Raw genomic sequence first — 57671 nt, forward strand, 5'->3', positions numbered from 1 at the left:
CTGAACAAACTTAACCGCTAGGTGAAATCATTATTTAAATAATTAAGCCCATTTAATGCAATAGGCTTTTAATTTTATGGTTTGAATTGGTGCTTTTTTTAAATAATAAAAGCAGGCATGGTTATCCTGCTTTTATTTGGCGCATGACGGGTTTAGCTTGCTGCGAGGGTGCCCGCGCGATAATCTTGAATTGCCTGTTCAATTTCATCGGTAGTATTCATTACAAACGGACCGTATTGAACTATAGGCTCTTTGAGCGGCTTGCCTGAAATCACCAAAAAGCGTGTGTCGGCACTCAGGGCTTGTACGCTCAGTTGATCACCTTTGCTCAATAGGCCGGCATTGCCTTGGGTGAGTTTGCGTTTGTCTTCTCCAATTGCAATATCGCCCTCATACACATACAGGAACGTATTGTGATCTTCTGGCAGTGCATGATGAAATTCAACCTGCTCTGGCAAATGTACATCCCAGTAAATCGCTTCCGTGGTTAAACCCTGGATTGGTCCGCTGACAATTTTCCCATTCACAAATGCACTGTTTGCAATGACTTTAATGCGCCCCCCCTGCGGTAAATCAGCAACAGGAATATTGGCTGCCGCAATATCGCGATAACTTGCAGGCTTCATCTTCTCGGCAGCCGGCAAGTTTAACCACAATTGAAAACCGCGCATGGTGCCATGTTCCTGCTGGGGCATTTCGGAGTGGATGATGCCGCGGCCGGCAGTCATCCATTGCACATCACCGTTGCGTAGATGGCCTTTGTTGCCCATATGGTCTTCGTGCAACATATGGCCTTCGAGCATATAGGTCACTGTTTCAAAACCGCGATGGGGATGCGCAGGAAATCCTGCGATGTAATCATCGGCACTATTGCTGCCAAATTCATCGAGCATTAAAAAAGGGTCAAAGCGCGCATTTGGATGTTGGCCGAGGCTGCGTTTTATGCGTACACCAGCACCGTCGCTGGTCTCGCGGCCTTGCAGTATTTGCTGTAACTGGCGTTGCATAAAATGTACTCCTGTAGTGAAATTTATTGCCGGTAAATACGTGCTGTTAACAATGCGGCCGATTAAGCCGCAACACCTTGTTCAATCTCAGTCTTGGCGGCGGCAAACGCTTGGTCTTTTTGGCCCATGTTGAGGCCTTCCGCATAAATAAAGTGCACATCTTTCAAACCGACAAAGCTTAAAAAATTGGTGAGAAACTGGCTTTGCGTATCGCTCGGTTGGCCTTTGTGAACACCACCACGGGTGGCGATGATATACACGGGCTTGTTGTTGAGTAAGCCAACGGGGCCGGTCTCTGTGTATTTAAAGGTTACACCGGCGCGGGCGATATGATCGAAGTAAGCCTTGAGCGTAGAAGGTACGCCAAAGTTATACAGGGGCACACCAATGACGATCACATCCGCAGCTTCTATTTCTGCAATGATTTTATCCGAGTAGTCCAACACCGCCTGTTGTGCTTCAGTGCGGCCTTCTACGGGGCTAAACAATGCTTGCACACGCTCTGCATCCAAATGGGGTACATCTTCTTTGGCGAAATCGCGCACTACTACATCGCCGGTTGGGTTTTGCGCTTTCCAGCGCTGTACAAACTCCTGAGTCAGCACGCTGGAGTTACCGTTGTCGCCAAACAAACTGCTATTGATTTGCAAGAGAGTCGCCATGTTTAAATCCTCATCTTTTTGGTGGCTTGATTGCCATGTGTCCATTAAATGATTTGACGAGCGAATGATAAATAGCGATATTTGGTGGTATATGATCGAATAATTGGATCAGTTAGTTGTTCTTCTCGCAGGATCAAATTGCTATGAGTCAGGAAATCGTTCCACCCACTGCTGTGGGTACTACTGAAAATAAAGTGACATTAGAGCAGTGGCGAGCGCTGCTTGCCGTAATTGACGCAGGTGGTTATGCGAAGGCAGCAGAGATGCTTAATAAAAGCCAATCTGCAGTGTCCTATGCCATCTCCCAGTTGGAGACTGCATTGGGTGTGAAAGTGTTTCAGCTGCAGGGGCGTAAAGCAGTCGCATCGCCAGCAGGGGAATTGCTTTATCGCCGCGCCAAGCAATTGTTGGAGCAAGCGGAGCGTTTGGAGAAATCAGCGGGATGCCTCTCGATACACGTAGAGCCTTTGGTGAAGATTGCCGCCGATATTATTATCCCGCCAGCGCGGGTGTTGCAGTGTTTGGCGATTTTTGCAAAAGACTTTCCCGATACCCGCGTAGAGGTTTTTGAGTCGGTGTTGAGCGGTACTGAGGATGCACTCCTGCAGCGTCAGGTTGATCTGGCAATTGGCGGGCGCGTGCCTATGGGCTTTATGGGCGAAAAGTTGGTGACTGTGGTGATGCGCGGCGTCTCCAGTGCCGATCATCCGCTCCAGTTATTGGGGCGCTCTATTAACGATGAGGATATGCGCCAGCACCGGCAAATTATTGTGCGCGACTCTGGCCAATATCGCCGCCGCACCGAGGGGTGGCAAGAGGCGGATCAGCGTTGGACGGTGAGCCACATCAAAACATCACTGGATGCGATCCGTTTGGGGTTGGGGTATGCCTGGTTGCCTGATGCTTACACCCATGAGGATATTGAGGCGGGGCGCTTGAAGTACTTGCCGGTTGAAGTGGGTTCGGTGCGTGAGGTGACGACTTACCTCACCTTTGCCGATCGCGATTTCGCAGGACCAGCAACGCGACGACTTGCGGAGATTTTAAAAGAGCATTTACCTAAGATGTGCGGATACAGCAGTTAAATGCACCCGCCGGTTTGGTTGCCCGCGAACTAGTTGCTATCGCGGGCAACAACCTGGGTACTTAAACCTTGAACTCGACCCAAATGGGGCAGTGATCCGAAGGTTTTTCCATACCGCGAATATCATAATCAATTCCAGAAGCCGCGCACTTGTCTAGCAAGTTTTGTGTCATCAGAATCAAATCGATACGCAGGCCGCGTTTAGGATTATCTTCAAAGCCGCCGCTGCGGTAATCAAACCAGCTAAACAATTCATTGCTCTCAGGATTGTGTTCGCGGTAGCTGTCTTTCAACCCCAGTGCTAATAATTCATTAAGCCATTCGCGTTCTTCCGGTAGGAAGCTGCATTTGCCAGTACGCAACCAGCGCTTGCGGTTTTCCTCGCCAATACCAATATCAATATCCTGATGTGAAATATTCATATCTCCCATCAGAATAATTTGCTTGCCCTCATGTTCGGCATTTTTTAGGAAGTTGATTAAATCGGCATAAAACTTTCGCTTCGCAGGAAATTTTATCGCGTGGTCACGGCTCTCACCTTGGGGGAAATAACCGTTTAGCAGTGTCACTTCTCCGATAGGTGTATCAAACACGCCACCGATAAAACGGCGCTGGGCAAGTTCCTCGTCACCAGGGAATCCTTTGATGACCTTTTTGAAAGGATACTTGGAAAGTATTGCCACACCGTAGTGAGTTTTTTGGCCAAAATATTCGACGTGATAACCCATGGCTTGAATAGTGTCGAGCGGGAAATCAGGGTCATTTACTTTGGTTTCCTGAAGTCCAATAAAATCCGGATTGTGTTTTTCAATCACGGCTTCCAGTTGATGCAAACGTGTTCTGATGCTGTTGACGTTGAATGAGATAGCTTTCATAAATGGCTCTGTGAAGAAAAAACACCTGAGCATTACTGTTCAGGTGTTTGGTGTGTCAATACGAGTGTGAAGTTGCAGAACAGTTATTGTCTGGCGACTTTTTTCTCGGGTGTTAGTTGATTGATAAAGTCTGCCAACACATGCCCAGCTTCCATCAGGTAGGGGTCGTCTTTTGGTATGATTTCTTTGTCTGCCTCTTTTGGTGGTGCATCTTCGTCTTCATCGCCACCGTTTGCTTTCTTTAGAGCCGCGTAATCTGCATAAGGTTTTTCACTTTTGGCAATGCGCTTTTGGTTTTCCATGTCCAGCGCACGCTTTTCCATTTGTTGCTGCTCTGCCTGACGAGTGGCCAAACGCAGCGATACTTCTTTTTTTTCTGCAGCTTCTTTGAACATCGCACTTTGTTTGTTCAGAAAAATGAAATCAGGGTCTTGCGCCATACGTTCTTGATGGCTGGTTTCAATCTTTGGTAAAAATTTGCTAATGGTGTAATAGTTTTGATGTGGTGCCGGGTGGATGCGATCCCAAGGCAGCGCGTTATCATAACTACTTTCACCAATGTCATCCGGATCTAACAAGCTCGGCAATTGCACATCGGGAATAACCCCGCGATGTTGAGTGCTGTCGCCGGAGATGCGATAAAATTTTGCTTCGGTAATTTTTAGCCGGCCGTGTTTTAGCTCGACGAGATTCTGCACAGAGCCCTTACCAAAGGTGGTAGAGCCAATAATAATACCGCGACCGTAATCCTGAATGGCGCCAGCAAAAATTTCTGATGCCGAAGCGCTCAAACGATTAATTAATACCGCGATAGGCGCGCGATAAACTGCAGGTTGATAGGCGCGATAGTTGCGCGAAATGGTATCGTCACTTTGGCGAATTTGTACAACAGGACCTGGATCAACAAACAGATCGGTCAGCATAGCGGCTTCTGGTAATGAGCCACCGCCGTTATCGCGCAGATCGATAATAATGCCGTCTACTTTTTCTTTATTTAATTCATTAAGTAGGTTGAACACGTCGCGTGTTGTACTTTTATAGTTGGGATCACCCTTTTGATAGGCTTCAAAGTTCATGTAAAAAGTAGGAATGTCAATCACGCCCAGCTTGAAGGTTTTGTTGCCATTCTTCACTTCAAATACCGCTTTTTTCGCGGCTTGGTCTTCGAGTTTTACCGTTTCACGTTTAATAGTGATGTTTTTGTTGATAGTTGCAGTCGGATCCGATGGTATGACTTCCAGGCGCACGATTGTACCTTTTGGCCCGCGGATCAACTTGACGACTTCATCCAACCGCCAGCCAACTACATCGACAAATTCACCATCGACACCTTGTGCAATGGAGACAATTTTATCATTGGGTTTTAACTGGCCTTGTTTCTGTGCAGGGCCACCGACAACCAAGCTGCTGACCTTTGTGTAGTCTTCATCGCTTTGTAAAACAGCACCTATACCTTGCAGCTCAAGCGACATACTAATGTCAAAATTTTCGGCATTTTCAGGAGATAAATAATTGGTATGTGGATCGTAAAGCATGGTGAGTGAGTTCATCATCACGCTGAATGCTTCTTCATTGGTTTGCTGCTTCAATCTGCGCAGTTGGTTGGCGTAACGCTTACGCAACGTAGTTTTGCTTTCCTCCAGTTTTTTGCCTGAAAGCATAGAGTTGAGCAGGTTGGATTTAAGGTATTGCTGCCAGAGCTTATCCGCTTCTGCTTCATTGGCTGGCCAGGGAGCTTTTTCGCGGTCAAGCACGATGGACTCTTCGACATCAAAATCGAATTTTGTTTTTGGATCATCCAGCGTTTTTACCACTTTCTCGAGACGGGCAATCATGCGCTCATTGAAGCGATTGAAAATCGCAAAGCTGTTGTCGAGTTTGCCCTTTTTATAGTCGTCGTCAAAAGTTTTGCGATACTTTTCGAATTCTGCAATATCGGATTGGATAAAGAAGTTTTTTGCGCTGTCGAGTGATTTTAAGTATTCATCGAAGTAGCGCGAAGACAAGGCGTCGTTAAACTCCTGATCGCGGTAATGTTCGCTGTCCAGCTTTTGCACAAGATCAATCGCTGCCTTGCTTTGTTCGGGGGTGGGCTTGAGAACATCAATTTTGTCAGCAAAACTCAGTGAAGACAGGCTGACAATAAGGCTAAATAGGGTAAGTTTTAGCGATCTCACAACAACAATTTGCATAAAGTGTGTCTCAAAAAGTCAAAGCGCGTGTCTGGACGCGCCTGTGCGTAGCAGTGTTAATTAGTCTGATCATAACAACCCGCTACAACCTGGGTCGGGGTTTAACAGGACTCTTACTATAGCGGAATTGCACGGTTAAAGGCAGGTACAAGCCCCAGCGTTAGATAGGCTATTCGTGGTTGGGAGTCTACTTTCTGCAAAAAGTTTCCCCGCCACTACTGGGGGCTCGGTAATGAAGTGTCATCCACCTGATTGCTAGCATTGGCTGAGGTGGTGGTGCTCATCAAATCCAGCCATAACTCTTTGCGGTCCAACGGAGTCGCCTTGGGTAGATAGGGGTTTTTGATCCGGATAGCGCGACGCTTGCCCAAATCCGCTTTTCCCAGCGCCTCCTGGACTTCAGAGCTGCCGTAAAAATATTCGTTGAAGGCTCCATCCTTAATCGCTGACTCAAGTCCAAACTCAATATCTTTGGCCAATACAGGGTCTTTTTGGCTGACAAAAAAATAGGTTGGAAGGGGGTAGATCAACACAAGGTTTTTTTCAACCGTGAGTTTAAGGTCAGGAAATGCGGACAATTCAGTCCAGACTTCGTTGGCACCGCGTGGGAAGGCATCAAATCGTCCGCCATCCAGCATATGGTAGAGGCTGGGTTTTTTGGTGGTTTTGACTACATTGAGCCCCGCGCTTTCCAAAATAGAGGCATCTTGCCAGCTGCGCCCTTGTCCAAGGCGAATCTGCTTGAGGTCTTCCAGTGTTTTAATATTGTCAAAACGCGCCTGATCACCTTGACGAATAAAGAACAAGCGGTGATTCATTAGCCCGCGATAAGCATCAATCCTGATAGGGATAAAAGCGCGCTCCATTTCTTCCGATGTCCCGCCCCACATTACAGAAATTGCACCTGACTTGAGCGATTCCATAACGCGCGGACGGGAATAGACTTCACTGGTTGTGGAGAAAATATAGTTTTTATCCGAGTAGGAGAGTGCCAACTTGAGCAGGCCATTCATGTAATCCGTCTGTACATTCGATTTCATGTTGGTGATGACAGTTTTGGTTTCCGCAGCCAGTAGCGGTACTGTAATAACCGCTACTACCAATATCCCGTACCGCAGGATCTTTGTCAGGGTGATGTACATAAACACTACTCAGTCAGGATTATTTATTGAGGTTATAGACTTAAAAGTAGCACAGCTCTACCAGTTTAGTGTTTGGGACTAAAATCGTTTTTCTAAACGAAAAAGCCACAGCTTAAGTGTGGCTTTCGGGACCTGGTCTAATAAATGGGAACTGGGGTATTAGCAGGTTGTGCTGCAGTCAAACATCATGCGCATGAAGTCCGCCTGATCTGCGTTAGTCACACGAGTAGCAATAACCTGGGAGACTTGGCGGTTCTCCCATTTGAAATCGTAACGTGTAAAAGCAAGTTCACCATTGGGAGTTTCATCGGCACTAACCACCATGCTTTGGTAAGGCGATGTTTCCAGTATGTCTAAAAGCTCACGGATGGTAGTTGCCAAGCGAGCGCTGCCCAACAATTCGTGAGCACCTTTGTGGCTTACAAATATATAGTCGCAGCCCAGCATAGTGCTCAGGCTTAACACTAATTCTCCGTGTTGAACGGCTTTTGCCACATCAAAACTGTGAGAGCTGTGCGGTCGTGAATCATGTTGGTGAAGAGGCTGACTGACTGCCATGCTGTGCTCCGCAGATAAGTAAAAATTATTCTTCTTGCGTCCGGCAACTGGCTTTCCTGTGTTAACAGAATTTAACAGTCAGGATTCTAAAAAACCATAGTGTATCCTTAATAAATGTCGATAAATTTAACAATTTGTGCGTGAGTTGGCTCTCAATTCGGACATTAAAAAAGTGGCCCCAGGCCACTTTTTCAATATTATCAATAGCTTGGCTCTTACATTTAATTTTAAAATCAGGAGCTAGTTCTATTTACGAGTGTTTCTCGAATGGTGTCGCGCATTTTGCGCAGTGTTCTTTCAGTCGTTTCCCAATCGATACAAGCGTCAGTTACCGATACGCCGTATTTTAGGTCACACAGATTGGCTGGAATACTTTGATTGCCGGCGCCAATGTTGCTTTCCACCATCAAGCCAATAATAGATTTGTTGCCTTCCACAATTTGGTTGGCCACATTTTCCATCACCAGCGTTTGCAACTCGTGGTTTTTATTGGAATTGGCATGGCTGCAATCCACCATAATGTTGGGTACCACTTTCGCCTTGGCCAACTCTTGCTCACACAGGGCGACACTAACCGAATCGTAGTTAGGTTTGCCATTGCCACCGCGTAATACAACATGGCCATAACCGTTGCCGCGAGTGTGGATAATCGCTACCTGGCCTTCCGTATTAATACCAAGGAAGCGATGTGGTTTTGATACGGACTGCAGTGCGTTTATCGCGACCGTCAGGCCACCATCGGTTCCATTTTTGAAACCTACGGCCGACGACAATCCGCTCGCCATTTCGCGATGGGTTTGCGATTCGGTGGTGCGCGCCCCAATGGCTGACCAGCTAATCAAATCATGCAGGTATTGGGGCGATATAGGATCGAGCGCTTCAGTGGCAGTAGGCAGGCCCATTTCCGAGATATCCAGCAATAATTGACGGCCGATATGCAGGCCTTCTTCAATTTTGAAGGAATCATCCAGGTATGGGTCGTTAATTAAACCTTTCCAGCCTACGGTGGTGCGCGGTTTTTCAAAATACACGCGCATCACTACATAAATCGTATCGCTGACCTCATCCGCCAGTTTTTTCAGGCGTTGGGCGTAATCTTTGGCGGCCGCTACATCATGGATAGAGCAGGGGCCTATCACCACAAAAATCCGATGATCTTTGCGGTCCAGGATATTACGCACTACTTCGCGGCCTTGGGTTACAACGTCGCGCGCCTTGTCGGTCAGCGGGATTTTTTTCTTGAGTTCTGCGGGGGAAATCAGCAGCTCTTGCGAGACCACATTCAGGTCATCGACTTGGGTACTGGTCATGATGTCATTTCCTAAAAGTATCAATTCGTGGGTCATTCTACCTAATAGAGGTGAAAAAGTGGGATGGTTTTTTAATAGGTGCCATAAATAAAGACAATCTTCCTATTATTAATGGTTTTGTGAGATAAATGGTTTGTTTAGTCTGAAAAACGGGTGATTAGTATTTTATTAATCCTTAAAAGTAGACATTTTTTAGAATATTCATCCTTCAAATATGTCATCTATTGTTCATTGTGTTGAGTATAAGATCTTATTTTAGGTTGAAATGTGATCGCATTTTGATCGGTGCGATATAGGCAATAAGCATAATGGATACTATGGTTCTTCTAATATGTGCGTTTAGAAAGGATGGCATCGGGTAAATGAATAGCGCTCTCATTGTATTGTTACTGACAGTCTTGTTGTCTACGACGGCTTTAGCTGTAGAAACCCAGCGGACTGCTTTGGTTTTGGGGGGCGGTGGCGCGCGTGGTGCTGCTCATATAGGTGTGTTGGAGGTTCTGGAGCGCGAGCGTATTCCGGTCGATTGCGTAGTGGGAACCAGTATGGGTGGTTTGGTTGCTGGTTCTTATGCGGCGGGGCTATCGCCGCAGTCCATGCGTGACAAGCTCGCAACAGCGGATTGGACTGACATGTTCCTGGATGTGGCGGATTATTCCCAGCTGAGTTATCGCAAAAAAAAGTGAGCAGGCGTTATCTTACCGGTACCGAGTTGGGTTTGACCAAGCGCGGGATGCAAATCCAGCCAGGTGTAGTTGCGGGCGAAAAAATAAAATTATTTTTTAATCAGTTAGTGGATGCGGATCTCGGCGAGCGAGAAATTCAGGAGCTGGCCTTGCCCCTGGCGATAGTGGCAACTGATATAGGTACGGGGGAGCGCGTTGTTTTTCGCAGCGGTAGTTTGACCCAGGCGATGCGTGCCAGCATGTCTGTACCCGGTTTAATGGCGCCAGTGGAACATCAAAACCGTAAATTGGTTGACGGTGGATTGGTGGATAACCTGCCTATCGAGGTGGCGCGAGACTTGTGTAAGGCGGATAGGGTTATCGCCGTCAATGTTGGTTCACCCTTAAAGCCTCCCGAGAGTGTCGGTTCGCTCTTAAGTGTCACGGCGCAAATGATTGGTATTTTAACTAAACAAAATGTTGAGCGCTCGCTCGCCAGTTTGACGGGGAGTGATATTTATATCGCTCCTGAGTTAGGTGATATTAAAGCCTCTGATTTTGCTCGCTATGAGAAAGCTGCTGATATAGGCAGAGTTGCTGCGGAGCGGCAATTGTCGGCATTGCGTGTATTGTCTGTCGATGAAAAAACCTATGTTGCATGGAAACATAAAAATACGGATGCGCGTAAAAGGGAGATTCATATTGATCAAATTGTTATTGCGCCACTTCAACGTGTTCATCCTGAATATGTCGCGCGACAAATTCATCAACAAGAAGGGCAGTTGTTTGATCGCTCCCAATTGGAGCAGGATTTGGTGCGCGCTTATGGCGATGGTTTTTACGATGGGGTTGACTATCGTGTTACCAATCAAGCAGGTAGAAATATTCTTGAAATTACAGCAAGAGAAAAAAATTGGAGTTCTGACTACCTGACTTTTGGATTTTCTATCGATAACGAATATCACCAAGGGTCTAACTTTACCTTGCGCAGTGCCTATCGCAATACCTGGATGAATCCTTATGGTGGAGAATTTTTTGCCGCCGTAGATGTGGGCAATGAATCAGCTCTTGAATTGGATTATTACCAGCCGTTGAATTATCGACAAACTTACTTTATTGAGCCTCGCTATTTCAAAGGGCGAGAGGATATTGTGTTGTTCACTGATGGAACCAAACTGGCTGAGTATCAATTAGATACATCGTATTCCGAGTTGGTGCTCGGTACTAATTTGGATGTTTATGGGCAGACAACAATTGGCTGGCGTGAATATCGAATAAAAGGTACAGCGGATGTGAGTGCCATTGCATTGCCTGATGTCGATGAGCATTATGGTGGGATCTTGTTTTCGTTAAACCTTGATCGACGTAATCGCATTTATTTTCCTTCCCATGGTTGGCGCAGCGAGATCACTTTTTTTGACTCTCACAAAGAGGGGTACCAGAAACTTTCTGTTGATTTAGGTGGTGCCTATAAACTGAATGATTTTGTTTTTGCTGCGCGCACATTGTACGTGTCGTCGTTAGTAAATGAATTACCATTTTATGATGCGGTTATGCTGGGCGGGTTCTTAAACTTATCAGGTTATGCCAGTAATCAAATTATTGGTGATGATGCGTTTTATTCCCACCTACGTGCGGAGCGAATTATCGGACGTATGCCGTTAGGATTAAATGGTGATCTGCGTATGGGGTTTGCTGTGGAGGCTGCAAAATTGCAAACTGTTTATACTATGACTGATGAGGGCGATTGGCTTGATTCCGGAGTCATTTATTTGGGGGGTGAAACACCCTTGGGGCCCGTGTATCTAGGTTATGGTTTTTCCTTTAGTGGTGATTATAATTTGTACTTTAAGCTGGGTGCATTTTAATTATAAAGAGCGATCAGTCTCGCTGTGGCGAGGCTGATCGTAATTGATGTCTAAAAATGAAAAAGCGCAGCTGCATAGGGGCCTTTTATATCCACGTTTGTGTGTACATCGTCATCATCAATATTGACGGTCAGCGCGCGATATCCAACTTCAACGCCTAAATCTAATGCCGAGTCAAACGAATAGCCTATTTTTGCACTGTAATCAGCTAAATCATTGCCATCATAGCTGATGTAATTACCTTCAAAGCCCGCAAAGAAACCAGTCAAAGGTAAATCAAATTGCATACGTCCATAAGCGAGTGGTACGGAGATATCAATATCCGTTTTATCGCTGGAGCTTACACTTGTTGCTTCCAGATAGCCTGAATATTTTCTCAGTGTGACACCGAGATCCAGTATCAGCCAATTATCGAGTAGCTCGTAATAAAGTGCGGCGTCGGTGTAACTTAAATCAAAATCAGTTGCAACTGTACTACCGCTCGGATAGCCAATATTCCCAATGCTGAAATTATTTTCAATCACGCTGCTTTGTTCGCTGGTGATGTTATTTTGCTGAACTTTGATATTGGGAAAAAAGGGAATTGGGTGTTCGATAGCGATGTAGTAAAAATTATTATTGTTATCGCTCATGCCCAAATCACTTGCCGAAGTGGCTGGCTTGCCTATTTCGCCGGCGTATTCGCTTTGCCATGTGCCTGCACCTGCATAAATCCCGAATAGCGTATCGGCATTAGCCTGGCATGCAGCGGTCAATGCAAGTGTGCTAAGTGAAAAGTTCACAAGAGGAGAAAATGGTTTCATAAAAAATCCTGAAGCTTAAAGTAAAGTTTTTATCGGTTGGTGTAATTGAGTGTGACGAAAAGTTCGTGGTGCTTGTGAATATTACGCTTGGTAGTTTGAGTAAGGGTTAGGAGTCAATTACTTTATTTTGCAATAAATCTAAAAAGACTCGTGCGGCATTATTCAGGGTGCGTTGGCTGTGATGTATGTAGCCTAGCGGGCGCATAATCGGTGGCTGATCGATACTCAAAATATGTAGTCCATCATCAATAATGCGTCGCGGCAAAACGCCCCAACCAAGTCCAATACTCAGCAGCATTTTTATAGTGTCCAAGTGATTGGATACCATGCCCATATTCAATGCTAGTTGTTGGCGGTCAAACAAGTTTTTAATGAGCTGCGTGGTGTAGGTATTGGTATCCGGCATTATCGCCGGGTGCTGACTTAAATCGGCCAACTGAAGATGCGATTGCGTTGCAAGTGCATGGGTGGGCGCGACGACGAAATGGAGTTGGTCGTGCCAGAGGGTTTCGCTCTGGAGGCGTGCATCTTGTTGAAGCGCGAGCGTAATAGTGGCGATGTCAAATCTGCCTTGGAGTATTTCATGGTAAGCCTGCTCCGAATCGAGAAAGTGTAAATCCAGTTTTACTTGGGGGTAGCGCGTCGAAAAATCCCTCAAATAGGGTGGCAGATAATGCAGCCCTACATGGTGACTGGTGGCGATACTTAGCTTGCCTTGGATGTCGCCCTGTAAATCAGCAATAGCGCGCTGCGTGGCTGCGACCTCGCCCAAGATTAGCTTGGCTTTGCTTAACAACAGCTGACCCGCCTGAGTTAGGGCAACCTGCCGCCCAATACGATCAAATAAAGAAGCTTTGAGTTGCTCCTCCAGCAGGGCGATGCGCTTGCTGATGGCGGGCTGGGTAAGGTGCAAGCGTTCTGCTGCAGCAGAAAATGAACCATGTTCAGCAATTGCCACAAATGCATGTAAATGTTGAGTATCCATCGTTTTATTTTTAGTCCATTCCTTTTGGGAATGCAATATATAAAAAAGATAAATTTGTTTTATGGGTTGTCTGGCCGTACTATCGCCTTTACTAATTGATCTCGAGGCTATCCAGGCAAGTTGTCTTGAAGATCCGGAACAAATACCGTGTAAGCAGATCCTTTGGAGAACACCATGGCCGCTAAAACGCTTTACGACAAACTTTGGGATGCCCACCTCGTGCAGCAGCGCGACGATGGTTCTGCACTCATTTATATAGATCGTCACATAGTCCACGAAGTGACCTCCCCGCAAGCGTTTGATGGTCTGCGTTTGGCTGGCCGCAAGCCATGGCGTGTGGACTCCATCCTCGCCACTCCAGACCACAATGTGCCTACCACGCAAAAAGAGCGTGCTCATGGTGTTGCGGGGATTGAAGATCCGGTGTCCTTGATTCAGGTGCAGACGCTGGACGATAACTGCGATGAATTCGGTATTGTCGAGTTCAAGATCAACGATCACCGCCAAGGTATTGTGCACGTTGTCGGCCCTGAAACCGGCGCCTGCTTGCCCGGTATGACCGTTGTCTGCGGTGATTCCCATACCGCCACTAACGGTGCTCTCGGCGCTTTGGCGCATGGAATAGGCACGAGCGAAGTAGAGCACGTGATGGCGACCCAATGTCTGGTCGCTAAAAAAATGAAAAACATGCTCATTAAGGTGGATGGCAAGCTCGGTTTGGGTGTGACGCCAAAAGATGTTGTTTTGGCCATCATCGCTAAAATTGGCACGGCGGGCGGTACCGGCTACGCGATGGAATTTGGCGGTCAGGTTTTTCGCGATATGAGCATGGAAGGGCGCATGACCGTGTGCAACATGGCTATTGAAGCGGGCGCGCGCGCCGGTATGGTTGCGGTAGACCAAACCACTATCGATTATGTAAATGGCAGAACCTACGCACCTAAAGGTGATTTGTGGGATCGTGCCGTAGCCGATTGGCGCAATTATGTGAGTGATGACGGCGCGCACTTTGATGCAGTAGTCGAGCTGAACGGTGCTGAAATTAAGCCGCAAGTGAGTTGGGGTACTTCACCAGAGATGGTTGTTTCTGTTGAGGATAAGGTGCCCGACCCTGCGCAAGAAACTGATCCGGTAAAACGCGAAGGTATGTTGCGCGCATTGCAATATATGGGTTTACAAGCCAACCAGCCTATTACTTCGATTCATGTTGATCGCGTATTTATTGGCTCTTGCACTAATTCGCGCATTGAAGATATTCGCGCCGCAGCTGAAGTGGTGAAAGGCCGCACCAAGGCGTCATCGGTAAAAGAGGCGATTGTGGTTCCTGGTTCTGGTGCAGTAAAAGCGCAAGCGGAAGCCGAAGGGCTGGATAAGATTTTTATCGCCGCCGGTTTGGAATGGCGTGAGCCGGGTTGTTCCATGTGCTTGGCCATGAACGCGGATAAATTGGATAATGGCGAGCACTGTGCATCAACATCCAATCGCAATTTTGAAGGGCGCCAGGGCTACGGTGGCAGAACGCATTTGGTGAGCCCGGCGATGGCTGCTGCCGCTGCGATTGCGGGTCATTTTGTCGATGTGCGCACATTCAATTAATCAGTAGGAGACCGCGATGAAAAGTTTTACCGTTTTGCAAGGCGTTGCTGCTCCTATGGATCGCGCCAATGTCGATACCGATATGATTATCCCTAAGCAATTTTTGAAATCGATTAAACGTACCGGTTTCGGAAAGAATTTGTTTGATGAGCTGCGCTATCTCGATGAAGGTAAACCGGATCAAAGTTGCGAAGGGCGCCCAATAAACCCGGATTTTCCGCTGAATTTTCCGCGTTACAAGGGCGCAACTGTGCTGTTGTCGCGCGAAAACTTCGGTTGTGGCTCTAGTCGCGAACATGCGCCTTGGGCATTGGATGACTACGGCTTTCGTAGTGTGATCGCGCCCAGCTTTGCCGATATTTTTTATAACAACTGTTTCAAGAATGGTTTGCTGCCCATCGTATTAAGTGATGAGATTGTCGATAGCTTGTTTAATGAAATGTACGCGGCAGAAGGCTATCAATTGACAATTGAATTATCAGCGCAAGTTGTTAAAACCCCAGGCGGTGAAAGTTTTGCGTTCGATGTAGATGAATTTCGCAAACATTGCTTGTTAAATGGGTTGGATGATATTGGTTTAACTCTCGAACATGCTGATGCCATTCGCGCCTACGAAGCCAAAAAACGCGTTGAAGCGCCTTGGTTGTTTGATGTAGTTAAATGAGAGGCGAAATAAGAGTTTTTTAATTGGAGAATGCTTGTGGGCAAACATATTTTAATTTTGGAAGGCGATGGCATCGGTCCTGAAATTGTGCGTGAAGCGCGCAAGGTGCTGGATGTGGTTAATGCCAAATTCGATTTGGGCTTAACCTTTGAAAACGAATTGATGGGCGGCTGCGCAATTGATGTGCATGGCGTTCCACTGGCGGATTTGACGCTCGAAAAAGCGCGCAAGGCCGATGCGATTTTGCTGGGTGCTGTTGGTGGCCCCAAGTGGGATAAATTGGACCGCTCGATTCGCCCGGAAAAAGGTTTGCTGAAGATTCGTTCACAATTGGGTTTGTATGCGAATTTACGTCCTGCGTTGTTATATCCACAGTTGGTAGATGCATCTTCTCTGAAACCGGAAGTGGTTTCTGGCTTGGATATTTTGATCGTACGCGAATTGGCAGGCGGTATTTATTTTGGTGAGCCGCGCGGTATTCGCGTATTGGAAAATGGCGAGCGCGAAGGTTACAACACCTACAAATATTCCGAGAGCGAGATTATCCGTATCGGCCGTACCGCTTTTGAGATGGCGCGCAAACGTAATGGTAAAGTCTGCTCGGTCGATAAGGCGAATGTGCTTGAGGCGACTATGTTGTGGCGCGAAGTGATGGATACGCTGCATAAAGAATATCCGGATGTTGAGCTGTCCCACATGTATGTCGATAACGCGGCTATGCAATTGGTGCGTGCGCCAAAACAGTTCGATGTGTTGGTGACTGGCAACATGTTTGGTGATATTTTGTCCGATGCGGCAGCCATGTTGACTGGCTCTATTGGTATGCTTCCGTCAGCGTCATTGGATAAAGATGGTCGCGGTATGTATGAGCCTTGCCATGGTTCTGCACCGGATATCGCTGGGCAGGGTATAGCTAACCCGCTCGCGACGATTTTGTCGGTATCCATGATGTTGCGTTATTCGCTCGGTTATCCTCAGGTTGCAGACGCAATTGAGGTTGCAGTCGGCAAGGTGTTGGATCAAGGTTATCGCACCGCAGACATTTATACGGAAGGTAAGACCAAAGTCTCTACCTCGCAAATGGGCGATGCTGTTGTTGCAGCGCTGGCCTAATCATTAGCTTGTGAATTAATCGTTAGAGAGAGACTGAGATGAAAGTAGGTTTTGTAGGTTGGCGCGGTATGGTCGGCTCTGTATTGATGGAACGTATGCAAGCAGAAAACGACTTTGCGGCTATCGAACCCGTATTTTTTACCACTTCAAATGTAGGTGGTGATGCCCCGGCTGTTGCCGTTGGATTGCCTGCATTGAAAGATGCTTATTCAGTTGATGATTTGAAGCAATTGGATGTGATTGTTACCTGTCAGGGTGGTGACTACACCAATGAGATTTTCCCGAAGCTGCGCTCGTCTGGCTGGGATGGCTATTGGATCGACGCGGCTTCCAGTCTGCGTATGGAGAATGACGCGGTCATTATTCTTGACCCGGTTAACCAGGGTGTTATCGACTCGGCGCTGAAGAAAGGCGTTAAAAACTTTATTGGTGGCAACTGCACTAACTCCATCATGCTGATGGGTGTGGGTGGTTTGTTTCATGCGGGTTTGGTGGATTGGGTTAGCTCTATGACCTATCAAGCCGCCTCGGGTGGTGGTGCCAACCACATGCGCGAATTGTTGAAAGGTATGGGCGTGATTCATGATGCTGTGGCTGATGAGTTGGCAACACCTGCTTCAGCGATTTTGGATATCGACAGAAAAGTGGCTAACACTATCCGTAACGACGTGCCGCGCGAATTTTTTCCAGCTCCGCTTGCTGGTGGTTTGATCCCTTGGATCGACAAGCAATTGGATAATGGCCAGTCCAAAGAAGAGTGGAAAGGTCAGGCTGAAGTTAACAAAATTTTGGGGAATACCGACACCATCCCCGTTGATGGTTTATGTGTGCGCATTGGTGCTATGCGGTGCCATAGTTTGGCGTTGACTATCAAGCTCAAAAAAGATCTTCCGCTTGCAGAGATTGAATCCATCATTAAGTCAGGTAATGATTGGGTTAAATTTGTGCCAAACGACCGTAGCATCACTGAGCAAGAGTTGACGCCAGCTTCTATCACTGGCGGCCTCAAAATTGGGGTAGGTCGAGTGCGTAAACTCAATATGGGGCCAGAATATATTTCTGCTTTCGTGATTGGCGATCAGTTGTTGTGGGGTGCGGCTGAGCCGTTGCGCCGCATGCTGCGTATCTTGCAAGGGTCAAAATAAGCGGTTTTCTACTTATCCAGTCCTGGTAAAAAACAAACCCCAAGGTTGGTGACACCCTTGGGGTTTTTGCTTTTTATAACCGCTTTAGGGGTAAATAAGGATTTAAATGTCAGTCCTTTTTCACATTTTTGTAAAATCACTCCTGAAAACTATCAAAAAAGCCGCTTTGTTTAGTCTTTGTCAAGACCCCGAGTATTGATAAAAACCTATTTATAATGAATACTTACGAACGATACTGAAGATTCATTCGAGGTTTTATGCCTCATCAGCACAGCTTCATTTACTCATCAAGCTGTGTTAATCAACTAAAATGTCTGACTAATCGTGTTTAGTTCAGCCGTGGAATAATAAAAGGATAGCGCTATGCGTCTTCGTCAGTTGGTTTTAGCCTGTGGTCTTACATCTCTTGTACTGTCGCCTTATGCCAGTGCTTTGGGATTGGGTGAGGTTAAGCTCAAGTCAACGCTTAACCAGCCGCTGGAGGCCGAGGTCAAGCTACTTGATACACGCGATCTTACGGCGGAGCAGATTCTGGTTGCTTTGGCATCCCCGGCTGATTTTGAACGCAATGGTGTAGATCGTTTGTTTTTCTACACAGAGTTTCAGTTTCAAGTAGACCTTGAGGCTGCTGATGGCCCCAAAGTGGTTATCACCTCGCGCAGCCCGGTTCGCGAACCCTACCTGAATTTTTTGATTGAAGCCCGCTGGACTGCTGGCCGCTTGTTGCGCGAATACACCCTGTTAATGGATCTACCTACTTTTGATGATGGCGGAGCTACACAAGCAGTGCAAACTGCGGTCACCAGCAATAAATCGCAGCAACCGCGCTCTACCACATCAACACCTAAAGCAACGTCAGATTCCGGCTACACCAGTGAGCCGCGCCAGGTGCCTAGTGCCCGCCAGCCCAGCCTGAGTGGCGATGAATATGAAGTTCGCAGCAATGATACGCTGTGGGAAGTTGCGCTGCGTGCGCGTCCTGATTCCAGCGTGTCAGTCCATCAGAGCATGATGGCGCTCTATCGCGCTAATCCTGAAGCCTTTATCAACGGCAATATCAACAGATTGCGTCGCGGACAAGTTTTGCGTGTTCCGGATGCGAGCGAGATGAAATCGCTTAATAAGTCTGAGGCTGTGAGTCAATTTGCCCAGGCAACCGGCGACTCGAATTCAGGCGCACAGTTAAATGCATCTCGTCGTACCAGCTCAACCCGTGCTGAATCTACCGAGGTAAGTGGGCGAGTAAAGCTCGCAGCTCCTTCAGCGGGTACAGCTAGTACAGGCCAAGGTAGTGGCGCTAACGATGGTGCAGGTAAGGCGCTGGAGTCTGAGTTGGCTGTGACTTTGGAGGAGCTGGATAAATCCAAAGCGGAAAATACTGAATTAAGTTCGCGGGTAAAAGATCTTGAAGCACAGATCGAAACCATGGAGCGTTTGGTTGAAGTAAGCAATGAAAAATTGCGTGCATTACAGGTGGCCGCTGGCCAGGCTGCATCATCTCCAGCACAGGTGCCTGAGGCTCCCATTGTCGCAGAGCCAGTTGCTGCGGTGGCGGATGTTGCCAGTTCTGAAGCTGTTGTAGCCAGCTCTGAAGCCGCCGCATCTAGTGTTGCTGCAGTGGCACCGCCGCAACCAGCCCCGCCGAAGAAGGTCATTGTTCCACCTAAACCTGAGCCGACGTTAGCCGATACTGCAGTTGAAAATGCACCTTGGATAGGCTTGGGGATTTTGGGTTTGGCCGGTGCAGGCTATTTTGCTTACCGCCGCCGCAAGCAGGCTGAAGAGCAGCAGGCTGAAGAGCAGGATGATGTTTTTGCCATGGATGATTCAGCTGGTAAGAATGAAGAAGTGGCTGATGAAGCAACTCACTTCAATGAAACCGATGAAACGTCACTTTTTGATGAACCTAATGAAACGACTGCAGTTGCTGAAACGGGCGATGTAGTTGGCGAAGCAGATATTTATATCGCTTACGGTAAGTTGGATCAGGCTGAGGAAATGCTTCTCAACGCCCTGCAAAAAGATCCTGACTCAGCTGATATTCGCATGAAGTTGCTGGAGGTTTACTCCCAACAGCAAAATGGCCCTGCATTTGATAAGCATTACGCGGCGCTCTTGCCTCTGGCGGGTGGAGCCCTGCTGGCACGTGCTTCTGAGTTGCGCGAGGGCATCTCAGGGGCGGGTGAATTCGATCCTGCCGCTTCAGTTGCAAATGAAGCACAGGATGCAGATCTGGATCAATTCTCTCTCGATGATTTTAATCTTGATGATGACCTTTCTGTCGCACCAGTCGCGACAGCAAGTGAGCCAACTAGTTTTGATTTTGACCTCGATCTGGACGATGACGAGTCCAATCTCTCGTCTGCTATCGCAGATGCGCCTGCAGCAGTGGAAAATGAATTTGAGTTGGATTTTGATGATGATCTGGCTGCTGAAGCCGAAGATTTGTCTGAGTTGTCATTGGCTCTCGATAATTTGGATGCTGACACTCTTCCTGAAGATCTGGAGGTTAAGGCTCCTTCAATCGAAGATGGGTTCAACTTCGATTTGGACGACGACCTTGAATTGAGTGAATCGGCAGTAGAGGAATCTGCTGAACTTGTTGCGGCAGAGTCGGAGTCGTTGGAGGTCGCGGCAGATGATTTTAATCTGGATATGAATGTTGATGATGTCGATCTGGCAGCGCTTGACCATGAAATGGAAAGCCTGGATGTAGATTTTGATGATGACCTTTTAGGTGAAGATGGGGACTTGGGAATTGAAGATCTCGACCTCTCTGATGTGAAGTCTGCACAAGATGATATTTCGACGTCAAAACTTAGCTTGACCGATGATTTGGATAAGCCTGAAACATCCGTGGGTTTTGAACTGGATGATGATCTAGTTGATTTTGGTGTTGATGATAATGCCGAAGACCTGGAGGTGGATCTTGCAGACGATACTGAAGCTTTGGCTGAAGCCAGTGCAGATGAATTGCTGCCAGATTTTGATTTGGATGATGATGACACTTTTAGCTTTGAAGAAGAGGCATTGGCTGATAGTGATTTGGATCTGGCTGCGTTTGAAGATGATCTTGGGGAGTTAAGTGAATCTACGGAATTTGACGGCGCTGACTTTGCGGTGGCGGATGATATTGTTGATTTGGAATTGCAGGATGAAATTCCTTCACGGCCAGAACCTGTCCAAGAGTCTCCTGCGGTTATAGCAGACGAGGCTGCGCTGGTTGATGCCGAACAAGAGCATGACGAAGATTTGTTTGCGCAGGCGCTGTCAGATTTTTCAGGCGATTCAGACGATATCGATTTGAATGAGTTCTCCAGCGACGAGGCCGCACTGGCCGATTTGTCAGATGACGACATGGATGCCGAATTGGATTTCCTTGCCGATGCCGATGAGGCTGCAACCAAGCTGGATTTGGCGCGCGCTTATATTGATATGGGCGATAGTGAGGGTGCGAAAGATATCCTTTCTGAAGTCCTCGGTGAAGGTAACGATGAGCAGCGTAAAGAAGCCAATGAGTTGCTCGGCCGAATAGGCTAATTTTTTGCCTGATCGCAAAGCCTTGCATTCCGGTGCAAGGCTTTTTTATTTTGTGCAGTTTGGTTTCTGTTTGATGGTTTATTCCCATGAGTGAAAACTACGTCCCCAGTTCTAAGCCCTATGCCCGCAATGGTGAGGTGGTAGCCGATACTATTTGGCCGGAAGGGATGCATCGTATTGCATTGGGTGTTGAATATAAGGGGACGGACTACCACGGTTTTCAGGTGCAGCCAAACGGTGTTAGAACTGTGCAGCAGTCTTTGGAGAAGGCCTTATCTACAGTGGCGGATGAGCCTATCAGTCTCGTTTGTGCTGGCAGGACCGATGCTGGCGTACATGCGACTAATCAAGTTATCCATTTCGATACGCTTGCCTTACGCCCGGAAAAAGCCTGGTTGCGTGGCACCCGGCCGTATTTGCCAGATTCGGTGTCGGTGCGTTGGGCGCGTGAGGTTGTACCGCAGTTCCATGCGCGTTTTAGCGCACTTAACCGCACTTATCGCTACTTGATGACCGATGCCAAAACCCCCTCCGGTTTATTGCATGACCAGGTGACTTGGTCATCGCGGCCGCTCAATGTTGATGCCATGCGTGAAGCTGCAGCCTACTTGGTTGGTCAGCATGACTTTACATCGTTTCGTGCAACCCAGTGCCAGGCGAAAAGCCCGGTGCGGCGGATTGAGTATTTGCACCTGTTGCGGCGCGGGGATTTGATTGTTTTGGAGGTGCAAGCCAATGCATTCTTGCATCATATGGTGCGCAATATCGTTGGTGTATTGACGGCCGTGGGGGCGGGAGACAGGCCCCCACGCTGGGTTGCTGAAGTGCTGGCGGCGCGCGACCGCAGTGCTGGCGGTGTGACGGCTAAACCTTTTGGTCTTTATTTAGTTGGTGTCGATTACCCGGCGCATTTTGGGTTGTCAGTGTGTCCTCCAGGGCCACTATTTTTTGCTGAGCCGCTAGGTGGTTTTGCTTCTCAATGAAAAATGAGCCCTCGGCTTTTCGAGGTTATTTCTGTTAATATCCCCCCCTAATTTTTGCTTCACCCCTCGCCTTGCGAGTGAGTCAATAGCGTTTGGAGAGCCTGAGTTTGTCCAGAGCACGAGTCAAAATCTGCGGAATAACCAGCATTGAAGATGCTCTAGCAGTGGTTGATGCAGGTGCGGAAGCCTTAGGGCTCGTGTTTTATGCAGCTAGCCCGCGTGCTGTAACAATTATGCAGGCACGCGCGATTGCATTGGCGGCGGGGCCATTCACCGTGGTTACCGGTTTATTTGTGAATGCTGATCCAGAGTTTGTGGATGCCGTATTGAAACAAGTGCCGCTGCAATTATTGCAATTTCACGGTGATGAAGATCTGGATTATTGTGAGTCTTTTGCACGCCCTTATATGAAGGCAATTCGTATGCGGCCTGAACTGGATGTGGCAGCTACTATAGCGGAGTATCCCAGTGCATCAGGGATTTTGTTGGATGCCTATCGCCCCGGAGTTCCGGGTGGTACAGGTGAAACCTTTGATTGGGCGCGCGTACCCCGGCAATCGGCCAAGCCCTTGGTTTTGGCTGGAGGCTTAACTGCCGCCAACGTCGCAGATGCTATTCGGGCGACCCAAGTCTATGGGGTTGATGTCAGCGGTGGTGTAGAATCGGCACCCGGTAAAAAAGATCACGGAAAAATAACCTCTTTTATCAATAACGTACGGTTTGCTGCATCTTGATGTGCAGTCTTTACCGGCATCTTACAGGTGATTAAACGGTGAGTAACACTGAGCATTTTTCAGCTATTGATTACAGTGCTTTTCCCAATGCGGAAGGTCACTTCGGCCCCTATGGCGGCCGCTTCGTTTCCGAGACGCTGATTTATGCGCTCGATGAACTCCAATCTATCTATTTTAACTTGAAAGATGATCCTGGCTTTCAAGCCGAATTTGACAAGGACATGGCGCATTATGTTGGCCGTCCTTCACCTCTTTACCTCGCTGAGCGCTGGACCCGTGAGTTGGGCGGTGCGCAGATTTATCTGAAACGCGAAGATTTAAATCACACGGGCGCACACAAAGTAAATAACACTATTGGCCAAGCATTGCTGGCGAAATTTACTGGAAAAACCCGTGTTATTGCAGAGACAGGAGCTGGGCAGCACGGTGTTGCTACTGCGACAGTTGCAGCGCGTTTGGGTTTGAAATGCCGCGTTTATATGGGTGCCGAAGATGTTAAGCGTCAGGCACTCAATGTGTACCGCATGAAGTTACTCGGTGCAGAAGTGTTTCCGGTAACCTCCGGTTCGCGCACATTGAAAGATGCAATGAATGAAGCCATGCGCGATTGGGCGACTAATGTTGACGACACGTTTTATATCATTGGCACCGTTGCTGGCCCCCATCCTTATCCACAACTGGTACGTGATTTCCAATCGATTATTGGGCGCGAGGCGCGCCGCCAATGTCTGGAGCAGGCAGGTCGCTTGCCCGACGCGCTGGTTGCGTGTGTTGGTGGCGGCTCCAATGCGATAGGCTTGTTTCATCCATTCCTCACAGATGAATCAGTAAAAATGTACGGAGTTGAGGCGGGTGGTTTGGGTATCGAAACCGGTAAACACGCCGCGCCATTGAATAAAGGTATTCCCGGTGTATTGCATGGCAATCGCACCTATTTGATGGAAGATGAAAATGGCCAGATTATCGAAACCCATTCGGTGTCGGCTGGTTTGGATTATCCCGGTGTAGGTCCTGAACATTCATGGTTAAAAGATATTGGCCGCGTAAACTATGTGGCGATCAATGATGATGAAGCTCTGGCCGCATTTCGCAAAATTACCAAAACTGAAGGTATTATGCCGGCGCTGGAATCCAGCCATGCCTTGGCTTATGTGGAAAAACTGGCGCCAACCATGAGCAAAGACCAAATTATTATCGCCAACCTCTCCGGTCGCGGCGATAAAGATATTTTGACTGTCGCCGGATTGGATGGCATTACCGTTTAATCCAAAGCGTCAACAAGCTATTAAAAGATGCCGCTTACTGGGCGGCAAATAAAAATCAGGAATTTTCGATGAGTCGTATTTCCCAGCACTTGAGCCAAGCCAAAACGGCGGGTAAAAAAATATTAGTCGCTTATGTGGTTAATGGCGATCCTTATCCCCAAGCCACTTTGCCAACCTTGCATGCGTTGGTCGAGCAAGGTGTTGATGTTATTGAATTAGGCGTGCCTTTTTCTGACCCTATGGCAGAAGGCCCGGTGATTCAAAAAGGTCACGAGCGTGCGCTTGAACATCACATCAGTTTGCGCGGCACCCTCGAAATTGTTAAACAATTTCGGGCTACCAATAACATCACACCAATTGTGTTGATGGGTTATGCAAACCCGGTTGAGCGTTTTGGTTACGCAGAATTTGCCAAGGCAGCGGCAGAAGCCGGTGTTGATGGTTTATTAACTGTTGATTTGCCACCTGAAGAAGTTGTTGTGCTCAAAGGTGAGTTAGACGCGCATGGTTTGGATAATATTTTCCTGCTTGCCCCAACGACTACGCTTGAGCGCGCGCAAAAAATTGCAGCTTATGCCAGCGGTTTTCTCTATTACGTTTCACTCAAGGGTGTAACGGGGGCAGGCCATTTGGATGTTAATGCGGTAAAAGAAAAGCTTGCCGGTTTTGGTCAATTAACTGACCTGCCAGTATGTGTAGGCTTCGGTATTAAAGATCCTGAAACCGCCAAAGCAGTTGCGGTATTGGCTGATGGTGTTGTGGTTGGCAGTGTTCTGGTTGAAAAAATGGGTAGCATGGCCGACAAAAGTGCCAATGAAATTGCCGCAGCAGTAGGCGATATCGTTGGCAGTATTCGTGTAGCCATAGATTCTATTTGATAGCCCACAAGTTCAATTAATAGCAACGAAATTCCGGTGGCTCGCATGCGGGCACAACCAATCAACTAAATTGACATTGAGTACAGAGAAGCGACCATGAGTTGGTTAGATAAAATTATTCCGAGTATTTCCCGCACTGATACCAAGCGCAGCAACAAAGTGCCTGAAGGTCTGTGGGAAAAATGTGTTAAGTGTGATGCGGTTTTGTATAAGCCGGAAATGGAAAAAACGCTCGATGTTTGCCCCAAGTGCGATCACCATATGCGCGTTGGTGCGCGGGCGCGTTTGAATATGTTTTTGGATCCGCAAAATCGCCAGGAGTTGGCAACTGAAGTTGAGCCAATTGATCGCCTGAAATTTAAAGACATTAAAAAATACAAAGACCGTTTGACGGCAGCACAAAAAGAAACGGGTGAAAAAGATGCGCTGGTGGCAATGCGCGGTGAATTAAAAGGCATGCCGATTGTTGCAGTGGCTTTCGAATTTGCGTTTCACGGCGGCTCTATGGGTTACGTTGTAGGTGAACGTTTTACCCGTGCAGCGACTATTGCGCTGAAAGAAAATATTCCCTTCGTTTGCTTCTCCGCCACTGGCGGTGCACGTATGCAGGAAGCGTTAATTTCGCTGATGCAAATGGCCAAAACCAGTGCGGTTATTGAACGTTTAAAAATGCAGGGGACACCCTATATTTCGGTAATGACTGATCCGGTATACGGCGGTGTTTCTGCCAGTCTTGCACTGCTTGGCGATCTGAATATTTGTGAGCCGGGTTCACGTGCCGGTTTTGCTGGCCCAAGTATTATCGAGCAGACTATCCGTCAAAAATTGCCTAAGGGTTTTCAGCGGGCAGAATTTTTGTTAGAGCACGGCGCTATCGATATGATTATCCATCGCCGCGACATGCGCGATAAGTTGGCGTCACTGCTGGCGAAATTTACGCGCAAAGCAGCAGTGTAATTGTTGTTTTTCGATAGCCGCTACTATGCAACTTGATTCGCTATCGGCTTGGTTGGATTGGTTGGAAAAAAACCATCCGACCGAGATTGATCTCGGCCTTGAACGTATCACTCGTGTTGCGCAGCGGATGGCGCTCTTAAAACCAACGGCAAAAGTGGTCACTGTCGCTGGTACCAATGGAAAAGGCTCTTGCGTTACTGCCACGGCAGCCTTGCTCGGTGCTGCTGGTTTTTCAGTTGGTGTTTACACTTCCCCGCATTTACTTCATTACAACGAACGCATAGTGGTTGATGGCAACCCTGTTGCCGACGCAGAAATCTGTTCTGCTTTTGCAGCCATCTTTAATGCATGCCAGCAAACCTGTGCGGATTATCCTGAACCTATAAGCCTGACTTATTTTGAGTACGGGACCTTGGCGGCATTAGAAATTTTTCAGCGTCGACAAGTGATGGCGACGGTGCTTGAAGTGGGTTTGGGTGGGCGTTTGGATGCAATCAATATTATCGATGCCGATGTAGCGGTGATTACCAGTATTGCGCTCGATCATACCGATTGGTTGGGCGATAACCGCGAAGCTATCGGCTATGAAAAAGCCGGCATTATGCGTGCCGGCAAACCCGTGGTCTGTGCAGATTTTTCGCCCCCACAATCGCTGCTGGATCATGCGCAAAATCTTTCCGCGTCACTCCAGTTAATTTCGCGCGATTTTGGTTATTCAGTTGCGGGTGACTCCACCTGGAATTGGTGGAATAACAACGTACAATTTTCTTCGCAGACTCTTCCCCAGTTGCCACTTCCCAGTCTTGCAGCGGCACTGCAAGTTGCGTGCATTTTCGGTTTGGATTTGCTGGCAATAGATGCATTTACCCGCTTGGCTGCACTGCGTGTTCCCGGGCGTTTTCAAACAGTGCATTGGCGCGAGCGACAAGTGATTCTCGATGTGGCCCATAATCCTGCGGCGACCGCCTATCTGGTCGAACGTTTAGTGCAGGGTGGGGCAGTGGGTTCAAAAATACACGGCATAGTGGCGATGATGGCAGATAAGGATCGCGCCCAAAGTCTGGAAAATCTCAAAGGGTATATTAGCAACTGGTATATCGCCGATTTATCATTTATTCCGCGCGCGGCGACGGTTGAACAATTACGTCAAAATCTGGTCGATTTGGATGTGGAAGCAGAATTTTCCGGCAGCGTTTCTGATTGTTTGCACGCGGCCTTCAATAATTCAGATCCCGGTGATCGTATTCTTGTTTTCGGGTCTTTTTATACGGTAGCTGCCGGTTTGCAGGCGCTCGCCGCAACGACAGCATAATCCTGTTGCGTTTTAATCCTAGGTTATTGGTGCAGAGGTTTTAGGTGAGAGAATCCGTAAAACATCGTTTAATTGGTGCAGCAGTACTGGCGGCGATTGCCGTATTGTTTTTGCCCAGTTTTTTTAAGGATCGCCAACAATACCAAGTGGACACCAGCTCCCATATTCCCGGCCGCCCCAGCATTACCGCCGTGGATTTCAACGAACCTACGCGGCCAGAAGGTATTGAGCCTGCGCCAGCGCCCGAAACTATGTTTGTGCCTGATGAGGCTGAGTCAGTGCCTGTTGCTGAAGTCCTTCCCTCCGAGCAAGCCATAGTTGCTCCCGTGGCAACATCTTCTTGGCAATCGGCATCTTCTAAATCTGCTGCAACTGATGCCTCCGTGCCAGTTATCCCGCTTAATGCACAAGGCTTGCCTGACACATGGGTGATTCAGGTGGCCAGCCTCAGCGCGCAAGCAGCGGCAAATAAATTGCGCGACCAGTTACAAGCTGACGGTCATAAGGCTTATGTGCGTGCTGTCCCCAGCGCTAATGCGACTATTTATCGCGTATTTATCGGCCCTAAGCAGGATAAATCCGAAGCCCTTGCGATCAAGTCGCAATTAGACAAACGTTTGAAAGTGAATTCCCTTGTTTTACCCTTCAAACCCTAAAGCCATAATCTTGCGCCTCTGTTAGAATGCGCGCCTCTGTAAACCTCCCATCAATGATTTTGGAGTGGGCGCGCGAATGAATTGGGCTGATTGGGCCATTATTGGGATTTTTTCCCTGTCCTGTTTGATCGGTTTGATTCGTGGTTTTGTGCGCGAAGCCTTGTCACTAATAATTTGGGTCGCGGCTGTGTTGGTAGCCAAAGTCTTTGGTGGCCAGCTTGAAATCCTGTTGGCCGGCCAAATTGAATCACCCTCTGTGCGACTTATGACAGCCTACGCTGCGCTGTTTATCGCCACTCTATTGCTAGGCGCTATGCTGAGCTTCCTTATTGGTGCTCTGGTACGTGCGACTGGCTTATCTGGTACTGATCGTCTTCTGGGAATGGTTTTTGGTGCAGCACGCGCGTTTATTATCGTGATGGCCTTGTTAATTCTCTTGCCTGGTTTTATACCGGTCAATGAAGAAGCATGGTGGCAGCAGGCGCAATTAATACCCCATTTTCTCGCTTGTGAGGAATGGGTCAGGACAGCTTATGAGCAAGTCAGCCAGTGGCTAATGGCACTGTTTGGCAATGTTGAAAGTGGTCAGAAAGTTTAAAGTTGTTAACAAGTATTGAGGCAATCTTATGTGCGGCATTGTAGGTATTGTGGGTAAACGCGATGTGAATGTGCAGCTTTACGATGCGTTGACCATTTTGCAGCACCGTGGACAGGATGCGGCGGGGATGGTGACTTGTCAGGATGGCCGCATGAGCCAGCAAAAGGCTAATGGCCTTGTGCAAGATGTGTTTAGAACCCGCCATATGCAGCGTTTACTTGGCACTATGGGGATTGGTCATGTTCGCTACCCCACTGCGGGCAGTTCAGGCCCGGCTTTGGCTCAACCTTTTTATGTTAACTCACCATACGGAATTGCCCTTGCGCACAACGGCAATTTGACTAACGCCGATAAACTCACAGAAGATATTTTCAAAACTGATTTGCGTCATGTGAATACCGATTCAGATTCAGAAGTATTGCTCAACGTTTTCGCTCATGAATTGCAGATGCAAGGCAAGCTCAACCCGACCGCCGACGATATGTTTGCTGCGGTTGCCGGTGTTCATAATCGTGTGACCGGCGGTTACGCGGTAGTTGCGTTGATCGCTAATTACGGCTTGGTCGCCTTTCGTGATCCAAATGGTATTCGCCCGTTAGTGTATGGCAAGCGCCATTCGGAGGAAGGCGGTGTTGAATATATGGTTGCGTCCGAAAGTGTTGCGCTCGATGTGCTGGGTTTTGAATTGATCAGCGATGTTGCACCGGGCGAGGCAATTTATATCACTGAAGAGGGCGAATTAAATCGTCGCCAATGCGCCAAGTCACCGCGTTTGACGCCGTGTATTTTTGAGCACGTATATTTTGCGCGTCCAGATTCTATTATGGATGGCATTTCGGTGTACAAGGCGCGTTTACGCCAAGGTGAAAAATTGGCAGAAAAAATTCTGCGTGAGCGTCCGGACCATGACATTGATGTGGTGATTCCCATTCCGGATACCAGCCGTGTTGCAGGTCAGGCATTGGCTCAAAAATTAGGTGTGAAATTCCGTGAAGGTTTGGTAAAAAACCGCTACATCGGCCGCACTTTTATTATGCCCGGCCAGCAACAGCGTAAAAAATCCGTGCGTCAAAAACTCAATCCAATTGAATTGGAATTCAGGGACAAAATTGTATTGTTGGTGGATGATTCCATCGTCCGCGGTACTACCTGCCAACAAATTATCCAGATGGTGCGCGATGTCGGCGCGAAGAAAGTGTATTTCGCTTCAGCAGCGCCCGCGGTGAAATATCCCAACGTCTATGGCATCGATATGCCAACAACGACGGAGTTGATTGCAAGTGGTCGTACTGAGGACGAAGTGTGTGAAGAAATCGGCGCTGATTGGCTGATATATCAGGACCTTGAGGATCTGATTGCCGCATCTTCCGAAGGCAATAGTGAAGTCACCGCATTTGATTGTGCTGTATTCAATGGCGAATACTGTGCCGGCGACGTCACTCCCGAATATTTGGAGAAGGTTGCAGCCGCGCGCAACGATAGTGCTAAATCCGGTAAAAAATCCGTCAAACAAATGGAATTGCCGATTGGTTTACACAACGGTGCGGCGCGCGGATAAATTATTAAGTTGATGAGTAGATATGGAAAATTTTGACGAACAATTAGCTGAAGATCCGCTGTTCGGTGCGGCGCTGGATACCTTGGCGATTCGCGTCGGGCAATCGCGTTCGCACGAAGGTGAGCACAGCGAAGCGCTGTTCCTGACTTCAAGTTATGTTTTTGCGAATGCGCAAGAAGCGGCAGATCGTTTTTCTGGCGAACAGCCCGGCAACGTTTATTCGCGCTACACGAATCCCACCGTGCGCATGTTTGAAGAGCGTATAGCAGCATTGGAAGGTGCTGAGTCTGCCGTCGGCACTTCATCAGGTATGGCGGCAATTTTATCGACGTGCATTGCGCTGCTGAAATCGGGCGATCATATTCTTTGTTCACGCAGTGTGTTTGGTACGACGACAGTGTTGTTTACTAAATATCTACAAAAATTTGGTGTAACTACCACGTTCGTCAATCCAACTAATTATGTCGAGTGGGAAGGGGGCTTCACCGAAAATACTAAATTGGTATTTGTTGAAACGCCGTCTAATCCTTTGTGCGATGTTATCGACATTCAACGGCTTGCCGATCTAACTCATGCACGCGGTGCGTTGTTGGCGGTAGATAATTGCTTCTGCACTCCAGCATTACAAAAGCCACTGGAGTTGGGCGCGGATTTAATTATCCACTCAGCAACCAAGTACATTGATGGGCAAGGCCGCTGCCTCGGTGGTGTGGTTGCTGGTGCAAAAAAATATGTAGATGAAGTGCTCGGATTTATTCGCAGCGCTGGCCCAACGATGAGCCCTTTCAATGCGTGGGTATTCTTAAAAGGTCTTGAGACATTGCGTTTGCGGATGGAGGCTCATTCACGCAATGCGTTGGAACTGGCGCAATGGCTTAATGCCCACCCTAATGTAGAAAAAGTGTTTTATGCAGGTTTGCCAAGTCATCTTGGTCATGAGCTGGCTGCAAAACAGCAATCTGCTTTTGGTGGTGTCTTATCCTTCCGCGTAAAAGGCGGCAGGGCAGAGGCCTGGAAGGTTATCGACGCAACACGCATTATGTCGCTCACCGCTAATCTGGGCGATACCAAAACCACTATCGTCCACCCGGCTACAACAACGCATGGCCGTTTGTCGCCGGAGCAAAAAGCCGATGCTGGTATTACCGAAAACCTGATCCGTGTTGCCGTTGGTTTGGAAGATATTGGCGATTTAAAAGCCGATCTCGCACGCGGTTTAGGCAATTACTAAGGGTTTGCGAGGCCAAGGCACAAAAAAGTGTTGTTGGGTCTTGTCCTTGCGAATTCACCTTGGTAAAGTGCGCGCCTCTTTAGGACTATAGCTCAGTTGGTTAGAGCACCACCTTGACATGGTGGGGGTCAGCAGTTCGAGTCTGCTTAGTCCTACCAAAGTTCCTTAGAAAAGCCGCTTCTTAGCGGCTTTTTTATTGCCTGAAATTTGCATCCCCACAGCACCCTTGAATTCTTTGGCTACTACCCCATCTAGTGCACATCCCCGTCATTACATGGCGGATATTATTTGTTCACATCTTAGTTGTATGTACCCAGGAGTTAGAAAATGACCGTTGATGCCCGCAAAGAAACCCGTGGCTTTCAAACTGAAGCCAAGCAATTGCTGCATTTGATGATTCACTCGCTGTATTCGAACAAGGAAATTTTCCTGCGTGAATTGGTATCCAATGCGTCGGATGCCGCTGATAAATTGCGTTTTGAAGCAGTATCCAATGGCGACCTATATGAAGGCGATACGGAATTAAAAATTCGCATCAGTTTCGATAAAGATGCAAAAACCCTCACCATCAGCGATAACGGCATAGGTATGTCGCGTGATGAGGTGATCGAGAACTTGGGTACTATCGCTAAATCGGGCACTGCGCAATTTATGCAAAAGCTGTCAGGTGACCAGAAAAAAGATGCACAGTTGATTGGTCAATTTGGTGTTGGTTTTTATTCGGCATTTATTGTTGCCGATAAAGTGGTGGTAACCAGTCGTCGTGCCGGTGCACCAGCAAGTGAAGCAGTGCGCTGGGAATGTTCGGGCGATGCGGAATTTACTGTAGAGTCAGTTGAGAAAGCTGATCGCGGCATGACCGTTGAATTACACTTAAAAGATGATGCTTTGGAATTTGCCGACCATTGGCGTTTGCGTTCTATCATCAAAAAATATTCTGATCATATCGCCATTCCGGTAGTGATGAAAAAACAAACTCCGGTTGGCGATGATGCTGCCAGTGCAGAACCGGAAGATGAAGTGATTAACACTGCAACTGCGCTCTGGACTCGTTCGCGTTCCGACGTGACTGATGAAGAATATAAAGAGTTTTATAAGCATGTGAGCCACGATTTTACCGATCCATTGAGCTGGAGCCACAACCGTGTGGAAGGTAATCTGGATTACACCAGTATGTTATTTATTCCAGCACGTGCCCCCTATGATTTATACAATCGTGATGCTTCACGTGGTTTGAAATTGTATGTACAGCGCACCTTTATTATGGATGACGCTGAACAATTCTTGCCCTTGTATCTGCGTTTTATTAAAGGCGTTGTGGATTCAAATGATCTTAGTTTGAACGTCTCGCGCGAGATTCTGCAAAAAGATCCCAACATTGATGCCATGCGTTCAGCGCTGACCAAACGTGTGTTGGACATGTTGGCGAAATTGGCAAAAAGCGAACCGGAAAAATACGCAACTTTCTGGAAAGAGTTTGGCCAGGTCATGAAAGAAGGTCCGGCAGAAGATTTTGCCAATCGCGAAAAAATTGCCAAATTGCTGCGCTTTGCTTCCACTCACACTGATACCGCTGAACAAAGCCAATCGCTCGACGATTACGTCTCGCGTATGAAAGACGGGCAGGAGAAGATTTATTACATTGCCGCTGAAAATTTCAACACGGCGAAAAGCAGCCCGCATCTGGAAGTCTTCCGCAAAAAAGGCATTGAAGTATTGCTGTTAAGTGACCGTGTTGACGAATGGTTGATGAGCCACTTGGCCGAGTTTGATGGTAAATCATTGCAGGATGTAGGCAAAGGCGAGTTGGATCTCGGCAAGCTTGACAGCGAAGAAGAGAAACAAGCACAAGAAAAAGTCGCTGAAGCTCTGAAGCCATTGTTGGATCGCGCAAAAGCCGCATTGGAAAATCAGGTATCGGAAGTGCGCATTACCCATCGTTTGACCGACTCACCAGCGTGTGTAGTCGTGGGCGATCACGACATGGGTGCGCAGATGCGTCGTATTCTGGAAGCTGCCGGGCAAAAAGTGCCTGATTCCAAACCGATTTTTGAATTAAATCCTGATCACCCGCTGGTGAAAAAGCTGGAGCAGGAGGCTAACGAAGAGCGCTTCGGCGATTTGGCGCATATCCTGTTTGATCAAGCCAATCTTGCTGAAGGTGCGCAATTGCAAGACCCGGCTGCTTATGTGCAGCGGTTGAATAAATTGTTGCTGGAATTGAGCAATTAAATTTTAGTTTTTCATTAAAGCTGCTATTAAAGATGACTTTGCCTATAATCGGGCAAGGTCATTTTTTTAACTGATAATTAACGGTTGGCGAATTAATTCTGACCTTATGAATCAACCCGGTGGACTATATGGAATACAAAGAGATTAGCCTACCTGCGGCAAAATCGATTGCGCTGGTAGCACACGACAACAAAAAGAAAGATTTAATCGCATGGTGTAAACAGAATCGTGCTGATTTAAGCATTCATACACTCTTTGCTACCGGTACAACCGGCACATTAATAGAAAAAGAAACCGGCCTGCCAATAAACAAACTTATTTCCGGTCCTTTAGGTGGTGACCAGCAAGTTGGTGCATTAATTACCGAAGGCAAAGTCGATATGCTGATTTTCTTTTGGGATCCATTTGAACCAATGCCGCACGATCCGGATGTAAAAGCTTTACTGCGCATTGCAGCGGTGTGGAATATCCCGATTGCGTGCAATCAAAGCTCCGCTGATTTTATGGTGTCATCGCCACTCTTCAACGGCGAGTCGCAACACTGGGTTCCCGATTACGCGGCCTATATGGCCAAGCGTTCGCAAATATAATTATGTTGGCGATTATCGGTGGCTCCGGCTTAAATCAATTTCCTGAATTGGAAATTGTTGGCGAACAGAAAGTCCAGACTCCGTATGGCGATTGTTCTGCTCCGCTCACTTTCGCCAGATTACGCGATCTTCAGCTAGTATTTCTTCCGCGTCACGGTCAAGGTCACAAGCTGCCGCCACATCAAATTAATTACCGTGCAAATATGTGGGCTTTAAAAGATGTTGGTGTAACGCGGGTGTTGGCGGTTAATGCGGTGGGAGGAATAAATTCTACGATGGGGCCTGGCGTGTTCGTGGTGCCGCACCAGATTATCGATTACACCTATGGCCGCGAGCAGAGTTATAACTTTCTTACTGATGGTTACATCAACCATATCGATTTCACCCATCCCTACAGTCAGGTCATGCGTCAACAATTGATCGCCAGTTTATTGGCAGCAAACCTGCGGTTTCAGGAGCGAGGTGTTTATGCCTGCACCCAAGGCCCGCGTTTGGAAACTGCGGCAGAAGTCTTGCGTTTGCGGCGTGATGGTTGTGATTTGGTTGGTATGACGGCTATGCCAGAGGCAGCACTAGCGCGTGAGCTGGGATTGGAATATGCCGCGCTTTGCCTAGTGGTGAACTGGGCTGCTGGCTTGGATAGCAATGAGCTAAATATGGAGGACATACTTAAAACTCTTGCCGCTGGCATGGCTGACATTAAAAAAACTATTTTCATATTTGCAAACCAGTAGGCTTGCGTAAATAAGCAACAAAAAAATCCCCTCTTATTTCTAACTTTTGTTAATATCTGTTAACACGGGTTTTTTCGTTCTATAAACCCGGTTGTGGATAGCTGCTGGCCTGCTGTGCTGGCGATCAACGGATGAAGCAAACCGAGCAAATAACAATAAAGCTTAAGGCTGTAGAGGTGTTTCATATGGCAGATCGTGAAATGGGCACTGTTAAATGGTTTAACAACGTGCGTGGATACGGTTTCATAACCAGAGGAGAAGGAGGCGAGGATATTTTTGTTCACTACCGAAATATCCGTGCGGAAGGTTACCGCTCATTAGCTGAAGGTCAAAACGTTGAGTTTCAGTTGCAACAAGGTGATAAAGGCTTACAGGCAGAAGATGTTGTGCTATTGGGCTGATGTAAACTTCACTCAGGTTTAAACGTTGTTTAAATAAAAACGCCGGCAATTGCCGGCGTTTTTATTTTGGAGAAAAGAAACCTGTTGTCATTGTGCCGTTGGCAAAGGAGTTGTTGCAACGGATGGGTAGGGGGTTACTTGAATGATGACATTCAATGCTGGGTGATCTATGTAATGGACTTCGCTGGTGCGCATATCGCGCTCTTGTTGCAATAATATAATTTGCCGAGTGACATAATTATTGGCTTCTGGTGCAGCTGCATTTGCATCAAAATTACCGTTCGACCACTGGGGATTTTCGTTCGCCAATGCTTGTTCCAATTCAGCTTCTACTTCTGAATCCAGTGACAAATTATTTATAGTTGCTGCTGTGTAGTTAGGTCGCAGCGGAATTTCGGGCCATGTCTGAGTAATTTCCTGGCCGACATTGACATCAAATTGTGCGAGCCACAAATTGGTTTGCAGTTCCAGATAGGTTGCCACGCTTAAACGAATACTGCCTTCCAATGCCTGATGTTGGCCAAACGTTTGGCCACCGTTAATAAGAATGGCTTTGGATTCTTTTTTATTGGTAATAACCTGCCGCCAAGCGTTGTGGAACAAAACTTCAAAGCGTGGGTTTCGCTGTAGCTTCTGCGCTTGTGTATTTAATTGGCGTTCACTCGCGGGTAACAAATAAAACGCTTCTTTGGTTAGATCCACTACGGGCGCAGTTGCAGTTGCAGATGCACTGTTATTTGTAGTATTGGGCACCTCAGTTGCATTGGGATCTTTCAATTCGACCCAGTCTCCGGGATAGCGCAATTTAATATTGCTGGGCCAGTGTTCCTGACCGGTATCATCTTTTCGAGCTACCACTATCATCTCTACTTGATACCAACCTTCGTGGGTTTTTGTTTGCGCTTGAGCCGATGGCGCCACTAATGCGCTCGTGAGAACAGCCGCAATGCCCAGTAATGTCGGCAGGTGTTTTATTGGCAGCAGTTTTATTAATTGATAAACCATAAATTAATTCCACCAGGGGGTGATAAGGATCAGCATTATTTGCCGGTCGTCAAATGATCTAATAAATCGACAACAGTTTGGATGCGCTTTTCAGTTGCTTCCAAATCCATTGTGAATTTCAGTTGATTGGCGCCTTCCAGCTTGTAGATGCGCGGTTGGCTTTGTACCAGTTTTACTATTTTGAGTGGATCCACCCGTGTGTCGCTGGAAAATTCAATTTTTCCGCCGCGTGCGTTAGCTTCCAGTTTGGTAATGCCAATCGTTTCGGCGGTAATTTTAATTTGCGTAACACGGAACAGGTTTTTAATTTGTTCGGGCAACATGCCAAAGCGGTTGATCATCTCAACTTGCAAGTCGCGCAGGGCTTCCTCGCTATCGGCATTGGCCAAACGTTTGTACATCACCAGCCGTGTGTGAACATCGGGCAAATAATCGGCAGGAATCAACGCCGGGATGCGCAGATTGATTTCAATTGCTTCGCTCAGTGCTTTTTCAAGATCCGCTTGCTTGCCTTGGCGAATTGCTTTTACCGCGCGATCCAGCATATCCATATAGAGCGAGAAGCCGATGGTTTGAATTTGGCCGCTTTGTTCGTCGCCCAATAATTCACCGGCACCGCGGATTTCCATATCGTAAGTTGCCAGGGTAAAACCTGCGCCCAAATCTTCCGCAGCGCTAATTGCTTCAAGGCGTTTTTGTGCATCGTCGGTCATCGAGCGGCGATCCGGCGTTAATAAATAGGCATAGGCTTGGTGATGCGAACGGCCAACACGACCGCGCAATTGATGCAATTGTGCCAAGCCAAATTTATCGGCGCGGTTAATAATAATTGTGTTGGCGCTGGGGATATCGATACCAGTTTCGATAATCGTAGTGCAAACCATAATGTTGAAGCGTTTGTGATAAAAATCCGACATCACTCGTTCAAGATCGCGCTCGCGCATTTGGCCGTGGCCAATACCAATGCGCGCCTCGGGAATTAATTCCTGCAACTCGCGCGCGACTTTCTCGATGGTGTCCACTTCATTATGCAGATAATAGACTTGGCCGCCGCGCAGGATTTCACGCAGTATCGCTTCTTTGATAACGGCTTCGTCATAGGTGCGCACAAATGTTTTTACCGATAAACGGCGTGCAGGTGGCGTAGCGATAATCGATAAATCGCGAATGCCTGCCATCGACATATTGAGTGTGCGCGGAATTGGTGTGGCGGTGAGCGTAAGAATATCGATCTCCGCGCGCAGGGCTTTGATCTGGTCCTTTTGTCTTACACCAAAACGATGTTCTTCATCGATAATCAATAAACCCAGATCTTTAAATTTAATATCAGGAGATAAAAGCTTATGTGTGCCGACAACGATATCCACTTTACCTTCTGCCAAACGCTCCAACACTTGGTTCACTTCTTTGGTGGTGCGGAAACGCGACAGCACTTCGACGGTGATTGGCCAATCTGCAAAGCGATCTTTTAAAGATTCATAATGCTGTTGGGCAAGCAGGGTGGTGGGCGCAAGAATCGCAACTTGTTTGCCGCTGTGGCTGGCAATAAAAGCGGCGCGCATGGCGACTTCGGTTTTACCAAAACCGACATCGCCGCACACAAGGCGATCCATCGGTTTGGACGAGAGCATATCTTCCATTACTGCTTCAATTGCGCGCTGCTGGTCGGCCGTTTCTTCAAACGGAAAGCTGGCGGAAAATGCTTCGTACGCAATTTTAGGATCGGGAAATTTGTGGCCTTTGCGCGCTGCACGGCGAGCATAGACTTCCAACAATTCTGCTGCGGTATCGCGGATTTGCTCGGCGGCTTTGCGGCGCGCTTTTTGCCATGACTCACTGCCGAGTTTATGCAGCGGCGCTAAATCATCTTCTGCACCACCGTAACGGCTGATTAAATGCAAGCTCGTCACCGGTACATAAAGCTTAGCTTCGTCGGCATATTCCAGCGTTAAAAATTCGTTGGTTTGGTTGTCGATGGTGATAGTTTCCAAACCGCGATAGCGGCCGACACCGTGGTCAATATGGACTACCGATGCGCCGATTTTTAATTCAGTCAGATTTTTAACAATCAGATCGGCGTTGTCTTGCGTCTGTTTACGGCGGCGCTGCTGTTGGATGCGCTCACCAAACAATTGCGATTCAGAAATCAGCGCAATTTTAGGCTTGGTTTGTAATAAGCCCTGCTCAAGTGGCGCAACGGTGATGGCCAGTTTTTCGCTGTGCGCCAGAAATTCACTCCAGCTATCAACAGTCGTGGGGCGAACGCGGATGCGGCCTAATAATTCTAGCAAGGTTTCGCGGCGGCCTGCGGATTCTGCGCAAAATAATACTTTGCCATCAAACTCCATTAAAAAGGCTTGTATGGCGGCGAGGGGATTATCCGCTTGCGCGCGAATAGGCAGTGACGGAGTGGCAGCAGTGGCAAAGTTATAATTACCCGCTTTTTCTTCCAATGTTGCTGATTCGACAAAGGTGCGGGAATAATTCTTCAGGTTGCCAAAAAATTCATCGATAGCGAGATAAATATCGCGTGGCGCCAGCAGTGGGCGCAAAGGATCTACCTTGCGGCTTTCATAGCGGCGCAATAATTCCAGCCAAAAGTTCTCGGCGGATTTTTCGATATCGCCCAGCGCATAAATTTGGGTGTTGACGGGCAGGTAATCAAATAGCGTGCTGCAAGCATCAAAAAATAACGGCAAATAATATTCGATACCAGGGGGCGATATGCCCGCACTCACATCCTGAAATACTGGACAGGCTTTGTGGTTGACATCAAATCGCTCCAACCATTTTTGTTTGAATAAACTGATCCCCGCTTTGTTTAGTGGGAATTCTTTGGCGGGCAGCAATTGGATTTTATCGACCTTGTCGATGGTCATCTGGTTTTCAGGGTCGAAGGTGCGCAGGCTTTCTATTTCGTCATCAAATAAATCGATGCGATAGGGCGTCTCGCTGCCCATGGGAAAAATATCGATGAGCGAGCCGCGCACTGCAAATTCGCCGTGTTCGTAAACTGTATCAACACAATGATAGCCAGCGCGCTCCAGGTTCTGGCGCAGTTGATTAGCGTCCAGTTTTTCGCCGACGGAAACCATAAGGCTATTGCCGACTAAATAGGATTGCGGCATGAGTCGCTGCAACAATGTAGTTACCGGAACTACGAGAATGCCTTGTTTGACGCTGGGCAATTTATAGAGCGTGCTGAGGCGCTCTGAAATAATGTCTTGATGCGGCGAAATCGTATCGTAGGGCAGGGTTTCCCAATCAGCCAAATGCAATACCGGCAGCGGGTCCTGTCCTTTTGCGAAAAACGATAGCTCGCCCTCCATGCGAATGGCGGCACTGGTGTCGGCAGTCACCACTAAGCTCAGGCCTTGATAAGCTCGAGCGGCATTCACAATGGTGAGTGCTTGGGCGCTGCCAAATAGCTGTCCCCAATAGTGACGGTTGCCGGGCTTGTTAGAGATGGGAGGATTACTTGGGAGCTGTTGGGTCATAAATCGTTTATTAATCGCACGTCCAATAGGTGGTGCGCATTTTACCTGTGTTATGAAGCCTCTTGGGTGGCTGCTATGCAAATAAAAAATCAAAAAGATATTTGCCACTATGCTTAATCGATGTGCAAGCTTAATGAGAAGAGTTTTCATTGCTGCATTTGTAAGTGAGAAATGAGCGTAAAAAGAATTCGAATTTACCGAAAACGTGAGTAAAACATGCATCAAATCAATGCATTGCTATGGTGCTTGGTCGGGGTGGCGTTTATAATTCGCGGGTTTTATCGGGGCTAACTAAAACTTCTCATAAATCAATCTCTTGTGTGTTCTTTGCGCTTTGTGGGGCAGATGTTGATACAGAAATTGGCTGAAAGTTACTTGCCCTATGCTCCAGCGGTTTATTTACATCGTAGATACGCTCTGGTGCGCTCGCAGCCCAAGCACCTCCTCCACAAAGTCCCATCCAGTTCCCGCCAGGAAGTAACTGGATGATGACAGCTGGTTTATCGCTTGCTGCATCCTCACGGCCTGGGTTACCAGGTCTACATCCACAAGAACGACTAGGCAGAGACGTATGATAAAGATTCGTCGAGGATTGGATTTGCCCATTACCGGCAGCCCCAATCAATCTATTGAAGATGGCCCGCAGGTTCGCCAGGTAGCTTTAATCGGGTTTGATTACCATGGTATGAAGCCCACTATGGCGGTACAGGTTGGTGATAAAGTGAAACTCGGTCAGGAATTGTTTTCTGATAAAAAGAACCCCGGTGTTATTTACACTGCGCCTGCATCAGGTACTGTAAGCGCCATTAATCGCGGCGACCAGCGCGTATTCCACTCTGTGGTAATTGATGTGGAAGGTGATGATGCTATCGAGTTTGCTAAATATCCAGCTAATGATTTGGCTGGCTTGTCACGTGAAAGTGTCCAGCAAAATTTAGTGCAATCCGGTCTTTGGACTGCGCTGCGCACTCGTCCCTACAGCAAAGCACCAGCATTGGATTCAAAACCAAGTTCGATTTTTGTGCAGGCAATTGATACCAACCCATTAGCCTCTAACCCACATGTCATTATCGCAGGCAAAAAAGACGCTTTTGCGAATGGTTTGACGGTATTGGCGCGGTTGACTGACGGCAAAGTATTTGTCTGCCAGGCTGAAGGTGTAGATCTTCCCAAAGGGCAGGGCAGCAATATTGTCACTGAGACTTTTGCTGGCGTTCATCCAGCGGGCAATCCGGGCACTCACATTCATTTCCTTGATCCAGTCAATGCACATAAAACGGTATGGACTATCGGTTATCAAGACGTGATTGCTGTAGGTGAGTTGTTCACTACCGGTAAATTGAATGTTGAGCGTGTTGTTGCGCTGGCTGGTCCTCAGGTAGAGCGTCCACGTTTGGTGCGCACTCGCATTGGTGCCAATCTGGGTGAATTAACCCAAGGCCAAACCAAAGCCGGTGAAAACCGCGTAATTTCAGGTTCGGTATTCGGTGGTCGTCGTTCTCATGGCAACCTGAGCTTCCTTGGTCGCTTCCACAATCAAGTCAGTGTGTTGCTCGAAGGCCGTGAACGCGAAATGCTCCACTACCTGCGCGCGGGTGCTGATAAGTTCTCCGTATTGGGAATTTACTTATCGAAATTACTTCCCTTAAAAGCCTTCAACTTCACTACCTCAACCAATGGCTCCGAGCGCGCCATGGTGCCGGTAGGCTCTTATGAGAAGGTGATGCCACTGGATATCCTGCCAACACAATTGCTGCGTTCATTGATTGTGGGCGATACCGAAATGGCACAAAAACTGGGTTGCCTTGAATTGGACGAAGAAGATTTGGCGCTGTGCACTTTTGTGTGCCCTGGCAAATACGAATACGGCCCGATTCTGCGCAACAACCTTACCCGTATTGAGCAGGAGGGCTAATTGATGAGTCTGCGAAAGATACTCGACAATATGGAGCCGCATTTCCATAAAGGCGGCAAATATGAAAAATGGTATGCGCTCTATGAAGCAGCGGACACCATTTTTTACAAACCTGCAGATGTAACCAAATCTACTGCTCACGTCCGCGATGGCGTAGATTTGAAGCGTATTATGATCACCGTATGGCTTTGCGCATTTCCCGCAATGTTCTTCGGTATGTATAACGTGGGTTTGCAGGCGAACACAATTCTTGCTGCAACCGGTGCAACCGGTATCGATAACTGGCACGGCGCTTTGACAGCGATGTTTGCTGGACATAATCCCGACAGTATCTGGGATAACCTTGTGCTCGGTGCTGCTTACTTCCTTCCTATATATGCCACCGTATTTATCGTGGGTGGTATTTGGGAGGTATGGTTTGCGATGGTTCGCGGCCATGAAGTCAACGAAGGATTCTTCGTGACCTCTATCCTGTTCGCCTTGACCTGTCCACCAGATTTGCCTTTGTGGCAAGCGGCGCTGGGTATCAGTTTCGGTGTAGTGATTGGTAAAGAAGTTTTTGGCGGTACTGGTAAAAACTTCCTCAACCCTGCACTCACTGGTCGTGCTTTCCTGTTCTTTGCCTACCCTGCAGAAATGTCGGGTGATGCAGTCTGGACTGCGGTTGATGGCTACACAGGCGCAACTTCACTTTCTATTGCTGCGCAAAATGGTATGGATGCGCTGGCAGGCCACGTTACCTGGATGGATGCATTCCTTGGTTTTGAGCAAGGTTCTATAGGTGAAACCTCCGTATTGGCGTTGATGATTGGCGGTATTGCTCTGTTAGTGATGGGCATTGCTTCTACGCGTATCGTGCTCGGAGTTTTGATTGGTACCGTACTGACTGTGTTGCTCTACAACTGGTTAGGCGCAGATAGCAAAAACCCAATGTTCCAGATGCCGTTCTGGTGGCACTTTGTTCTGGGTGGTTTTGCCTTCGGTTTGTTCTTTATGGCGACCGACCCCGTGTCTGCCTCTATGACAAATACGGGTAAGTGGATTTTCGGTGGATTGATTGGCTTTATGGTAATCACGATTCGTGTGGTTAACCCGGCTTATCCAGAAGGCATGATGTTGGCAATTTTGTTTGCGAACATGTTTGCTCCAACCATCGACTACTTCGTCGTTCAATCCAACATTAAACGGAGACTGGCGCGTGGCTAACCAACAAACAGCAAAATATACCATCACAGTCACATTGATTATGTGCTTGGTGGCATCCGTACTGGTAGCTGGTTCGGCAGTCCTGTTGAGACCCGCACAGGTTGCTAACAAAGCACTGGATTTCAAACGCAATGTGCTGTCGATTGCAGGCATTTTGAATAAAGATCAGTCAGTTGAAGAGCAGTTCAAACAAGTTGAGATTAAAATTGTTGATCTGAGCACCGGTCGTTTTACCGATGCCATCACTGACATTGAAAAATTTGATCAAAATGCGTCAGCTAAAAAGCCAGATCTTTCCGATAAGTTGTCAGCAGAAGAAGACATCGCAAAAATCATCAGCCGTGAAAAGTACGCCAAAGTATTTTTGGTAAACGATGCTAATGGTTTGTCAAAGGTGATTCTGCCTGTGCGCGGTTATGGTCTCTGGTCAACTATGTCAGGTTTTGTTGCATTGGATAAAGACCTGAATACTGTCCTCGGTTTCGGTTTCTACTCTCATGCTGAAACCCCTGGCCTTGGGGGCGAAGTTGATAATCCAAAGTGGAAACAAATTTGGATTGGCAAAAAGATTTACTCAGAAACCGGTGAAGTTAAAATCGACGTGATCAAAGGTCATGTAGATGATGCAACTGCCGATGCCGAGTACAAAGTAGATGGTTTGTCAGGTGCAACACTTACCAGTAATGGTGTGCGTAATCTGATGAAGTTTTGGATGGGCGACAAGGGTTATAAATCATTCCTTGCTAACTTGAAGAACGGAGAAGCGTAATCATGAGTACGAAAACCAAAGATCTTCTCGTAAAACCAATTTTGGAAAATAACCCGGTTATTTTGCAAATTTTGGGCATTTGTTCTGCCTTGGCAGTAACGTCCAGTGTGAAAGTTAGTTTGGTAATGGCGATAGGTTTGACTCTGGTATCTGCTTTTTCCAACTTCTTCGTATCTCTGGTGCGTAATTTTCTACCTAACAGTGTGCGTATTATTGCGCAGATGATCATTATCTCTGCATTAGTAATCGTGGTTGATCAGGTATTGAAAGCGGTCGCTTACGACATTAGTAAACAGCTTTCAGTATTTGTTGGTTTGATTATTACCAACTGTATCGTGATGGGTCGTACGGAAGCATTTGCACTGAAAAATCCACCAATTCCAAGCTTTATGGATGGTATTGGGCACGGCTTGGGCTATTCGGCATTGCTGATTGTCATTGCGACTTTCCGTGAAATTTTCGGTGCGGGCAAGTGGTTTGGTATCCAAATTCTGCCTACCGTTTCTGAAGGCGGTTGGTACGTACCTAACGGATTGCTGCTGCTCCCTCCAAGTGCTTTCTTCATCATCGGTATTATCATTTGGGGTATGCGTACCTGGAAGAAAAATCAGGTAGAGAAAGCGGACTTTAAAATCGCTCCTAACTCAACTACCACACAGGAGATCGCATAATGGAACAGTTGCTCGGTTTGTTTGTGCGCTCGATTTTTATCGAGAACATGGCGCTCGCGTTCTTTTTGGGTATGTGCTCATTTATGGCAATGTCCAAAAAAATTAACGCGGCTATCGGTTTGGGTATTGCGGTTATCGTTGTGCAAACCTTAACCGTTCCGGCTAACAACCTGATTTTGACTTATCTGTTGAAAGAGGATGCACTGGCGTGGGCTGGTGTAACCGGCGTTGATTTAACTTTCCTCAGCTTTATTTCTTTTATCGGTGTGATTGCTGCGATTGTGCAGATTATGGAAATTGTGATGGATAAATATATGCCAGCGCTTTACAACGCGCTGGGTGTGTTTTTGCCATTGATTACCGTGAACTGCGTAATTATGGCGGGTTCGCTGTTCATGGTTGAGCGCGACTATCATTTTGTCGAGAGTGTTGTTTACGGTGTTGGTTCTGGAACCGGTTGGGCAATTGCTATCGTTGTGCTTGCCAGCATCAAAGAGAAAATGAAGTACTCCGATGTACCTGAAGGTCTTCGTGGCTTAGGTATTACCTTTATCACCGTGGGATTGATGTCATTGGGCTTTATGTCCTTTGGCGGCATCTCTCTCTAGGCTAAGCGAGGAATCCAATGAATACCGAGATTTTATTAGGCGTAGGAATGTTCACCTTCATCGTGCTTGCACTGGTGGTGGTGATTCTTGTTGCCCAAGCAAAATTAGTGAACAGCGGCGATGTGCAAATTCTTATCAATGATGAGAAGACCATTACAGTTCCAGCAGGCGGTAAGCTGCTGCAGACACTCGCAGCGAGCAACGTATTTTTAGCTTCAGCTTGTGGTGGCGGTGGTAGCTGTGCTCAATGTAAATGTGTGGTGAACGATGGTGGCGGCTCTATTCTGCCAACAGAAGAAGCGCACTTTAATCGTCGTGAGCAAAATGAAGGTTGGCGTTTGAGCTGTCAGGTTCCGGTAAAACAAAACATGAAAATTCATGTTCCGGAAGAAGTGTTTGGTGTGAAGCAGTGGGTAACTACTGTGGAGTCCAATCCTAACGTGGCGACTTTTATCAAAGAGTTGACGCTGCGTCTGCCTGAAGGTGAAAGTGTTGATTTCCGTGCGGGTGGTTATGTACAACTTGAGTGCCCACCCCACCATGTTAAATTTTCTGACTTTGATATCGAGCCTGAGTATCGCGGTGATTGGGAGCGTTTTGGTTTCTTTAATTTGGAATCAAAAGTAACCGAGCCGGTGATTCGCGCCTATTCGATGGCAAACTATCCTGAAGAAAAAGGTGTGGTTAAGTTCAATATCCGTATTGCAACTCCTCCACCCAAATCGCAGGGTATTGCTCCTGGTCAAATGTCTTCCTACGTGTTCAGCTTGAAGCCGGGCGATAAGATTACTGTGTACGGTCCATTTGGTGAGTTCTTCGCCAAGAAGACCAATGCAGAGATGGTGTTTATCGGCGGTGGTGCTGGTATGGCGCCGATGCGCTCGCATATTTTTGATCAGCTGCGCCGCTTGAAAACCGATCGTAAAATGACTTTCTGGTACGGGGCTCGCTCTCTGCGTGAGCTGTTCTATAAAGAAGATTACGACATGCTGCAAGCTGAGAACGAAAACTTCAAATGGCATGTGGCGCTGTCCGATCCTCAACCAGAGGATAATTGGTCAGGCTTGACCGGATTTATTCACAATGTTCTCTACGAGAATTATTTGAAAGATCATCCGGCACCAGAAGATTGTGAGTTTTATATGTGCGGCCCACCAATGATGAACGCCGCCGTAATTAAAATGTTGAAGAGTCTGGGAGTTGAGGACGACAACATTTTGCTCGACGACTTCGGTGGTTAATGCATAAGGAAAACGAGGCTGGGTAACCTGCCTCGTTTTTTCTTTTAGTGGTAAGTATTTTTAAATTCTTAATAAAGGCATTGTTGCCTGGGAGTCAATCGTGGCTGTTCTTGTGGTTACTCTATTAGTGATGTTGTTTGTTGCGCTCGCATTGTCTATCAGTGTTCTCGCCGGAAGAAAACCAGTATCGGGCTCTTGCGGAGGTGTTGGTAAGGCGCTCGGTGATCCTAATTATGTGTGTGAGCTTTGTGGTGGCGATGAAGCCAAGTGTGCCGAGGAAAAAGCAAAGCCAACACGGTCTGCAACAGACAGTGCCGATCTTTCTTATGATGCGAGCAGGCCATCAAAAAAGTAAAAAGGAATAATTGTTGCTAGACTATCAGCGTATTCGGTTAATAAGATTAAGGGGAATAAATTGACTGGTCGTAAAAAATCGGCAGATCACAGCTACGATCTTTTGGTTATCGGTTCCGGTCCCTCGGGTGAGGCAGCAGCTATAGCCGCGTCCAAAGCGGGAAAGCGGGTCGGTGTGGTAGAGAATAGGGCGCTGGTGGGCGGTAGTTGTGCACACAAGGGAACCATTCCTTCCAAATCATTGCGTCATGTCGTTAAGCAAGTTATTCAGTTCAAGAGCAACAGCTTGTTTCGCGAAATTGGTGATAGCCGCCGTTTAACTTTCCCTCGGGTATTGCAATCAGCCGTTAAAGTTATTCCCAAACAAGTTGAACTGCATACAAATTTTTATGTGCGCAACCGCGTTAATGTACATATCGGCCAGGCTTCATTTATTGATGCCAACACTGTAACTCTGGTGCAGCTGGATGGTGGTATTGAAACCATCTCGGCTGACAATATTGTTATTGCTACCGGTTCGCGCCCCTATCGCCCAGCGGATGTTGATTTTAATCATCCGCGTATTTACGACAGCGATACCATCCTGGATATGCAACATACACCACGGCATATTATTGTTTATGGTGCAGGTGTGATTGGTTGCGAATATGCCTCAATTTTTTCCGGCTTGGGAATGCGTGTTGATTTGATCAATAACCGCGAGCGGTTATTGTCATTTCTCGATGATGAAATTTCTGATGCGTTAAGTTATCACCTGCGGGATAGCGGCGTCACTGTGCGTCACAGCGAAGAATATGAGGCGATAGAGGCGAGCGATTCAAGCGTTACCTTATTTTTAAAATCGGGTAAGCGTTTGAAGGCAGATGCAATTTTGTGGTGTAACGGCCGCAGTGGTAACACTGATGGATTAAATCTTGAAGCGGCAGGTTTAACTGCCGATCATCGCGGTAATTTAAAAGTTGATAATTGCTATTGCACCCAAGTTCCCAATATTTATGCGGTAGGTGATGTGGTTGGCTGGCCAAGTTTGGCGAGTGCTTCCTATGGTCAGGGGCGTGCAGTATCCGGAGGTATTTTTGGTGATGAATGCAAGTTAGTGCAGGATGTTCCCACTGGTATTTATACGCTGCCAGAAATTAGTTCTGTCGGTAAAACTGAAACCGAATTGACTCAGGCAAAAGTGCCCTACGAAGTTGGCCGTGCATTATTTAAAAATACCGCGCGCGGGCAAATCAGCGGTGAAGATGTGGGTATGCTGAAGCTGTTGTTTCATGTTGATACCTTGGAAATTCTTGGCGTACATTGTTTTGGCGCTGAAGCAGCAGAGATTGTCCATATCGGCCAGGCGATTATGACGCAGAAAGGTGATGGCAATAATATCCATTACTTCCTCAATAATATTTTCAATTATCCGACTATGGCTGAAGCCTATCGAGTTGCTGCGCTTGACGGTATAAACCGTATCAGCCGCCGTTAGTTAATGATGCGAACTCAATAAAAAAGGGTGCAATCTATTGCGCCCTTTTTTATTGCTACACATTATTGTGTGGATACTACGGGTTTTCTTTGGTGGGATTTGCTTCGGACGGGTTAGCTTTGGGCTGAAAATTTCTCACGCAGTGAATGACCGTATTGCTATCAAAATACACCGTAAATTCTTGATACTTCCAGCGCGAGATAGGTGGTTGCCCCTTTGCTGGAATTTCTTCCAATGGCTCACCAAACAGCGCTTTCACCCGCTCTTTGCTCATGCCTTTGGTGGGCATATCAACAGGTATTTGATTTTTGGCTTGTTCGCCAACTGGGATCCGAATGTCTTCTGCGAGTGAAGTCTGAATACAGATAGTAAATCCCACCACACAGACGAAGAATAGGTTCAGGAATTTTCGCGGGGTCATATTGGTCAAATCACCTTTAACAATCATAGTTACTGGAGCGAATGCTGACTTCTCCGGCGTTCGGCCATTTGTGCCCGCATTATTTGTTGACCGATCAGCTGCTGTTGCGCATCGGTCACGCTATGAAATTTTGCCGCAATTTGATATTCCCCTGTGTTACTGGGTTCACAGCGAATGATTTTGGCAAACAGGACAAGGCCCGCGTTGCTTGGTAAAAAAATCAGCCTTAGGGCGATGTGGGAGTTTGCTTCCAGTGCGCGCGAGCTGCCAAAGGCGATTCCACCCTCGCTCAGGTTTACCTGTTTAATCGTTTTTGATGGGGGTAGGGGTTTGGAGTCGGTCATCAGCTGTTGGCTGATAATGTCTATCTTGCGGTTCAGGTTGTGCAAGTATTCACCCAGTGCGCGGCTGGTATCTTTGATCTGGTGAAATAGATGGGCATTGTCATTGTCGATCTTGCGTAATTCAGCAAAGAGTTTAAGCGACGCGGTATTGGGGAACTGCAACTCCGCCGCAGCGGTGTTTGCGGTAATCTCATCAACCTCTTTGAATTCAATAGCGATACTTTCATCAATGCGAAAGTAACTGCGACGTTCGCTCATAACCCGGCTCTTCCAAATTTTGTGATGCAGTAAACATAGCACAAGCCAGCGATAAGTGGCGCGGCTTTATCGATTATGAGGAGCGGTTTTGCTTGAGCAAATGGGGCCAATTGGGTTTAATGCGCCCATGCTAAAAAACATCCCTCTTTATATCGGCTTGCGCTATACCCGCGCCAAGCGCCGAAACCAGTTTATCTCTTTCATTAGTGCCTTTTCATTGGTGGGTATGGCGCTGGGTGTTATGGCTCTGATTATCGTATTGTCGGTAATGAATGGCTTTGACCGGGAAATGAAGGAGCGCATCCTTAGCGTAATCCCCCATGGTTTTGTCGATCAGCTTCCTGCCCTGAAGGATTGGCAAGCACTATCCGCGCAGGTTAACCAGCATCCACAGGTAGTGGCTTCTGCCCCCTATATCGCCAGCAGTGCCATGGTGAACTACGCCGGTGGCGTGGAGGCGATAGAGTTACAGGGCATATTGCCTGAGGCTGAAGCACAAGTATCAATTGTCGAACAGCGAATGGTAGTGGGCTCAATGATGCAGTTGCAGCCGGGTGAATACGGCATTGTCATGGGGCGTTTGCTCGCGAGCCGTTTAATGCTTGCTCCCGGCGATAAAATTCGTATTACCTCTCCCGAAATCAACATCACCCCGATGGGAGCTTTTGCTCGCTCGCGTAGTTTTACATTGGTTGGTGTCTTTGAAGTCGGTGCTCAAGTGGATAGCACTCTTGCGCTCATTCATGTGCAAGATGCGCAAAAGTTTTTGCGTAAACCTGGTGTGCAAGGGCTACATGTGAAAACCGACAATATGTTTGTGGCGGCGCAGATAATGAGTGAGCTGCGTGCACAATTGGGCGATGACTATAGAGTTAAGGATTGGAGCCAAACCCAAGGCAGTTTATTCCAGGCGGTGAAGATGGAAAAAATCGTCGTAGGTTCACTGCTGATGATTATTATCGCGGTCGCGGCGTTTAATATTGTCTCCAGTTTGGTGCTGATGGTTGCTGACAAGCGCTCGGATATTGCGGTATTGCGAACCATGGGTGTGAGTGCGCGGCAGGTTATGGCGATCTTTATTGTGCAGGGTAGTGCGATAGGTTTTTTTGGAACCTTTATCGGTACCGTTATAGGGTGCATTGTTGCTTCGGCACTGACGCCTATCATGAGCGCGGTAGAATCATTATTTGGTGTGCAGGTATTTGATCCAGAGATGTATTTCATTAGTCAATTACCTTCAATTTTACTCTGGCAAGATGTTGCATTGATTTGCTGTATCGCATTGCTACTGAGTTTTATCGCCACACTATATCCCGCTTACCGCGCCTCCCAAATCGAACCTGCGGAAGCCTTGCGTTATGAATAAATGTTTCGTCTTTGATTATCCTTGCGTTCGCTATACGGGCCCAGTGTTATGAATGATTCCGCTCCGGTTTTAGTTTGCCAGCAGGTAAGTAAAAGTTATCGCCAGGGTGCACTTGCGGTAGATGTGCTGCGCAATGTGAATTTCCAAATAAATTCGCGTGAGCGTGTGGCGATTGTCGGTGCGTCCGGCTCCGGTAAATCCACGCTGTTAAATATTCTCGGTGGTTTGGATGTGCCCGATAGCGGTGATGTGAGTGTGGCAGGTGAACTTTTATCGCATCTGAGTGCCGATGAGCGCGGTCGTTTACGCAACCGCAGTTTGGGTTTTGTTTATCAGTTTCATCATTTATTGCCTGAATTTACTGCGCTTGAAAATGTCGCTATGCCATTGTTGATTGGTAAACAGCCAATGGCAATTGCAAAACAACGTGCATTGGAATTGTTGGCGCGTGTTGGTCTGGCCAAACGTGTGGATCACAAACCCTCCGAGCTTTCGGGTGGTGAACGTCAGCGTGTCGCCATTGCTCGCGCGTTGGTAACCAATCCAGCCTGCGTGTTGATGGATGAACCGACGGGCAATCTCGATAGCCATGCAGCAGATGCGATTCAGGCGTTAATGCTGGAGTTAAATCAATCCATTGGTACTAGTTTTGTGGTAGTAACTCACGACCCACGCCTTGCTGCGCGTATGGATCGCACGCTCACGTTGGTGGATGGCGCCTTGGTTGGCGCAGAGGCTTATTAATGTTTAGCCGCTATATATTTCTGGTTGGTACCCGCTACGGAATTTCACAGGGGCACAGTCACTTAGTTTCATTTATTTCGCGTTTGTCCACCGCAGGTTTGGTAATTGGCGTTGCGCTATTAATTCTGGTCATGTCGATCATGAATGGTTTTGATAAAGAGCTGCGCGAAAATATTTTGGGCGTTATGCCGCATGCGAGAATCTATCACAGTCACGCTATTGAACATCCCGAAAAACTAATTGCTGATCTGAAACAACATCCTCGCGTCCTTGCCGCGTCGCCTTATGTGGAATTACAAGGCTTGCTTAGCTATCAAAAGCGCGTAGCACCGGTGGCTATTTTTGGAGTCGATGCTGAACTGGAAAAGGCCACTTCCAAGCTGCCTGGGTTACTACCTAAAGGAACACTTGAATCGCTGGCAACAGCTGAAGCGGGAATTGTGATTGGTCGAGGAGTTGCGGAAAAATTAAATGTGGCTGAGGCCGATTCGATCAGTTTAATCATTCCTGTTGAAGGCGGTTCATCACCGCGTGTTAAAGTCGTTACTGTGCTCGCCATTTTTGATACCCATAGTGATGTTGATAACGCACTGGCTCTTATGGATATCAATGCCGCAGCAGAGCTTTCGGGTTACGCAGGGCAAATTACCGGTGTGCGTTTAAAAGTAGATGATTTATTCGCTGCCCCGGAAATCGTGCGTGGAATTATGCAAACGTTACCACAGGATTATTACGGTTCCAGCTGGATGGCCACCCACGGCGGTGTGTACCAGTCCATTAAAATGTCTAAAAATATGGTTGGTATGTTGCTGTTTTTAATTATCGCTATTGCTGCGTTTAATCTGGTGTCCACCCTGATTATGGTAGTAGTCGATAAGCAGGGTGATATAGCGATAATGCGCACAATGGGCGCGTCCACCGCAGAGATCATAACGATTTTTATGGTGCAGGGCGGCTTGATTGGTTTGATTGGAACATCTATTGGTTTAGTGCTGGGCGTGACGCTCTCTTATTTTGTTACACCGCTGGTGCAATGGATTGAAAAAATTTTTGGCGTTCAGTTTTTACACTCAGATGTATATCCCATTACTTACTTGCCATCGGAATTGGTTGCCGGTGATATTGCCAAAGTGGTCATTACGGCGCTGCTGATTAGTTTTTTTGTCAGCCTGTATCCCGCTTGGCGCGCGAGTAAAATCCAACCGGCAGATGCACTGCGTTACGAGTAGTTGGATAAAATATTGTGCACAAAAAAGCCCGCGCTAGCGGGCTTTTTTACGATTTTATTTTTGCTCTTCTGCCATTTTATCAGCACGCATTTTTTGGCGCTTTTTCCAGTTGTGGTTTACATGCCAGCGCCAATAGAGTTGCATTCCAAAATATCCCAGTGCCCCAAAAATCAAACCGGTTAACACCGAGCCTGCCAATAGGGGTTTCCATAGGTGGCCGAACTCATTGGCCAGCCAATCCCAAGTTAATTCCGGCTCAACCATCAGTGGTTCAGACTGCAAAATCACACTGCCGACTTGATAAGTGATAAAAAAGAAAAACGGCATGGTGAAAGGGTTGGTAATCCACACTAATGCAACAGAAATAGGCAGATTGCAGCGAAACAAAAGCGCCGCACCCGCTGCAACAGGCATTTGTCCAGGAATAGGTAAAAGTGCAATGAACAAGCCCCAAAAAAAAGCAACAGAGACTGAGTGGCGGTTTAAGTGAAATAGGTTAGGGTCATGCAGCAAGTCCCCTAGAAAGTGCAGGGCAGGGTTGCTTTTGATTGCAGCGGGGGTGGGAATAAACCGTTTCAGTAGATTGCGAGCCATGCTTAAACCAGAGTACTGCCAAAAATGAACCGGCATTATGCCTTTAAATGATCATGAAGACTATGTGATCTGCAGATGAGGGGCATGTGAGCTGCGACCTTGTCTGCTGCCGCAGGATGCCATAAGCTGCGCGACAATCTGATGACAAAGGAATTTCGGTCAGCAGGTTGTACCTGATGTAACTACTGGCAATAAGGAATATCGCCATGCCCTTCGCATTATTGCTGTTTTCCCTCGGTGTTATCGCGGTTAGTTTTGCCCCTCAACTACCTCCTTTATGGAGCCTGGTGTTTTTATTTCCTCTCTTTGTAGCGTGTTGGCGGTGGCGGACTATGCGTCATTGCTTGGCCATATCACTTGGTCTGGCATGGGGGATCGCTGTTGGCCATAGTTTGCTTGCTATGCAGTTGGATGATGATCTGGCGGGTAAAGATCTTATTGTCACCGGACATATTCAGGGGCTACCAGAGCGCGATGATCGTCGCTTACGTTTTAACCTTCGCGTCAATTCCGCTGTCACTGCTGCAGGTCAGGCTATTCCTGTCGAGCACTTTCCCGCCAAGCTTCAACTGAGCTGGTACTTGTATCAACGCAAAGGGTCCTTATCCGACCTTCCTGCTCTTGCAATTGGTGATGAGTGGCAGCTGCGTGTGCGGCTCAAGCGACCGCGTGGTTTTGTCAATCCGGAGGGGTTTGATTATCACGCCTGGCTGTTGCGCCAGGGTATAGGTGCAACCGGTTATGTGATTGATCATCGCAATAATCATCACCTCAATTCAGGTGATGATTATTTTAATCTGGATGATTGGATCAACCAGCAGCGTTACCAACTGCAGCAGTGGATAGTTGCGCGCAGTAAGAGCAGCGAACGCGGAATTTTAATTGCGCTATTGATTGGCGATTCCGCCTTGGTTGATAAAAGCCAATGGGCGCGTATGCAGCAGACAGGCACTAGCCACCTGATAGCGATATCCGGCCTTCACGTTGGTTTTCTTGCGATCTTTGGCTTTTATGTCGGCCTCTCGTTGGGGAAGTGTGTGCAGCTGGTGTGGCATCGTTGCCCTGCGTTAATGATCGCCTGGTGTTCGGCGATTCTGTGTGCGAGTTTTTATTCGGCGCTCGCCGGTTTCAATATTCCCACTGTGCGCACCTTGATTATGTTGGTGGTTTTTTATCTCGCCTGTTTAGGGCGGCGCAGTATTAACATCGCGGATATTTTCTGTCTCGCACTTGCGTTGGTGGTAGTGCTTGATCCTCTCGCCGCGTTGGATATGGGATTTTGGTTATCCTTTGGTGCGGTGGCGCTATTATTAATTTATTTTTCCGGGCGCTTGGTGCCCAAACAAACCGCCGAGCCTTGGTCGGGTTACAGTGTTGCTAATTTGATAGTGGGTTTTATTCGCTCGCAGTGGGCCATGTTCATTGGTTTATTAGTGCCGCTCAGTGTGTTAGTCAGTTGTGTCTCTTTGGTAGCGCCTGTCGCCAACGGTATTGCCATTCCCCTGATTACTTTTTTAGTGGTTCCACTGCTATTAGTTAGCGCAGCTACTCGCAATCTCTTGGGTGATACCAGCGATTTTTTATTGAGTGGTGCAGGCTGGTTGATGGAAATATTAAAAATATTTTTAGAGGGATTACTTGCGGTTGGCGGTGCTTGGTCAAGCCCTGTTGTAGCTTTTAGTCCGACACTGGCTTTATTAATCGCATTGAGTTGTTGTGTGTTGCTGCTTCCCAAAGGTTTATTTCCCCGCGTACTGGGTTGGTGTGGTTTATTGTTGGGTGTGGGGTTGGGTATTGTTATTGATCCGCCGAATCAGCCTGATTTAAAACTGAAAATATTGGATGTGGGGCAGGGTAGTGCCTTTGTTGTACAGGTTGGTGAGAAAACACTGGTATACGATACTGGCCCAAAATATACCGACGACTTTAATGCGGGCAGCGGCATAGTCGCCCCTTATTTATATGCACAGGGAATTAACCATATTAATCGATTAGTGGTGAGCCATGGGGATATGGACCATGCCGGCGGCTTAACGGGATTGCTGGAAAAAATAGCGGTGGAGCATCTTTTCGCGGGCGAGCCGGAAAAAATTCCGCCAGAAGTGGCGAACACAATTGAATCACAATCTTGCCATCAAGCGTCTGAATGGCAGTGGCAAAAAGTGCGCTTCCAGTTTTTACAATTTGCACAAGCAACGGGGACCAGTGCTAATAATCACTCCTGTGTATTGTTGATCAGTTATGCGGGGCAACATATTTTATTGCCCGGCGATATTGAAACGTCTGTTGAGAATCAATTATTGCGCAATCAAAATCTGCCGGAAAAATTGAATGTATTATTGGCTGCACATCATGGCAGCCGCACGTCCTCGGGGGCAGGTTTTGTTAATAAAATGCAACCGGAGGTGGTTATCTATTCTGCAGGCTATCGCAGTCAGCACGGTCATCCGCACCGGCAAGTCCGGCAGCGTTATCAGGCCGTGGGTAGCCGTGAGCTCAATACCGCGTACTCTGGTGCGATTTTATTTGAGTGGGATCAGGGCAGCTTGCAACTAGTTCGTGAGTACCGCCAGTCTAATCGGCGGTATTGGTTTGACTGATACAGCCAATACCGGGTACAGATGCAACTTCTTCACACATTTGCAGACAAAGCAGTCTGCCCCATGGCAATCCCTGGTTCTTGTGGTAATGTACGCCGCGACATGGAGCCATGCGCTCAACTGATTTGTACAATAAGAGGAAGCATCTGTGTTTGAGATTTTTTTAGCTGGCGGTATTTTGATGTGGCCAATCCTGGCCTGTTCATTGATTGTGATTGCAATCAGCGCCGAGCGTTATTGGACGCTCAATCCCGCCAAAATTGCCCCTAAGACCTTGTTGGCACAAGTGTGGAGTTGGATTAAAAACAACCAGCTCGATGCCTCCAAACTGCGTGAGCTCAAGCAATCTTCCCCTTTGGGCCAAATTCTCGCCGCTGGTTTGAGCAATTCCAAACATGGCCGCGAAGTGATGAAAGATTCGGTGCAGGAAGCGGCGAGCCAGGTAATCCATGAGCTCGAGCGCTATGTAAACATTCTTGGCACCATCGCGAATATAGCGCCGCTCCTCGGGTTGTTGGGTACTGTGTTCGGTATGATCCAAGTGTTTAATTCGATTATGGTTCAGGGCACAGGTAATACCGGAGTGTTGGCTGGCGGTATTTCGGTTGCGCTTTACACCACAGCGGCGGGATTAATCGTCGCGATTCCAGCAATGATTGCGCACCGGTTTTTCCAGCGCCGCATAGATTCCATTGTTGTCACCATGGAAGAGGAAGCGATCAAATTGGTTGATGCACTGCACAGCGACCGTCGAGTCGATGTGAAATTGGTTTAAGGCGCGGGGTCGCAACGTGAAATTTCGTCGCCAGAGAACTGAAGATGAAGGTATCAATCTAACGCCTTTGATTGATGTGGTGTTTTTGTTGCTGATCTTCTTTATGGTTTCCACCACCTTCACTAAAGAGACGCACTTGAGTGTTGATCTGCCGGAAGCTGTCGGTGAGCAGAGTAGTGAGTTACCGGATCAGATTGAAATTCTTATCAGCACTGAGGGTAGTTATTCGGTAAATGGCCAAGCGCTTGTTAACAGTAAAATTGAAACATTGAAGTCGGCAATAACCAAAACTGCCGAGGGTAATACCAAAGTTCCATTGGTGATTACCGCCGACGCCAAAACTCCGCACCAAGCGGTCGTGCAGGCTATGGATGCAGCGGGTCAGCTGGGTTTCGCCCATTTGAGTATCACCACCCGCCAACCCGAGCCTGAAAAAGACTAGCGACTCGGTTACAATTCTGCCCAGCTTCGCAACCCAAAGGACTTTTGTATCCCCGATGCAAAAGTCCTTTTGTTTTTACAGGATGATTATCTGAACTCCCCCGGTCAACAAACACCTGTTTCTTCAGGTTATAACCCACACAACCCCTGGCTGGCAGCCTGGTATGGCAAGCGTGTCTGGACGTTTTTGCTATTGCCTCTGACAGTTGTCTTTGTGCTGCTTGCGGCGTTCCGTCGCTTTTGGATTCTCCGCTACACGCAAAAGCGTTTGGTTACGCCCGTAATAGTCGTGGGCAATATTTCTGTTGGCGGCACCGGCAAAACGCCTTTGTTGATTGCACTGGTGAAAGGTTTGCAACAGCAAGGGTTTAATCCCGGTGTGATCAGCCGTGGTTATGGCGGCAAGGCGAGTCACTACCCCTATCTGCTCAATGCAGCAAGCACTGCTGCTGAGGCTGGTGATGAGCCTGTCACCATCTACAGGCAAACGGGTTGTGCTGTGTGCGTGGGCGCAGATCGCGTTGCGGCTGCCCGCGTATTGGAAGACGAAAACTGCGATATCTTATTGAGCGATGATGGCTTGCAGCATTACCGGTTAGCGCGCGATATTGAAATCGCCGTGGTCGATGGCCAGCGCGGTTTGGGTAATGGTTGGCGTTTGCCCGTTGGCCCTTTACGCGAATCTAAAGCGCGTTTAAAAACGGTGGATTGGGTGGTGGTGAACTCTCCTTCTGATAATTTTGCGCTGCCGGGTTTGGCAGATTTGTTTTATGTGCCTATGCAGATCTGCGCGCAAGAGTTGGTCAATCTTCAATCGG

At 47.6% G+C, this 57671-nt stretch carries 51 protein-coding genes and 1 tRNA gene (1 of these 52 running past the window's edge); 38 read left to right on the forward strand and 14 right to left on the reverse strand.

Annotated elements, in window-relative coordinates; genetic code table 11:
* Positions 1-152 precede the first annotated feature (152 nt).
* Both B4E62_RS11770 and B4E62_RS11775 read right to left on the reverse strand, forming a co-directional pair.
* The gene (locus B4E62_RS11770; protein ID WP_310071302.1) at positions 153-1007 is read right to left on the reverse strand and encodes a pirin family protein; all 855 of its coding nucleotides are present in this window, start codon (positions 1005-1007) and stop codon (positions 153-155) included.
* Between the two features lie 62 nt (positions 1008-1069).
* Complete coding sequence (locus tag B4E62_RS11775) at positions 1070-1669, reverse strand: FMN-dependent NADH-azoreductase (RefSeq protein WP_331352204.1); 600 nt, start codon at positions 1667-1669, stop codon at positions 1070-1072.
* 143 nt (positions 1670-1812) lie between these two features.
* On the opposite strand from B4E62_RS11775, the gene B4E62_RS11780 reads away from it, so the two are divergent.
* Positions 1813-2754: a LysR family transcriptional regulator gene (locus B4E62_RS11780; RefSeq protein WP_310071299.1), complete on the forward strand. Its 942-nt coding sequence runs from the start codon at positions 1813-1815 to the stop codon at positions 2752-2754.
* Between the two features lie 61 nt (positions 2755-2815).
* Here B4E62_RS11780 and xthA read toward each other — a convergent pair whose 3' ends face one another.
* The 5 genes from xthA to B4E62_RS11805 all read right to left on the reverse strand — a co-directional run bounded on the left by xthA (position 2816) and on the right by B4E62_RS11805 (position 8830).
* Positions 2816-3628: an exodeoxyribonuclease III gene (xthA, locus tag B4E62_RS11785; protein ID WP_331352205.1), complete on the reverse strand. Its 813-nt coding sequence runs from the start codon at positions 3626-3628 to the stop codon at positions 2816-2818.
* Between the two features lie 83 nt (positions 3629-3711).
* On the reverse strand, positions 3712-5820 hold the full coding sequence (locus B4E62_RS11790; RefSeq protein ID WP_331352206.1) for a carboxy terminal-processing peptidase: 2109 nt from the start codon (positions 5818-5820) through the stop codon (positions 3712-3714).
* A 215-nt stretch (positions 5821-6035) separates the two neighbouring features.
* Positions 6036-6962, reverse strand: a complete 927-nt coding sequence (locus tag B4E62_RS11795) for a diguanylate cyclase (RefSeq protein ID WP_331352207.1) — start codon at positions 6960-6962, stop codon at positions 6036-6038.
* 159 nt (positions 6963-7121) lie between these two features.
* A complete protein-coding gene (locus tag B4E62_RS11800; protein WP_331352208.1) occupies positions 7122-7520 on the reverse strand; it encodes a hypothetical protein in 399 nt (132 codons plus the stop codon).
* Positions 7521-7753: 233 nt separating this feature from the next.
* Positions 7754-8830, reverse strand: a complete 1077-nt coding sequence (locus tag B4E62_RS11805; protein ID WP_310071286.1) for a 3-deoxy-7-phosphoheptulonate synthase — start codon at positions 8828-8830, stop codon at positions 7754-7756.
* Positions 8831-9192: 362 nt separating this feature from the next.
* Between B4E62_RS11805 and B4E62_RS11810 the strand changes: the two genes are divergently transcribed.
* Positions 9193-9516: a patatin-like phospholipase family protein gene (locus tag B4E62_RS11810; protein WP_331352209.1), complete on the forward strand. Its 324-nt coding sequence runs from the start codon at positions 9193-9195 to the stop codon at positions 9514-9516.
* Positions 9513-11363, forward strand: coding sequence for a patatin-like phospholipase family protein (locus tag B4E62_RS11815; RefSeq protein WP_331352210.1), 1851 nt, complete (start codon positions 9513-9515; stop codon positions 11361-11363). The genes B4E62_RS11810 and B4E62_RS11815 overlap by 4 nt, the downstream gene beginning before the upstream one ends.
* 50 nt (positions 11364-11413) lie before the next feature.
* Here the strand turns inward: B4E62_RS11815 and B4E62_RS11820 are convergent, their stop codons facing one another.
* Both B4E62_RS11820 and B4E62_RS11825 read right to left on the reverse strand, forming a co-directional pair.
* Entirely contained in the window at positions 11414-12166 is a 753-nt protein-coding gene (locus B4E62_RS11820) for a TIGR04219 family outer membrane beta-barrel protein (RefSeq protein ID WP_310071280.1), read from the reverse strand.
* A gap of 106 nt (positions 12167-12272) precedes the next feature.
* Positions 12273-13151 carry a LysR family transcriptional regulator gene (locus B4E62_RS11825; protein ID WP_310071278.1) on the reverse strand — a complete coding sequence of 293 codons (879 nt, stop codon included), beginning with the start codon at positions 13149-13151 and terminating at the stop codon, positions 12273-12275.
* A gap of 174 nt (positions 13152-13325) precedes the next feature.
* Between B4E62_RS11825 and leuC the strand changes: the two genes are divergently transcribed.
* The 20 genes from leuC (at position 13326) to B4E62_RS11925 (ending at position 35338) form a co-directional block, all read left to right on the forward strand.
* Positions 13326-14747 carry a 3-isopropylmalate dehydratase large subunit gene (gene leuC, locus B4E62_RS11830; protein WP_331352211.1) on the forward strand — a complete coding sequence of 474 codons (1422 nt, stop codon included), beginning with the start codon at positions 13326-13328 and terminating at the stop codon, positions 14745-14747.
* 16 nt (positions 14748-14763) lie between these two features.
* Complete coding sequence (leuD, locus tag B4E62_RS11835) at positions 14764-15411, forward strand: 3-isopropylmalate dehydratase small subunit (RefSeq protein ID WP_331352212.1); 648 nt, start codon at positions 14764-14766, stop codon at positions 15409-15411.
* Between the two features lie 30 nt (positions 15412-15441).
* Positions 15442-16524: a 3-isopropylmalate dehydrogenase gene (gene leuB, locus B4E62_RS11840; protein WP_414633264.1), complete on the forward strand. Its 1083-nt coding sequence runs from the start codon at positions 15442-15444 to the stop codon at positions 16522-16524.
* A gap of 38 nt (positions 16525-16562) precedes the next feature.
* Positions 16563-17669, forward strand: coding sequence for an aspartate-semialdehyde dehydrogenase (gene asd / locus B4E62_RS11845; RefSeq protein WP_331352214.1), 1107 nt, complete (start codon positions 16563-16565; stop codon positions 17667-17669).
* A 363-nt stretch (positions 17670-18032) separates the two neighbouring features.
* Complete coding sequence (locus B4E62_RS11850; RefSeq protein WP_331352215.1) at positions 18033-21209, forward strand: FimV/HubP family polar landmark protein; 3177 nt, start codon at positions 18033-18035, stop codon at positions 21207-21209.
* Between the two features lie 86 nt (positions 21210-21295).
* Positions 21296-22192: a tRNA pseudouridine(38-40) synthase TruA gene (gene truA / locus B4E62_RS11855; RefSeq protein WP_331352216.1), complete on the forward strand. Its 897-nt coding sequence runs from the start codon at positions 21296-21298 to the stop codon at positions 22190-22192.
* Between the two features lie 107 nt (positions 22193-22299).
* Positions 22300-22926 carry a phosphoribosylanthranilate isomerase gene (locus tag B4E62_RS11860; protein ID WP_331352217.1) on the forward strand — a complete coding sequence of 209 codons (627 nt, stop codon included), beginning with the start codon at positions 22300-22302 and terminating at the stop codon, positions 22924-22926.
* Positions 22927-22964: 38 nt separating this feature from the next.
* Positions 22965-24191: a tryptophan synthase subunit beta gene (gene trpB, locus B4E62_RS11865; protein ID WP_310071255.1), complete on the forward strand. Its 1227-nt coding sequence runs from the start codon at positions 22965-22967 to the stop codon at positions 24189-24191.
* Between the two features lie 68 nt (positions 24192-24259).
* Positions 24260-25069, forward strand: coding sequence for a tryptophan synthase subunit alpha (gene trpA / locus B4E62_RS11870; RefSeq protein ID WP_310071252.1), 810 nt, complete (start codon positions 24260-24262; stop codon positions 25067-25069).
* A 96-nt stretch (positions 25070-25165) separates the two neighbouring features.
* Complete coding sequence (gene accD / locus B4E62_RS11875; RefSeq protein WP_310071249.1) at positions 25166-26026, forward strand: acetyl-CoA carboxylase, carboxyltransferase subunit beta; 861 nt, start codon at positions 25166-25168, stop codon at positions 26024-26026.
* 25 nt (positions 26027-26051) lie between these two features.
* The gene (gene folC / locus B4E62_RS11880) at positions 26052-27338 is read left to right on the forward strand and encodes a bifunctional tetrahydrofolate synthase/dihydrofolate synthase (RefSeq protein ID WP_310071246.1); all 1287 of its coding nucleotides are present in this window, start codon (positions 26052-26054) and stop codon (positions 27336-27338) included.
* Between the two features lie 44 nt (positions 27339-27382).
* A complete protein-coding gene (locus B4E62_RS11885) occupies positions 27383-27994 on the forward strand; it encodes an SPOR domain-containing protein (RefSeq protein ID WP_331352218.1) in 612 nt (203 codons plus the stop codon).
* 76 nt (positions 27995-28070) lie between these two features.
* The gene (locus B4E62_RS11890) at positions 28071-28592 is read left to right on the forward strand and encodes a CvpA family protein (RefSeq protein WP_310071239.1); all 522 of its coding nucleotides are present in this window, start codon (positions 28071-28073) and stop codon (positions 28590-28592) included.
* A 28-nt stretch (positions 28593-28620) separates the two neighbouring features.
* Positions 28621-30150 (forward strand): amidophosphoribosyltransferase, encoded by a 1530-nt coding sequence (purF, locus tag B4E62_RS11895; protein ID WP_310071236.1) that lies wholly within the window; start codon positions 28621-28623, stop codon positions 30148-30150.
* Between the two features lie 22 nt (positions 30151-30172).
* Positions 30173-31381: an O-succinylhomoserine sulfhydrylase gene (locus B4E62_RS11900; protein ID WP_310071233.1), complete on the forward strand. Its 1209-nt coding sequence runs from the start codon at positions 30173-30175 to the stop codon at positions 31379-31381.
* Between the two features lie 81 nt (positions 31382-31462).
* A tRNA-Val gene (locus B4E62_RS11905) sits at positions 31463-31539 on the forward strand.
* 169 nt (positions 31540-31708) lie between these two features.
* Complete coding sequence (htpG, locus tag B4E62_RS11910) at positions 31709-33613, forward strand: molecular chaperone HtpG (RefSeq protein WP_331352219.1); 1905 nt, start codon at positions 31709-31711, stop codon at positions 33611-33613.
* A 128-nt stretch (positions 33614-33741) separates the two neighbouring features.
* Positions 33742-34203 carry a methylglyoxal synthase gene (locus B4E62_RS11915; protein WP_310071226.1) on the forward strand — a complete coding sequence of 154 codons (462 nt, stop codon included), beginning with the start codon at positions 33742-33744 and terminating at the stop codon, positions 34201-34203.
* Between the two features lie 2 nt (positions 34204-34205).
* Positions 34206-34937: an S-methyl-5'-thioinosine phosphorylase gene (locus B4E62_RS11920; protein WP_310071224.1), complete on the forward strand. Its 732-nt coding sequence runs from the start codon at positions 34206-34208 to the stop codon at positions 34935-34937.
* A gap of 185 nt (positions 34938-35122) precedes the next feature.
* Entirely contained in the window at positions 35123-35338 is a 216-nt protein-coding gene (locus tag B4E62_RS11925; RefSeq protein WP_133682220.1) for a cold-shock protein, read from the forward strand.
* An 87-nt stretch (positions 35339-35425) separates the two neighbouring features.
* On the opposite strand, the gene B4E62_RS11930 is transcribed toward B4E62_RS11925, so the two are convergent.
* On the reverse strand, positions 35426-36343 hold the full coding sequence (locus B4E62_RS11930; RefSeq protein WP_310071221.1) for a CsiV family protein: 918 nt from the start codon (positions 36341-36343) through the stop codon (positions 35426-35428).
* A 35-nt stretch (positions 36344-36378) separates the two neighbouring features.
* Positions 36379-39840, reverse strand: a complete 3462-nt coding sequence (mfd, locus tag B4E62_RS11935) for a transcription-repair coupling factor (protein WP_310071218.1) — start codon at positions 39838-39840, stop codon at positions 36379-36381.
* 571 nt (positions 39841-40411) lie between these two features.
* Here mfd and B4E62_RS11940 point away from each other — a divergent pair.
* The 8 genes from B4E62_RS11940 to sthA all read left to right on the forward strand — a co-directional run bounded on the left by B4E62_RS11940 (position 40412) and on the right by sthA (position 48081).
* Positions 40412-41755, forward strand: a complete 1344-nt coding sequence (locus B4E62_RS11940; RefSeq protein WP_331352220.1) for a Na(+)-translocating NADH-quinone reductase subunit A — start codon at positions 40412-40414, stop codon at positions 41753-41755.
* A gap of 3 nt (positions 41756-41758) precedes the next feature.
* Complete coding sequence (locus B4E62_RS11945) at positions 41759-42961, forward strand: NADH:ubiquinone reductase (Na(+)-transporting) subunit B (RefSeq protein WP_331352221.1); 1203 nt, start codon at positions 41759-41761, stop codon at positions 42959-42961.
* Complete coding sequence (locus B4E62_RS11950; RefSeq protein ID WP_310071211.1) at positions 42954-43730, forward strand: Na(+)-translocating NADH-quinone reductase subunit C; 777 nt, start codon at positions 42954-42956, stop codon at positions 43728-43730. The genes B4E62_RS11945 and B4E62_RS11950 overlap by 8 nt, the downstream gene beginning before the upstream one ends.
* A gap of 2 nt (positions 43731-43732) precedes the next feature.
* Positions 43733-44401: an NADH:ubiquinone reductase (Na(+)-transporting) subunit D gene (locus B4E62_RS11955; RefSeq protein ID WP_310071208.1), complete on the forward strand. Its 669-nt coding sequence runs from the start codon at positions 43733-43735 to the stop codon at positions 44399-44401.
* The gene (nqrE, locus tag B4E62_RS11960; protein ID WP_310071205.1) at positions 44401-45009 is read left to right on the forward strand and encodes an NADH:ubiquinone reductase (Na(+)-transporting) subunit E; all 609 of its coding nucleotides are present in this window, start codon (positions 44401-44403) and stop codon (positions 45007-45009) included. The genes B4E62_RS11955 and nqrE overlap by 1 nt, the downstream gene beginning before the upstream one ends.
* A gap of 17 nt (positions 45010-45026) precedes the next feature.
* Positions 45027-46250 (forward strand): NADH:ubiquinone reductase (Na(+)-transporting) subunit F, encoded by a 1224-nt coding sequence (gene nqrF / locus B4E62_RS11965; protein WP_310071203.1) that lies wholly within the window; start codon positions 45027-45029, stop codon positions 46248-46250.
* A gap of 100 nt (positions 46251-46350) precedes the next feature.
* Positions 46351-46605 carry a (Na+)-NQR maturation NqrM gene (gene nqrM / locus B4E62_RS11970; protein ID WP_310071201.1) on the forward strand — a complete coding sequence of 85 codons (255 nt, stop codon included), beginning with the start codon at positions 46351-46353 and terminating at the stop codon, positions 46603-46605.
* 60 nt (positions 46606-46665) lie between these two features.
* The gene (gene sthA, locus B4E62_RS11975) at positions 46666-48081 is read left to right on the forward strand and encodes a Si-specific NAD(P)(+) transhydrogenase (RefSeq protein WP_310071198.1); all 1416 of its coding nucleotides are present in this window, start codon (positions 46666-46668) and stop codon (positions 48079-48081) included.
* 76 nt (positions 48082-48157) lie between these two features.
* Here sthA and B4E62_RS11980 read toward each other — a convergent pair whose 3' ends face one another.
* Together B4E62_RS11980 and B4E62_RS11985 are read right to left on the reverse strand one after the other, a co-directional pair.
* Positions 48158-48502: a hypothetical protein gene (locus B4E62_RS11980; RefSeq protein WP_331352222.1), complete on the reverse strand. Its 345-nt coding sequence runs from the start codon at positions 48500-48502 to the stop codon at positions 48158-48160.
* Between the two features lie 29 nt (positions 48503-48531).
* Complete coding sequence (locus B4E62_RS11985) at positions 48532-49104, reverse strand: PilZ domain-containing protein (protein WP_331352223.1); 573 nt, start codon at positions 49102-49104, stop codon at positions 48532-48534.
* A gap of 127 nt (positions 49105-49231) precedes the next feature.
* Here B4E62_RS11985 and B4E62_RS11990 point away from each other — a divergent pair, with 127 nt between their 5' ends.
* Genes B4E62_RS11990 through B4E62_RS12000 form a run of 3 tightly spaced genes read left to right on the forward strand, consistent with a single transcriptional unit; the run spans position 49232 to position 52443 of the window.
* Positions 49232-50470: a lipoprotein-releasing ABC transporter permease subunit gene (locus B4E62_RS11990; RefSeq protein WP_310071191.1), complete on the forward strand. Its 1239-nt coding sequence runs from the start codon at positions 49232-49234 to the stop codon at positions 50468-50470.
* Positions 50471-50518: 48 nt separating this feature from the next.
* Positions 50519-51214 (forward strand): lipoprotein-releasing ABC transporter ATP-binding protein LolD, encoded by a 696-nt coding sequence (lolD, locus tag B4E62_RS11995; RefSeq protein ID WP_331352224.1) that lies wholly within the window; start codon positions 50519-50521, stop codon positions 51212-51214.
* On the forward strand, positions 51214-52443 hold the full coding sequence (locus tag B4E62_RS12000; protein WP_331352225.1) for a lipoprotein-releasing ABC transporter permease subunit: 1230 nt from the start codon (positions 51214-51216) through the stop codon (positions 52441-52443). Before lolD ends, B4E62_RS12000 begins: the two co-directional genes overlap by 1 nt.
* Before the next feature lie 54 nt (positions 52444-52497).
* Here the strand turns inward: B4E62_RS12000 and B4E62_RS12005 are convergent, their stop codons facing one another.
* Positions 52498-53037, reverse strand: coding sequence for a DUF2062 domain-containing protein (locus B4E62_RS12005; protein ID WP_310071184.1), 540 nt, complete (start codon positions 53035-53037; stop codon positions 52498-52500).
* A gap of 206 nt (positions 53038-53243) precedes the next feature.
* On the opposite strand from B4E62_RS12005, the gene B4E62_RS12010 reads away from it, so the two are divergent.
* The 4 genes from B4E62_RS12010 to lpxK form a co-directional block, all read left to right on the forward strand.
* Positions 53244-55637, forward strand: coding sequence for a DNA internalization-related competence protein ComEC/Rec2 (locus tag B4E62_RS12010; protein WP_331352226.1), 2394 nt, complete (start codon positions 53244-53246; stop codon positions 55635-55637).
* 148 nt (positions 55638-55785) lie between these two features.
* On the forward strand, positions 55786-56412 hold the full coding sequence (locus B4E62_RS12015; RefSeq protein ID WP_310071180.1) for a MotA/TolQ/ExbB proton channel family protein: 627 nt from the start codon (positions 55786-55788) through the stop codon (positions 56410-56412).
* A 16-nt stretch (positions 56413-56428) separates the two neighbouring features.
* Positions 56429-56854, forward strand: coding sequence for a biopolymer transporter ExbD (locus tag B4E62_RS12020; protein WP_310071177.1), 426 nt, complete (start codon positions 56429-56431; stop codon positions 56852-56854).
* A gap of 69 nt (positions 56855-56923) precedes the next feature.
* On the forward strand, positions 56924-57671 hold the 5' portion of the coding sequence (gene lpxK / locus B4E62_RS12025; RefSeq protein WP_331352227.1) for a tetraacyldisaccharide 4'-kinase. The gene runs 344 nt beyond the window's last position; 748 of the gene's 1092 nt are visible here — the first part of the coding sequence; the start codon lies at positions 56924-56926; its stop codon lies beyond the right edge, outside the window.

It is taken from the genome of Cellvibrio sp. UBA7671 (genome assembly GCA_002483145.1).
GTDB classification, from domain to species: domain Bacteria; phylum Pseudomonadota; class Gammaproteobacteria; order Pseudomonadales; family Cellvibrionaceae; genus Cellvibrio; species Cellvibrio fibrivorans.

What these genes read in the sequence shown, in the direction of transcription:
- B4E62_RS11770 (WP_310071302.1), bottom strand. Translation starts at nt 1,007, where the DNA reads ATGCAACGCCAGTTACAGCAAATACTGCAAGGCCGCGAGACCAGCGAC.
- B4E62_RS11775 (WP_331352204.1), bottom strand. Translation starts at nt 1,669, where the DNA reads ATGGCGACTCTCTTGCAAATCAATAGCAGTTTGTTTGGCGACAACGGT.
- B4E62_RS11780 (WP_310071299.1), top strand. Translation starts at nt 1,813, where the DNA reads ATGAGTCAGGAAATCGTTCCACCCACTGCTGTGGGTACTACTGAAAAT.
- xthA (WP_331352205.1), bottom strand. Translation starts at nt 3,628, where the DNA reads ATGAAAGCTATCTCATTCAACGTCAACAGCATCAGAACACGTTTGCAT.
- B4E62_RS11790 (WP_331352206.1), bottom strand. Translation starts at nt 5,820, where the DNA reads ATGCAAATTGTTGTTGTGAGATCGCTAAAACTTACCCTATTTAGCCTT.
- B4E62_RS11795 (WP_331352207.1), bottom strand. Translation starts at nt 6,962, where the DNA reads ATGTACATCACCCTGACAAAGATCCTGCGGTACGGGATATTGGTAGTA.
- B4E62_RS11800 (WP_331352208.1), bottom strand. Translation starts at nt 7,520, where the DNA reads ATGGCAGTCAGTCAGCCTCTTCACCAACATGATTCACGACCGCACAGC.
- B4E62_RS11805 (WP_310071286.1), bottom strand. Translation starts at nt 8,830, where the DNA reads ATGACCAGTACCCAAGTCGATGACCTGAATGTGGTCTCGCAAGAGCTG.
- B4E62_RS11810 (WP_331352209.1), top strand. Translation starts at nt 9,193, where the DNA reads ATGAATAGCGCTCTCATTGTATTGTTACTGACAGTCTTGTTGTCTACG.
- B4E62_RS11820 (WP_310071280.1), bottom strand. Translation starts at nt 12,166, where the DNA reads ATGAAACCATTTTCTCCTCTTGTGAACTTTTCACTTAGCACACTTGCA.
- B4E62_RS11825 (WP_310071278.1), bottom strand. Translation starts at nt 13,151, where the DNA reads ATGGATACTCAACATTTACATGCATTTGTGGCAATTGCTGAACATGGT.
- leuC (WP_331352211.1), top strand. Translation starts at nt 13,326, where the DNA reads ATGGCCGCTAAAACGCTTTACGACAAACTTTGGGATGCCCACCTCGTG.
- leuD (WP_331352212.1), top strand. Translation starts at nt 14,764, where the DNA reads ATGAAAAGTTTTACCGTTTTGCAAGGCGTTGCTGCTCCTATGGATCGC.
- leuB (WP_414633264.1), top strand. Translation starts at nt 15,442, where the DNA reads ATGCTTGTGGGCAAACATATTTTAATTTTGGAAGGCGATGGCATCGGT.
- asd (WP_331352214.1), top strand. Translation starts at nt 16,563, where the DNA reads ATGAAAGTAGGTTTTGTAGGTTGGCGCGGTATGGTCGGCTCTGTATTG.
- B4E62_RS11850 (WP_331352215.1), top strand. Translation starts at nt 18,033, where the DNA reads ATGCGTCTTCGTCAGTTGGTTTTAGCCTGTGGTCTTACATCTCTTGTA.
- truA (WP_331352216.1), top strand. Translation starts at nt 21,296, where the DNA reads ATGAGTGAAAACTACGTCCCCAGTTCTAAGCCCTATGCCCGCAATGGT.
- trpA (WP_310071252.1), top strand. Translation starts at nt 24,260, where the DNA reads ATGAGTCGTATTTCCCAGCACTTGAGCCAAGCCAAAACGGCGGGTAAA.
- accD (WP_310071249.1), top strand. Translation starts at nt 25,166, where the DNA reads ATGAGTTGGTTAGATAAAATTATTCCGAGTATTTCCCGCACTGATACC.
- folC (WP_310071246.1), top strand. Translation starts at nt 26,052, where the DNA reads ATGCAACTTGATTCGCTATCGGCTTGGTTGGATTGGTTGGAAAAAAAC.
- B4E62_RS11890 (WP_310071239.1), top strand. Translation starts at nt 28,071, where the DNA reads ATGAATTGGGCTGATTGGGCCATTATTGGGATTTTTTCCCTGTCCTGT.
- purF (WP_310071236.1), top strand. Translation starts at nt 28,621, where the DNA reads ATGTGCGGCATTGTAGGTATTGTGGGTAAACGCGATGTGAATGTGCAG.
- B4E62_RS11900 (WP_310071233.1), top strand. Translation starts at nt 30,173, where the DNA reads ATGGAAAATTTTGACGAACAATTAGCTGAAGATCCGCTGTTCGGTGCG.
- htpG (WP_331352219.1), top strand. Translation starts at nt 31,709, where the DNA reads ATGACCGTTGATGCCCGCAAAGAAACCCGTGGCTTTCAAACTGAAGCC.
- B4E62_RS11915 (WP_310071226.1), top strand. Translation starts at nt 33,742, where the DNA reads ATGGAATACAAAGAGATTAGCCTACCTGCGGCAAAATCGATTGCGCTG.
- B4E62_RS11920 (WP_310071224.1), top strand. Translation starts at nt 34,206, where the DNA reads ATGTTGGCGATTATCGGTGGCTCCGGCTTAAATCAATTTCCTGAATTG.
- B4E62_RS11925 (WP_133682220.1), top strand. Translation starts at nt 35,123, where the DNA reads ATGGCAGATCGTGAAATGGGCACTGTTAAATGGTTTAACAACGTGCGT.
- B4E62_RS11930 (WP_310071221.1), bottom strand. Translation starts at nt 36,343, where the DNA reads ATGGTTTATCAATTAATAAAACTGCTGCCAATAAAACACCTGCCGACA.
- mfd (WP_310071218.1), bottom strand. Translation starts at nt 39,840, where the DNA reads ATGACCCAACAGCTCCCAAGTAATCCTCCCATCTCTAACAAGCCCGGC.
- B4E62_RS11940 (WP_331352220.1), top strand. Translation starts at nt 40,412, where the DNA reads ATGATAAAGATTCGTCGAGGATTGGATTTGCCCATTACCGGCAGCCCC.
- B4E62_RS11945 (WP_331352221.1), top strand. Translation starts at nt 41,759, where the DNA reads ATGAGTCTGCGAAAGATACTCGACAATATGGAGCCGCATTTCCATAAA.
- B4E62_RS11955 (WP_310071208.1), top strand. Translation starts at nt 43,733, where the DNA reads ATGAGTACGAAAACCAAAGATCTTCTCGTAAAACCAATTTTGGAAAAT.
- nqrE (WP_310071205.1), top strand. Translation starts at nt 44,401, where the DNA reads ATGGAACAGTTGCTCGGTTTGTTTGTGCGCTCGATTTTTATCGAGAAC.
- nqrF (WP_310071203.1), top strand. Translation starts at nt 45,027, where the DNA reads ATGAATACCGAGATTTTATTAGGCGTAGGAATGTTCACCTTCATCGTG.
- B4E62_RS11980 (WP_331352222.1), bottom strand. Translation starts at nt 48,502, where the DNA reads ATGACCCCGCGAAAATTCCTGAACCTATTCTTCGTCTGTGTGGTGGGA.
- B4E62_RS11985 (WP_331352223.1), bottom strand. Translation starts at nt 49,104, where the DNA reads ATGAGCGAACGTCGCAGTTACTTTCGCATTGATGAAAGTATCGCTATT.
- B4E62_RS11990 (WP_310071191.1), top strand. Translation starts at nt 49,232, where the DNA reads ATGCTAAAAAACATCCCTCTTTATATCGGCTTGCGCTATACCCGCGCC.
- lolD (WP_331352224.1), top strand. Translation starts at nt 50,519, where the DNA reads ATGAATGATTCCGCTCCGGTTTTAGTTTGCCAGCAGGTAAGTAAAAGT.
- B4E62_RS12000 (WP_331352225.1), top strand. Translation starts at nt 51,214, where the DNA reads ATGTTTAGCCGCTATATATTTCTGGTTGGTACCCGCTACGGAATTTCA.
- B4E62_RS12005 (WP_310071184.1), bottom strand. Translation starts at nt 53,037, where the DNA reads ATGGCTCGCAATCTACTGAAACGGTTTATTCCCACCCCCGCTGCAATC.
- B4E62_RS12010 (WP_331352226.1), top strand. Translation starts at nt 53,244, where the DNA reads ATGCCCTTCGCATTATTGCTGTTTTCCCTCGGTGTTATCGCGGTTAGT.